55 protein-coding genes and 1 tRNA gene (1 of these 56 only partly in view) are annotated in these 56,349 nt (G+C 64.8%); 32 read left to right on the plus strand and 24 right to left on the minus strand.

Going from position 1 to position 56,349, the window contains the following annotated elements; all coding sequences use genetic code 11:
* From PW734_09475 to coq7, 9 genes are all read right to left on the minus strand, one after another.
* The coding region (locus PW734_09475; GenBank protein MDE1171420.1) for a hypothetical protein at positions 1-281 on the minus strand (281 nt) is incomplete at its 3' end.
* Between the two features lie 26 nt (positions 282-307).
* Positions 308-1,477, minus strand: coding sequence for a phospho-N-acetylmuramoyl-pentapeptide-transferase (mraY, locus tag PW734_09480; protein ID MDE1171421.1), 1,170 nt, complete (start codon positions 1,475-1,477; stop codon positions 308-310).
* 17 nt (positions 1,478-1,494) lie between these two features.
* Positions 1,495-2,901: a UDP-N-acetylmuramoyl-tripeptide--D-alanyl-D-alanine ligase gene (murF, locus tag PW734_09485; protein MDE1171422.1), complete on the minus strand. Its 1,407-nt coding sequence runs from the start codon at positions 2,899-2,901 to the stop codon at positions 1,495-1,497.
* Between the two features lie 2 nt (positions 2,902-2,903).
* Positions 2,904-4,460 carry a UDP-N-acetylmuramoyl-L-alanyl-D-glutamate--2,6-diaminopimelate ligase gene (locus tag PW734_09490; GenBank protein MDE1171423.1) on the minus strand — a complete coding sequence of 519 codons (1,557 nt, stop codon included), beginning with the start codon at positions 4,458-4,460 and terminating at the stop codon, positions 2,904-2,906.
* Positions 4,457-6,322, minus strand: coding sequence for a penicillin-binding protein 2 (locus PW734_09495; GenBank protein ID MDE1171424.1), 1,866 nt, complete (start codon positions 6,320-6,322; stop codon positions 4,457-4,459). Before PW734_09495 ends, PW734_09490 begins: the two co-directional genes overlap by 4 nt.
* Positions 6,319-6,669 (minus strand): cell division protein FtsL, encoded by a 351-nt coding sequence (gene ftsL / locus PW734_09500; GenBank protein ID MDE1171425.1) that lies wholly within the window; start codon positions 6,667-6,669, stop codon positions 6,319-6,321. The genes PW734_09495 and ftsL overlap by 4 nt, the downstream gene beginning before the upstream one ends.
* The gene (gene rsmH / locus PW734_09505) at positions 6,666-7,607 is read right to left on the minus strand and encodes a 16S rRNA (cytosine(1402)-N(4))-methyltransferase RsmH (protein ID MDE1171426.1); all 942 of its coding nucleotides are present in this window, start codon (positions 7,605-7,607) and stop codon (positions 6,666-6,668) included. The genes ftsL and rsmH overlap by 4 nt, the downstream gene beginning before the upstream one ends.
* A gap of 27 nt (positions 7,608-7,634) precedes the next feature.
* A complete protein-coding gene (gene mraZ / locus PW734_09510) occupies positions 7,635-8,063 on the minus strand; it encodes a division/cell wall cluster transcriptional repressor MraZ (protein ID MDE1171427.1) in 429 nt (142 codons plus the stop codon).
* 464 nt (positions 8,064-8,527) lie between these two features.
* Positions 8,528-8,887: a 2-polyprenyl-3-methyl-6-methoxy-1,4-benzoquinone monooxygenase gene (gene coq7 / locus PW734_09515; GenBank protein ID MDE1171428.1), complete on the minus strand. Its 360-nt coding sequence runs from the start codon at positions 8,885-8,887 to the stop codon at positions 8,528-8,530.
* Between coq7 and PW734_09520 the strand changes: the two genes are divergently transcribed.
* Together PW734_09520 and PW734_09525 are read left to right on the plus strand one after the other, a co-directional pair.
* Positions 8,886-9,236 carry a hypothetical protein gene (locus tag PW734_09520; GenBank protein ID MDE1171429.1) on the plus strand — a complete coding sequence of 117 codons (351 nt, stop codon included), beginning with the start codon at positions 8,886-8,888 and terminating at the stop codon, positions 9,234-9,236. The genes coq7 and PW734_09520 overlap by 2 nt on opposite strands.
* Positions 9,237-9,468: 232 nt before the next feature.
* Positions 9,469-10,638, plus strand: coding sequence for a porin (locus PW734_09525; GenBank protein ID MDE1171430.1), 1,170 nt, complete (start codon positions 9,469-9,471; stop codon positions 10,636-10,638).
* Between the two features lie 189 nt (positions 10,639-10,827).
* Here the strand turns inward: PW734_09525 and PW734_09530 are convergent, their stop codons facing one another.
* The 3 genes from PW734_09530 to PW734_09540 form a co-directional block, all read right to left on the minus strand.
* Positions 10,828-12,501, minus strand: a complete 1,674-nt coding sequence (locus PW734_09530) for a long-chain fatty acid--CoA ligase (protein ID MDE1171431.1) — start codon at positions 12,499-12,501, stop codon at positions 10,828-10,830.
* Positions 12,502-12,590: 89 nt separating this feature from the next.
* On the minus strand, positions 12,591-14,726 hold the full coding sequence (locus tag PW734_09535; GenBank protein ID MDE1171432.1) for a molybdopterin oxidoreductase family protein: 2,136 nt from the start codon (positions 14,724-14,726) through the stop codon (positions 12,591-12,593).
* A 14-nt stretch (positions 14,727-14,740) separates the two neighbouring features.
* Positions 14,741-14,962 (minus strand): hypothetical protein, encoded by a 222-nt coding sequence (locus tag PW734_09540; protein ID MDE1171433.1) that lies wholly within the window; start codon positions 14,960-14,962, stop codon positions 14,741-14,743.
* Between the two features lie 163 nt (positions 14,963-15,125).
* Between PW734_09540 and bamD the strand changes: the two genes are divergently transcribed.
* Both bamD and lptE read left to right on the plus strand, forming a co-directional pair.
* On the plus strand, positions 15,126-16,217 hold the full coding sequence (bamD, locus tag PW734_09545; GenBank protein ID MDE1171434.1) for an outer membrane protein assembly factor BamD: 1,092 nt from the start codon (positions 15,126-15,128) through the stop codon (positions 16,215-16,217).
* A complete protein-coding gene (gene lptE, locus PW734_09550) occupies positions 16,214-16,735 on the plus strand; it encodes an LPS assembly lipoprotein LptE (GenBank protein ID MDE1171435.1) in 522 nt (173 codons plus the stop codon). The genes bamD and lptE overlap by 4 nt, the downstream gene beginning before the upstream one ends.
* 3 nt (positions 16,736-16,738) lie before the next feature.
* Here lptE and PW734_09555 read toward each other — a convergent pair whose 3' ends face one another.
* On the minus strand, positions 16,739-17,728 hold the full coding sequence (locus PW734_09555) for a hypothetical protein (GenBank protein ID MDE1171436.1): 990 nt from the start codon (positions 17,726-17,728) through the stop codon (positions 16,739-16,741).
* Between the two features lie 76 nt (positions 17,729-17,804).
* Between PW734_09555 and PW734_09560 the strand changes: the two genes are divergently transcribed.
* A complete protein-coding gene (locus PW734_09560; GenBank protein MDE1171437.1) occupies positions 17,805-19,052 on the plus strand; it encodes a pitrilysin family protein in 1,248 nt (415 codons plus the stop codon).
* Positions 19,049-20,218: an aminodeoxychorismate synthase component I gene (gene pabB / locus PW734_09565; protein ID MDE1171438.1), complete on the plus strand. Its 1,170-nt coding sequence runs from the start codon at positions 19,049-19,051 to the stop codon at positions 20,216-20,218. The genes PW734_09560 and pabB overlap by 4 nt, the downstream gene beginning before the upstream one ends.
* Here the strand turns inward: pabB and PW734_09570 are convergent.
* Positions 20,173-20,733 (minus strand): flavodoxin domain-containing protein, encoded by a 561-nt coding sequence (locus PW734_09570; protein MDE1171439.1) that lies wholly within the window; start codon positions 20,731-20,733, stop codon positions 20,173-20,175. The genes pabB and PW734_09570 overlap by 46 nt on opposite strands.
* A 204-nt stretch (positions 20,734-20,937) precedes the next feature.
* Positions 20,938-21,663, minus strand: a complete 726-nt coding sequence (locus tag PW734_09575) for a hypothetical protein (GenBank protein MDE1171440.1) — start codon at positions 21,661-21,663, stop codon at positions 20,938-20,940.
* A 119-nt stretch (positions 21,664-21,782) separates the two neighbouring features.
* On the opposite strand from PW734_09575, the gene hprK reads away from it, so the two are divergent.
* From hprK to PW734_09600, 5 genes are all read left to right on the plus strand, one after another.
* Positions 21,783-22,757: an HPr(Ser) kinase/phosphatase gene (gene hprK, locus PW734_09580; GenBank protein ID MDE1171441.1), complete on the plus strand. Its 975-nt coding sequence runs from the start codon at positions 21,783-21,785 to the stop codon at positions 22,755-22,757.
* A 30-nt stretch (positions 22,758-22,787) separates the two neighbouring features.
* On the plus strand, positions 22,788-23,090 hold the full coding sequence (locus tag PW734_09585) for an HPr family phosphocarrier protein (protein MDE1171442.1): 303 nt from the start codon (positions 22,788-22,790) through the stop codon (positions 23,088-23,090).
* Between the two features lie 15 nt (positions 23,091-23,105).
* Entirely contained in the window at positions 23,106-24,917 is a 1,812-nt protein-coding gene (gene ptsP, locus PW734_09590; protein ID MDE1171443.1) for a phosphoenolpyruvate--protein phosphotransferase, read from the plus strand.
* Positions 24,918-24,961: 44 nt separating this feature from the next.
* Positions 24,962-25,243: a hypothetical protein gene (locus tag PW734_09595; GenBank protein MDE1171444.1), complete on the plus strand. Its 282-nt coding sequence runs from the start codon at positions 24,962-24,964 to the stop codon at positions 25,241-25,243.
* A gap of 88 nt (positions 25,244-25,331) precedes the next feature.
* Positions 25,332-25,778 (plus strand): hypothetical protein, encoded by a 447-nt coding sequence (locus tag PW734_09600; protein ID MDE1171445.1) that lies wholly within the window; start codon positions 25,332-25,334, stop codon positions 25,776-25,778.
* Between the two features lie 2 nt (positions 25,779-25,780).
* Here the strand turns inward: PW734_09600 and PW734_09605 are convergent, their stop codons facing one another.
* Positions 25,781-26,956 (minus strand): metallophosphoesterase family protein, encoded by a 1,176-nt coding sequence (locus tag PW734_09605; protein ID MDE1171446.1) that lies wholly within the window; start codon positions 26,954-26,956, stop codon positions 25,781-25,783.
* Between the two features lie 130 nt (positions 26,957-27,086).
* Between PW734_09605 and coxB the strand changes: the two genes are divergently transcribed.
* Genes coxB through PW734_09635 form a run of 6 tightly spaced genes read left to right on the plus strand, consistent with a single transcriptional unit; the run spans position 27,087 to position 33,633 of the window.
* On the plus strand, positions 27,087-28,283 hold the full coding sequence (gene coxB, locus PW734_09610; protein MDE1171447.1) for a cytochrome c oxidase subunit II: 1,197 nt from the start codon (positions 27,087-27,089) through the stop codon (positions 28,281-28,283).
* Positions 28,280-30,541: a cytochrome c oxidase subunit I gene (gene ctaD / locus PW734_09615; protein MDE1171448.1), complete on the plus strand. Its 2,262-nt coding sequence runs from the start codon at positions 28,280-28,282 to the stop codon at positions 30,539-30,541. The genes coxB and ctaD overlap by 4 nt, the downstream gene beginning before the upstream one ends.
* Complete coding sequence (locus tag PW734_09620) at positions 30,538-31,350, plus strand: cytochrome c oxidase assembly protein (protein MDE1171449.1); 813 nt, start codon at positions 30,538-30,540, stop codon at positions 31,348-31,350. The genes ctaD and PW734_09620 overlap by 4 nt, the downstream gene beginning before the upstream one ends.
* 8 nt (positions 31,351-31,358) lie before the next feature.
* Entirely contained in the window at positions 31,359-31,595 is a 237-nt protein-coding gene (locus tag PW734_09625; protein MDE1171450.1) for a hypothetical protein, read from the plus strand.
* A gap of 1 nt (position 31,596) precedes the next feature.
* Positions 31,597-32,157 carry a Rieske 2Fe-2S domain-containing protein gene (locus tag PW734_09630; protein ID MDE1171451.1) on the plus strand — a complete coding sequence of 187 codons (561 nt, stop codon included), beginning with the start codon at positions 31,597-31,599 and terminating at the stop codon, positions 32,155-32,157.
* A 3-nt stretch (positions 32,158-32,160) separates the two neighbouring features.
* Positions 32,161-33,633 (plus strand): cytochrome b N-terminal domain-containing protein, encoded by a 1,473-nt coding sequence (locus tag PW734_09635; protein MDE1171452.1) that lies wholly within the window; start codon positions 32,161-32,163, stop codon positions 33,631-33,633.
* A gap of 80 nt (positions 33,634-33,713) precedes the next feature.
* Here PW734_09635 and PW734_09640 read toward each other — a convergent pair whose 3' ends face one another.
* Positions 33,714-33,992, minus strand: a complete 279-nt coding sequence (locus PW734_09640; GenBank protein ID MDE1171453.1) for a hypothetical protein — start codon at positions 33,990-33,992, stop codon at positions 33,714-33,716.
* Between the two features lie 28 nt (positions 33,993-34,020).
* Positions 34,021-34,092 (minus strand) — tRNA-Lys (locus tag PW734_09645).
* Between the two features lie 93 nt (positions 34,093-34,185).
* On the opposite strand from PW734_09645, the gene PW734_09650 reads away from it, so the two are divergent.
* The 5 genes from PW734_09650 to PW734_09670 all read left to right on the plus strand — a co-directional run bounded on the left by PW734_09650 (position 34,186) and on the right by PW734_09670 (position 39,035).
* Positions 34,186-34,722, plus strand: coding sequence for a glutathione peroxidase (locus PW734_09650; protein MDE1171454.1), 537 nt, complete (start codon positions 34,186-34,188; stop codon positions 34,720-34,722).
* A gap of 53 nt (positions 34,723-34,775) precedes the next feature.
* Positions 34,776-35,408, plus strand: coding sequence for a cyclase family protein (locus PW734_09655; protein MDE1171455.1), 633 nt, complete (start codon positions 34,776-34,778; stop codon positions 35,406-35,408).
* Positions 35,405-36,592: a SpoIIE family protein phosphatase gene (locus PW734_09660; GenBank protein MDE1171456.1), complete on the plus strand. Its 1,188-nt coding sequence runs from the start codon at positions 35,405-35,407 to the stop codon at positions 36,590-36,592. Before PW734_09655 ends, PW734_09660 begins: the two co-directional genes overlap by 4 nt.
* A gap of 82 nt (positions 36,593-36,674) precedes the next feature.
* On the plus strand, positions 36,675-37,616 hold the full coding sequence (locus PW734_09665) for an ATP-binding protein (protein ID MDE1171457.1): 942 nt from the start codon (positions 36,675-36,677) through the stop codon (positions 37,614-37,616).
* A gap of 9 nt (positions 37,617-37,625) precedes the next feature.
* Positions 37,626-39,035, plus strand: coding sequence for a sigma-54 dependent transcriptional regulator (locus tag PW734_09670; GenBank protein MDE1171458.1), 1,410 nt, complete (start codon positions 37,626-37,628; stop codon positions 39,033-39,035).
* 42 nt (positions 39,036-39,077) lie between these two features.
* Here PW734_09670 and PW734_09675 read toward each other — a convergent pair whose 3' ends face one another.
* Together PW734_09675 and mscL are read right to left on the minus strand one after the other, a co-directional pair.
* Positions 39,078-39,362, minus strand: a complete 285-nt coding sequence (locus PW734_09675) for a hypothetical protein (GenBank protein ID MDE1171459.1) — start codon at positions 39,360-39,362, stop codon at positions 39,078-39,080.
* Positions 39,363-39,383: 21 nt separating this feature from the next.
* The gene (gene mscL / locus PW734_09680) at positions 39,384-39,815 is read right to left on the minus strand and encodes a large conductance mechanosensitive channel protein MscL (GenBank protein MDE1171460.1); all 432 of its coding nucleotides are present in this window, start codon (positions 39,813-39,815) and stop codon (positions 39,384-39,386) included.
* Positions 39,816-39,890: 75 nt separating this feature from the next.
* Between mscL and PW734_09685 the strand changes: the two genes are divergently transcribed.
* Positions 39,891-40,730: a hypothetical protein gene (locus PW734_09685; GenBank protein ID MDE1171461.1), complete on the plus strand. Its 840-nt coding sequence runs from the start codon at positions 39,891-39,893 to the stop codon at positions 40,728-40,730.
* On the opposite strand, the gene PW734_09690 is transcribed toward PW734_09685, so the two are convergent.
* From PW734_09690 to PW734_09705, 4 genes are all read right to left on the minus strand, one after another.
* A complete protein-coding gene (locus tag PW734_09690; protein ID MDE1171462.1) occupies positions 40,727-42,457 on the minus strand; it encodes a glycoside hydrolase family 32 protein in 1,731 nt (576 codons plus the stop codon). The two genes, PW734_09685 and PW734_09690, sit on opposite strands and share 4 nt — an antisense overlap.
* Before the next feature lie 3 nt (positions 42,458-42,460).
* Entirely contained in the window at positions 42,461-43,906 is a 1,446-nt protein-coding gene (locus PW734_09695; protein ID MDE1171463.1) for an autotransporter-associated beta strand repeat-containing protein, read from the minus strand.
* Between the two features lie 3 nt (positions 43,907-43,909).
* On the minus strand, positions 43,910-45,343 hold the full coding sequence (locus PW734_09700; GenBank protein MDE1171464.1) for an autotransporter-associated beta strand repeat-containing protein: 1,434 nt from the start codon (positions 45,341-45,343) through the stop codon (positions 43,910-43,912).
* A 121-nt stretch (positions 45,344-45,464) separates the two neighbouring features.
* On the minus strand, positions 45,465-47,561 hold the full coding sequence (locus PW734_09705) for a glycoside hydrolase family 32 protein (protein MDE1171465.1): 2,097 nt from the start codon (positions 47,559-47,561) through the stop codon (positions 45,465-45,467).
* Between the two features lie 157 nt (positions 47,562-47,718).
* Here PW734_09705 and PW734_09710 point away from each other — a divergent pair, with 157 nt between their 5' ends.
* The 9 genes from PW734_09710 to PW734_09750 form a co-directional block, all read left to right on the plus strand.
* Positions 47,719-49,317 carry a hypothetical protein gene (locus tag PW734_09710; protein MDE1171466.1) on the plus strand — a complete coding sequence of 533 codons (1,599 nt, stop codon included), beginning with the start codon at positions 47,719-47,721 and terminating at the stop codon, positions 49,315-49,317.
* Positions 49,318-49,326: 9 nt separating this feature from the next.
* Positions 49,327-50,937, plus strand: coding sequence for a hypothetical protein (locus PW734_09715; GenBank protein ID MDE1171467.1), 1,611 nt, complete (start codon positions 49,327-49,329; stop codon positions 50,935-50,937).
* A 28-nt stretch (positions 50,938-50,965) separates the two neighbouring features.
* A complete protein-coding gene (locus PW734_09720) occupies positions 50,966-51,802 on the plus strand; it encodes a M55 family metallopeptidase (GenBank protein ID MDE1171468.1) in 837 nt (278 codons plus the stop codon).
* On the plus strand, positions 51,786-52,574 hold the full coding sequence (locus PW734_09725) for an aldolase/citrate lyase family protein (protein ID MDE1171469.1): 789 nt from the start codon (positions 51,786-51,788) through the stop codon (positions 52,572-52,574). The genes PW734_09720 and PW734_09725 overlap by 17 nt, the downstream gene beginning before the upstream one ends.
* Entirely contained in the window at positions 52,571-53,491 is a 921-nt protein-coding gene (locus PW734_09730) for a sugar phosphate isomerase/epimerase (protein MDE1171470.1), read from the plus strand. Before PW734_09725 ends, PW734_09730 begins: the two co-directional genes overlap by 4 nt.
* Before the next feature lie 63 nt (positions 53,492-53,554).
* Complete coding sequence (locus PW734_09735; GenBank protein MDE1171471.1) at positions 53,555-54,253, plus strand: type II secretion system protein; 699 nt, start codon at positions 53,555-53,557, stop codon at positions 54,251-54,253.
* Between the two features lie 2 nt (positions 54,254-54,255).
* A complete protein-coding gene (locus PW734_09740; GenBank protein MDE1171472.1) occupies positions 54,256-54,714 on the plus strand; it encodes a hypothetical protein in 459 nt (152 codons plus the stop codon).
* Positions 54,711-55,493 (plus strand): prepilin-type N-terminal cleavage/methylation domain-containing protein, encoded by a 783-nt coding sequence (locus PW734_09745; protein MDE1171473.1) that lies wholly within the window; start codon positions 54,711-54,713, stop codon positions 55,491-55,493. The genes PW734_09740 and PW734_09745 overlap by 4 nt, the downstream gene beginning before the upstream one ends.
* Before the next feature lie 4 nt (positions 55,494-55,497).
* A protein-coding gene (locus PW734_09750; protein ID MDE1171474.1) for a hypothetical protein crosses the window boundary here: on the plus strand, positions 55,498-56,349 show its 5' end (the start). The gene runs 2,610 nt beyond the window's last position; the window shows 852 of its 3,462 coding nt (coding positions 1-852); its start codon is at positions 55,498-55,500; its stop codon lies beyond the right edge, outside the window.

Below are 56,349 nucleotides of genomic sequence, written 5' to 3' on the forward strand. Positions count from 1 at the left end.
ATCAGCGGCAACAGATCCGCGGCAAGCGGCGACAAACCCGGGCTGATGGCGACGAGTTCGACGCCTTCGAGCAGCACCGGCGAAAACGGGCCGCCGACGAATTGCGCGTCGACGCCGTGTGCTTCGAGCGCGGACAGGTTCGGCGGCACTTCGCGCGTATCGGCCACACGCAGCCGACAGCCGTGCCGCGCGCACCAGCGCGCCATAGCGAGACCGGATTCACCCAGTCCCAGCACGAGCACCATCGGCTTTTGCCGATCCCGAAACTTCTCGCCGAACATCGCCTGCTTCCCCTAATACCTGCTGCTTAACGCAGTTTGAGCGTGGACAAACCAAAGAGACACAACATCAACGTGATGATCCAGAAGCGCACGACCACTTGCGTTTCCTTCCAACCCGACAATTCGAAGTGGTGATGCAGCGGCGCCATCTTGAAGAGACGCCGCCCTTCGCCGAAACGACGCTTGGTGAATTTGAACCAGGTCACCTGCAACATCACGGAGAGCGTCTCCGCGACGAAAATGCCGCCCATGATGAAGAGCACGATTTCCTGGCGCACGATCACCGCGACCGTGCCGAGCGCGCCGCCGAGCGCCAGCGCGCCGACGTCGCCCATGAACATCTGCGCCGGGTGCGTGTTGAACCAGAGGAACGCGAGCCCCGCCCCACCCATTGCCGAACAGAAGATCAGCAGTTCGCCCGCACCGGCAATATGCGGAAACAGCAGGTATTTCGAGTAGACCGAGCTGCCCATCACGTAAGCGAACACGCCGAGCGACGCGCCGACCAGCACGACCGGCATGATCACGAGACCGTCGAGGCCGTCGGTGAGATTGACCGCGTTGCTCGCGCCGACGATCACCAGATACGTCAGTACGATGAAGCCCCACACGCCGAGCGGATAGCTGATCGATTTGACGAACGGCAGCATCAGGTCGGCGTGGGGAGGCAGGCCCATCGACAGGCCGCTGCGCACCCACGCCATGAACAGGTCATACACGCGCACATTGCTCGCTTCGGACACGCTGAACGCGAGGTACACGGCGGCGAACAGGCCGATCACCGACTGCCAGAAATACTTTTCGCGCGACGACATGCCGCGCGGATCCTTGTAGACCACCTTGCGGTAATCGTCGACCCAGCCGATCACGCCGAAACCGAACGTGACGAGCATCACGATCCAGATGAAGCGATTGGTCAGATCGGCCCACAGCAACGTGGCCACGGCAATGCCGAGCAGAATCAGCACACCGCCCATGGTCGGCGTGCCGGATTTGACGAGGTGAGTTTGCGGGCCGTCTTTACGAACGGCCTGACCGACCTTCATGGCGGTCAGCTTGCGGATCACCGCCGGGCCGCAGACGAGCCCGATCAGCAGCGCGGTGATGGTCGCCATCACCGCACGGAAAGTCAGATAACTGAACACGCGCAAGAAGCTTGCGTCATTCTGCAGCCATTGCGCCAGCGCCAGTAGCATGCTTCGGTCCTTCTATTTCAATGTGCGGCGGGCGTGCTGCCCGCTGCGTTGGGTTGTGGACTCGTTACGGCGTCCACCACGCGCTCCATCTGCATGAAGCGCGAGCCTTTCACGAGAAGCGTTGCGGCAGGACCGAAACCGGCCTGCTGCAATTGCGCGACCAGCGTGCCGACGTCGGCGACGTGGTGCGCGTTCGCGCCATACGCGGTGCAGGCGTCGCGCGAGGCGTCGCCCATTGCGTACAGCGCGTCGATACCGCGTTCTTTCGCGTACGCGCCGATTTCGCGGTGGAACGCCGGACCGTTGTCGCCGACTTCGCCCATGTCGCCCATCACCAGCACGCGGGGCGCGGGGCGCGGGGCGAGCACGTCGATTGCGGCGCGCATCGAATCGGGGTTAGCGTTGTAGGTGTCGTCGATCACGGTTGCGCCGGCGAGCGTGCCGAGTACGGCTTGCTTCACCTGCAAGCGGCCCTTTACTGCGCCGAACGACTCGAGGCCGCGCCTGATCGCGTCGAGCGACACGCCTGCGGCGAGAGCGGCTGACGTTGCGGCGAGTGCGTTGTGCGCATTGTGGTCGCCGAGCACTTGCAGCGTGACTTCGATATGGCCTTCCGGCGTGTCGATGCTCAAGATGTTGCCGGCGAACGTGCCTTTTACCGCAGCTTCAGTGGTGCGCTCCGCGGAGTTCAGCGCGAAGTCCATGATGCGGTTGCCGGTTGCGGCCACTCGCCAGATGCTCGCGTAAGCGTCGTCGGCGGGGAACACGGCGATACCTTGGGGCGAGAGCGCGTGAATCACGCTTGCGTGTTCCAGCGCGACGGCTTCGACGGTCGCCATGAATTCCTGGTGCTCGCGCTGTGCGTTGTTTACTACCGCGACGGTCGGCTCGGCGATTTTCGCGAGGTCAGAGGTTTCGCCCGGATGGTTCATGCCGAGTTCGACTACCGCCAGTTGATGCGCTGCGTGCAGACGGAACAGCGTGAGCGGCAAGCCGATGTCGTTGTTGAAGTTGCCCGCAGTGGCGAGACGTGCGTCGGCGCCGACCGCGGCCGCGAAGATCGACGCGATCATTTCCTTGACCGTGGTCTTGCCGTTGCTGCCCGTCACGGCGACGAGCGGCATGCTGAACTTGCGGCGCCAGCCGCGTGCGAGCGCACCCAGACCTACACGCGTGTCGGTGACTTGCAGCGTGGGCACGTTCCAGTCTTGCGGCGTGCGCGAGGCCAGTGCCGCCGTGACGTTACGCGCGGCCACGTCCGGCAGGAAGTCGTGCGCGTCGAACCGGTCGCCCTTGATCGCGACGAACAGATCGCCCGGGCCGGCGCTGCGGCTGTCGGTCGAGATGCGTTCAAAAGCGACGCTGTCGTCGCCGAGCACGGTCGAGCCCGGGATCAGCGCCGCAGCTTCACGCAGCGAGAACATGCTCATTCGCCACCTCCGCGTGCCTGCGTCGCGCGCGCGGCCAGCGCGAGGCGAGCGTGATCCTGATCGGAGAAAGCGCGTTTCTTACCCATGATTTCCTGTGTTGCTTCGTGCCCCTTGCCGGCCAGCACGATGACGTCTTCGCGCGCGGCGCTGCGGATCGCCTGCAGGATCGCGCTTGCGCGGTCCTCGATACGGCGCGCCTTCGACGCGTCTTTCATACCCGCCGCGATCTGCTCGATGATCGATTGCGGATCTTCGCTGCGCGGGTTGTCGCTGGTCACGACGACGCCGTCGGCGATCTTCTCGGCGATCGCGCCCATCAGCGGACGCTTGGTCGCGTCGCGGTCGCCGCCGCAGCCGAACATGCAGATCAGTTCGCCGCCGCGTGCGGCCGCCATCGGGCGCAGCGCTTCGAGCGTCTTTTCCAGCGCGTCCGGCGTGTGCGCGTAATCGATCACGACGAGCGGTTCGTCGTTCTGCAAGCGGCCGCCCAGACGCTGCATGCGGCCGTTCACCGGTTCGAGCTTCGCCAGTTCGGCCAGCGCGGCTTCGAACGGCACGTCGGCGGCAAGCAACGCGCCCAGTACGCCGAGCAGATTGCTCACGTTGAACGCGCCGAGCGTTTGCACTTCGACTTCGGCATCGCCCCACTCCGAGGTGCTCAGATGGAACGCGGTGCCCGTGGCCGTGGCGCGCACATTCGAGGCCAGCAGCAACGCGTCAGCTCGCGGCGCGTCCTGCAGCGCGCCTTGTTCGCTGTCGAGGCCGTAGGCAATCGTGCGCGCATGGCCTTGCGTGCTGGCGAGCAAACGGCGGCCGGCTGCATCGTCGCGATTGATCACGGCCGCACGCAGTTCGGGCCAGGCGAAGAGGCGCGCTTTGGCGGCTTCGTAGGCTTCGAACGTCTGGTGATAGTCGAGATGGTCCTGCGTGAGATTCGTGAACACGGCGATGTCGAACGCCGTGCCGTTCACGCGCCCCTGGTGCAGCGCGTGCGACGACACTTCCATGGCCACCGCCTGCGCGCCCGCGTCGCGCAATTGCGCGAGGCTGCGTTGCAGCTGCGGTGCGTCGGGCGTGGTGAAACCCGTGTGCACCAGGTGACCGGGCAAACCCGTGCCGAGCGTGCCGATGATCGCGCAACGCGTGCCGAGCGCCGTCAGCGCCGCCGAGATCCACTGGCTGCACGAAGTCTTGCCGTTCGTGCCGGTAATGCCGACCGTCAGCATGCTGTCGCTCGGGTCGTTGTACCAGCCGCTCGCGATCGAACCCGCGAGTTCGTTCAACGCCGGCACGGCGAGCGTGTTCGACGGATCGATCGCGCCGCTGAAGCCCTCGGGCTGAACCAGCACGGCGGCGGCGCCACGTTCGATCGCACCCTCGATGAACGGGCGGTTGTCCGCGCCGTCCACCGCGTAGGCGAAAAACACGTCGCCGGCCGCGAGCGAGCGCGTGTCGGCGTGCAGATGCGCGCCTGGCTGCACGTGAGCGTGCAGCCAGGTGAGGGCGTCGGCGATCTGCCGCTGCGCGGGATGCTTGTGACGCAGCGCGCTCATCGCACGACTCCCGGATGGCTTTTCGCGTTCGCGGAAATCGTCATCTTCTTCGCGCCGGCGCTAGTGGAGAGTTTCTTGACCGTGGCAGGCGTGGCGGGCGCAGTCGGTGCGGGCGGGGCCGAGTCGTCCGACACCACCATTTGCTTGACCGGCATGTCCGGCGGCACGTTCAGCGAGCGCAGCGTATCGCCGACGATGCTCGAGAACACCGGACCCGACACCTGACCGCCGAAGTGGCTGCCCGCCGTCGGTTCGTCGACCGAAACGGCCACGACGATGCGCGGATTCGGCATGGGCGCCATGCCGACGAACGACGCGCGATATTTGGAGTGGTCGTAACCGTGCGCGCCGTGCTTGTACGCCGTACCGCTCTTGCCGCCGACGCGATAGCCCGGCACCGCCGCATCCGGCGAGGTGCCGCCCGGCGCCGTGACGGTTTCGAGCATGGCGCGCACTTCGCGCGCTGTAGTGGGCGCGAAGATCTGCGGGCCGGTGGCCGGCTGATCGCCTGGCGTGCGGAAGATCGACACCGGCATGATCTCGCCGTCATGCGCGATCGCGGTGTAAGCGCGGCCCAACTGGAACAGCGACACCGACAGACCATAGCCATACGACATGGTCGCCTGCTCGATGCGGCGCCAGCTCTTCCACGGACGCAGACGGCCAGCCGCCGCGCCCGGGAAGCCGACCTTCGGCGCCTGGCCGAGACCGATGCTGGTGTACATGTTCCACATCTCTTCGGGCTTGAGCTGCATGGCGATCTTCGTCGCGCCGATGTTGCTCGACTTCTGGATCACGCCGCCCACCGTCAGCACGCCGAACGCGCTGTCGTCGGTAATCGGCGCGCCGTCAAGCACGAAACGGCCGCCGCCTGTATCAACCAGTGTAGTCGGCGTGACGCGGTGCAGATCGAGCGCGAGCGAGACCGTGAACGGCTTCATGATCGAGCCGGGCTCGAACGTGTCGGTCAGGATGCGGTTGCGCAACTGGTCGCCGGTCAGGTGGGTGCGGTCGTTCGGGTTGTAGGTCGGGTAATTGACGAGCGCCAGCACTTCGCCGGTGCGCACGTCGATCACCATCGCCGCGCCGGCCTTCGCCTTGAATTTCTCGACGGCCGCCTTCAGGTTCGTATAAGCGATGTACTGAATCTTGCTGTCGATCGAGAGATCCACGTCCTGGCCGTTGTGCGGCACGACCTGCTCGTCCACGTCCTCGATGATGTGGCCCATGCGGTCCTTGATCACGCGGCGGCTGCCCGACACGCCGGCGAGCAGCTTCTGGTCGCCGAGTTCGACGCCTTCCTGGCCTTCGTCTTCCACGTTGGTGAAGCCGATCAGGTGAGCCGTGATCTCGCCTTCCGGATAGAAGCGCTTGTATTCGTCGCGCGCGTAAATGCCGGGGATGTCCAGCGCGGTGACTTTCTCGGCGACGTCCACCGGCACCTGGCGCTTCACGTAGACGAAGTTCTTGTCTTCCGACAGCTTGGCGCGCAGTTCCTTGTTCGTCATGCCGAGCAGCTTGCCGAGCGCGGTCAGCTTGTCGGCGCCGAGGTCGTCCGGCACCGATTCGGGAATCGCCCAGATGGCGCGCACCGGCAGACTCGTGGCCAGCACGAGACCGTTACGGTCGAGAATCTTGCCGCGCGTGGCCGGCAGTTCGAGCCGGCGCTGATAGCGGATTTCACCCTGCTTCTGATAGAACGCGTTGCCCGGGCCCTGAATCCAGAAGGCGCGCGCGGTGAGCGCGACGAACGCCATGAACAGCATGAACACGACGAGTTTCGAGCGCCACATCGGCAGGCGCACCGACAGGATCGGGTTGGCCGAGAAGGCGACGCTCTTGCGAGCCGACGATTTTTTCATCGCACGCCTCCGCGACGGGTCGCTGCCGGCGCCGATGCCGGGCCGGAAGTCGGAATCGGTGCGTCTTCGGCTTTCGCCGCGCCCGGATCGAGCGTGAGGTATTGCGTGCGGCCGGTGGTGACCGATTGCATCTTCAGGGAATCAGTGGCGATCTGCTCGATGCGCGACGTTTTCGACAACGCGCTCTGCTGATATTGAAGTTGCGAATAGTCCTGCTGCAACTGGCGCTCCTGCGATTGGGCGCGCTGCAACTGGATAAAGATCTGACGCTGCTGATTGGTGGCGTTGACGACCGACAAGGCGCAGCCCATCACGATAATCAGCAGGAAGATATTGAGGCGGTTCATGGTGCGATCCGCTCCGCCACGCGCATCACGGCAGAACGGGCGCGCGGGTTGGCGGCGACTTCAGCGTCGCTCGCGAACACACGGCCGATGATTTTGAGCGGAGGGCTCGGCAGGTCGACGGCGCGAATCGGCAGGCGGCGATCCACCGTAGGCGTACTTGCGTGCGCCTGCATGAATCGCTTGACGATCCGGTCCTCGAGCGAATGAAAGCTGATGACCACCAGCCGCCCCCCTTGCTCCAACAGCGACAACGCTGCTTCTAAAACGACTTGCAGCTCCGCAAGCTCTTGATTGATGTGAATCCGTATAGCTTGAAAGGTGCGGGTTGCCGGATCCTTGCCCTTCTCACGGGTTTTGACGACGTTAGCCACGATTTGGGCAAGCTCGCCCGTGCTGACGAGAGGCCCAAGACGGTCGGACTCTGCCCGGCGAGCAACAAGCGCCTTTGCAATCTGAAAAGCAAACCGTTCTTCCCCATAATCTCGTATCACCTCCGTCAATTCCTGCACCGTGGCCCGCGCCAGCCAGTCAGCCGCGGACTCGCCGCGCGTGGGATCCATCCGCATGTCGAGCGGGCCGTCGGCGCGAAAACTGAAACCCCGCTCCGGGTCGTCGACTTGCGGCGACGACACGCCCAGATCCAGCAACACGCCCGACACCCGCCCTACGCCGCGCTCCGCAACCGCGGTGCGCAGTGAAGCAAAACTCTCGTGCACGATGCCAAAGCGCGGATCCGCGATCTGCTGCGCCGTGGCGATGGCGAGCGGGTCTTTGTCGAACGCGATGAGCCGCCCCGACTCGCCCAGCTTCTCCAGCACCAGCCGGCTATGACCGCCGCGCCCGAACGTGCCGTCCACATACACGCCGTCCGCGCGCGTGACCAGCGCGCCAACCGCTTCTTCCAGCAGCACCGTGCGATGCTGCAATTCGTTTCCCATCGCAGGTGCCATATATGTGAGCCGCGATCAGAACGTGAAATTCTTCAACGCTTCGGGCATGCCCTCGGCGATCGCCGCCTGTTCCTTCTCGGCGTAGGTTTGTGCATTCCATAATTCGAAGTGCCGGCCCATGCCGAGCAGCGTCACTTCTTTTTCCAGCGCGCCGGCCGTGCGCAATTCCGGCGACACGAGCACGCGCCCTGCGCCGTCCATATCGACGTCCATTGCATTGCCGAGAAAAATGCGCTTCCACCAGGTCGCGTTCATGGGCAGCTTGTCGACCTTGTCGCGAAAGATTTCCCACTCCGGGCGCGGAAAGAGCAACAGGCAGCCGTCCGGGTGCTTGGTGATCGTCACCCGGCCCTCTGCCTGTGTTTGCAGCGCATCCCGATACCGAGAGGGAATAGACATCCGCCCTTTCGCATCGAGCGTCAGCGCCGACGCCCCTTGGAACACTTCGCTCTCCCCTGTCGACCGGAGTTGGCGCTTTTGCGCTTTACTCCGGTCCCATGCAACCTGGTTGCTCGCGGCGCTTTTGCGCCGGCTGTCCGATTCGTGAAAATCTACCCGAAACTGCCTGTGAGATCACACAAAAATACACTTTCTCACACTGTCTCCCACTTTAGAGGAACGCTAAACAGGGGTCAAGGGAGAACCACGCTTTTCGGCGAATTTTGTTTGTTAGAACAAGGACTTAGCGCGACTCCTTCACGTCAGCATAAAACGGAAAACCGTTATAAATGAATGAGCTAGTGCAGCTTGTGAAGGTGATACGTGAAAAGTGCGGGGGAAAGGCGTGGAATGAAAGAGATCGTTAAGCGGGATCGGCGGGTGTGGGATGGCGTTTCCGGGTACTTCAGGCGGACGGCGCGCGAGGCGCCGCCCCACTTCCGAGAGGTGCGTGAACGGCTGTCTCGAACTTATATGTAATAGGCGGTGCGCGTCATCACCTTCGACACCGCGCGCATGAGCGCACGCGCGGGGAACGGCAATTCGACGCCGCCGGCATCCATCGCCGCCTTGCCGTGACCGGCTTCGTCGACCCGCATCTGCTCGACAATGGCGCGCGACTCGTGGTCGGCGGCCGGCAACTCGTCGAGATGCTGATCCAGATGCTGCTCGACCTGACGTTCGGTCTCGGCCATGAAGCCGAGACTCACCCGATCGCCAAGACGGCCTGCGGCGAAACCGATAGCCAATGCGCCGGTGTACCAGAGCGGGTTCAGCAGGCTCGGACGCGAGTCGAGTGCTTCGAGACGTTTCGGAAGTCCACGCGAGATGATCTTCTTCCTCGATTGCCGCGCGATTGAACACGGCTCGCAACGACGGCGACCTGGTCGCGAGTTTCTGAGCCTGGTAGAGCGCCTGGGCGCAGACCTCGCCGACGTGGTTCACGCGCATCAAACCAGCCGCGTGCGCGCGCTCGGCCGGGTGACAATTCCGGCGCTTGAGTCAGCCGCCGATTCTTGCGGAACCGGCAACGGACGACTCATCCGCGACACGCCGGTCATTGAGCGTAAACCCCGATCAAACTCGCTAATCAACTCGTCCAGAAACATTCAGCACTCCCTCATTCGACAACCGCCCCGCCGCGTTGACAGGTCCCCGCGACAAGGCTTTGCGGGGTAAACCCGGCTACGCGGAAACCTTGAATCCGAAACGGCCAGACGGCCAATTTTGATTTTAGACCATGTTGCGTAAACGTAACAGGAGCCTTCCTGGGAGCTCTCCTTTTGCTTTGTGCCATGTATGCCTTTTGTTACATTACGTGCAACTTCTCGCGAAGTTGGACAAGCAAGGCCTCAACGCTACACAAATATTCGCCTTGTACAAAAGATTCGTAATCCTTGGAGATCATTCGATGAAAAAGTCGCTTCTCGCTCTCGCAGCACTGGGCGCATTCGCAGGCGTCGCACATGCACAGAGCAGCGTGACCCTGTACGGTATCATTGACGAAGGCTTCAACATCAACACCAATGCAGGTGGCAAGCACCTGTACAACCTGTCCAGCGGTGTTCTGCAAGGCTCGCGTTGGGGCCTGCGTGGCACGGAAGATCTGGGCGGCGGTCTGAAGGCAATCTTCGTGTTGGAAAACGGCTTTGACGTGAACAACGGCAAGCTGGGTCAAGGCGGCCTGATGTTCGGTCGTCAAGCTTACGTCGGTCTGTCGAGCCAGTTCGGTACGGTCACGCTGGGTCGTCAGTACGACTCCGTGGTCGACTACGTCGGTCCGCTGGAAGCCGGCGACCAATGGGGCGGCTACATCGCTGCTCACCCGGGCGACCTGGACAACTTCAACAACGCGTACCGCACCAACAACACGGTCAAGTACACGAGCGCAAACTACGGCGGCCTGACGTTCGGCGGCACGTACAGCTTCGGCGGCGTCGCTGGCAACATCACGTCGAACCAGATCTGGTCGTTGGGCGCTGGCTACAACAACGGTCCCCTCGTTCTCGGCGTGGGTTACCTGAACGCACGTACGCCGGCAGCTTCGGGCGGCCTGTTCAACAACGGCGGTACGGCTGCAGCAGCAAACGCAGCAGTCACGTCGCCGGTCTACGCTGGCTTCGCTTCGGCTAACACGTATCAAGTGATCGGCGCAGGCGGTGCTTACACGTTCGGCGCGGCAACGGTCGGCGTGACGTACTCGAACGTTCGCTTCGGCAACCTGGGCTCGTCGTACGCTTCGCCGTTCCGCGGTCAGTCGGCTACGTTCAACAACGGCGAAGTCAACTTCAAGTATCAGTTGACCCCGGCATTGCTGGTCGGCGCAGCGTATGACTACACGCGCGGTGCTGAAATCAACGGCGGCTCGCGTGCTCAGTACCACCAAGGCGCAGTTGGCGTGGACTACTTCCTGTCGAAGCGTACCGACGTGTACGTGACGGGTGTCTACCAGCACGCTCTGGGCGATACGGTCAATGCAGCAGGCGCAACGGTCGACGCAACGGCTGGCATCAACGGTCTGACGGGTTCGTCGAACCAGAACCAGTTCACGGCTCGCGTCGGTATTCGCCACAAGTTCTAATAAGTCGTAAAAAAGCAGTTTTCCTCAAAGGCGCCTTCGGGCGCCTTTTTTTGATGGTTTTGCGCCGGCATGCAGCGTGGTGCTGGTTTGCGCCGAAGTGCGAGAATGCAAAAGGCCCGGCAGACTGAGCCTGGTCTGGGCTTTCGTTCCGCGCCTTTTGTCGGCGTCTCTAAACCGTGAGATGCCTGTCTAGGCGCGGCCGTCGCGTAGTTCGCGACGCAGAATCTTGCCGACGTTGCTCTTCGGCAGTTCAGTGCGGAACTCGATCGTCTTCGGGCGCTTGTAACCGGTCAACTGCAGCTTGCAATAGGCGAACACGTCGGCGTCCGTCAGCGCCGGGTCTTTCTTCACGACGAAGAGCTTCACCGCTTCGCCGGAATTCTGGTCGGGCACGCCGACCGCGGCCACTTCGAACACGCCCGGCAATTTCGCCACCACGTCTTCGATCTCGTTGGGGTAGACGTTGAAGCCCGACACCAGAATCATGTCCTTCTTGCGATCGACGATCTTGACGTAACCGCGCTCGTTCATCACGCCGACATCGCCCGATTTGAAGAAGCCGTCGGGCGTCATGACCTTGGCCGTTTCATCCGGACGATTCCAGTAGCCCGCCATCACCTGCGGACCACGGATGCAAATTTCACCCGGTTGACCGAGCGGGACTTCGACGCCTTCGTCGTCACGGATCGACACCTCGGTGGACGGCATCGGCAAGCCGATCGTGCCGCTATATTCGGTGACGGTGGCCGGATTGCAGGTCACACAAGGCGAGGTCTCCGACAGACCGTAGCCCTCGATAATCGGCGTACGCGTAAGTTCGAACCAGCGTCTGGCGACGGCTTCCTGAACGGCCATACCGCCGCCGTTTGCCGCGATCAGCTTGGAAAAGTCGAGCTTGTGAAAGTCCGGGCTGTTCAACAGTGCGTTATAGAGCGTGTTGACGGCCGGGAAAGTCGTGATCGGATAGCCCTCCAACGCCTTGATGGTGCCGGGTATGTCGCGCGGATTCGGAATCAGCAAGCCCAGACCGCCGGTGCGGATCGTCAGCAGCCCGCAAACGGTGAGCGCAAAGATGTGATAAAGCGGCAGCGCGACGACCGTGATGAACTGGCCGATATCCGGACGATTCGCGCGCACCGGGTCGAGCCAGACCTCGGACTGCAGCACGTTGGCGATCAGGTTCCGGTGCAGCAGCGTCGCGCCTTTGGCGACACCCGTCGTACCGCCGGTGTACTGGAGAAAAGCGATGTCGTCCGGACCCTGCTGAACCGGCTTGAAACTCTGCCGGCCACCTTCGGCAATCGCGGTATTGAACTTGACGTGACCCGGCAAGCTCCACTCGGGCACCATCTTTTTCACGCGGCGCACGACGAAATTCACCAGCGTGCCTTTCAGCCCCATCAGATCGCCCATTGCCGCGACGACGACATGCTTGATGGCCGTATTGCGCACGATCGCCTGCAAGGTGACGGCGAAGTTTTCCAGCAGAACGATTGCTTCGGCGCCACTGTCCTTGAGCTGATGTTCCAGTTCGCGCGGCGTGTAAAGCGGATTGACGTTCACCACCACATAACCCGCTCGAAGGATCGCCGCGATAGCCACGGGATACTGCAGCACGTTCGGCATCATGATCGCGATGCGGGCGCCGCGGGCGAGCCCCTTTGTCTGGAACCACGCAGCGAGTTTGAGTGAAAGCGCATCGAGTTCGCCGTAACTGATCTCTGCGCCCATACAGGTGAACGCCGGTTTCGCGCGATGCTCGCGAAAGGCCTCTTCGAGCAGTTGACCGACCGACGTATAACGGCTCGTATCGATTTCTGCGGGAACGCCGGGCGGATAAGATTTCAGCCAGATTTTGTCCATGCAGCGTCTCCTCCTTTATTTTCGAATGGTCGTGCTAAAAACGCATCGTAGCATGGGCACCTCGGTGCAATTCGCGAAAAAGGGTGCGGTTAGACGGCGGCCTCCAACCCGCGGTGAGCGGCTTTCGTGCTGCTTTCGCGCGGCGCTCGGGCGGCCTCGACTTCGACGAGGCAATCGTAAAAAGTGGCCGAGCCGCCGAGGTCGGTGAGCGCCTGGCTCGTCACCTGATTGGCGTTGCAACCGTCCGGCGCGAGTTTTTTCCACCAGATCGACAAGCCGACCACGAGCCCTTCGCGCGCTCGATCGGTGACGCGTACGCGAGCCTGCATCGAACCGCGATCGTTGAAGATGCGCACTTGCTCGCCGTCGACGATCTCGCGGTATCGCGCGTCGAGCGGATGCATGTCGAGGTGCGGTTCGCCTTCGGTCGAACGGAGACTTTCGACGTTGACGAAAGTACTGTTGAGGAAATTGCGCGCCGGCGGCGAGATCATCGCGAGTGGGTAGCGAGCGGCAAGTTCGGGCGCGCCGTCGGCTGATTCGTAGGGCGCGAGGTAATCGGGCAGCGGCTCGAGTCCCTGCTGGGCGAGCCGCTCACTATAGAACTCGCATTTGCCCGACGGCGTGCGGAAGCCGCCTTCGGCAAACGGTGCGTCAGCTAGTTTGAGTTGTGCCCAACCGGTTTTTTTCAGCGATGCCCAATCGACTCCGTCGAGCGTCGGGTCTTGCCAGCGAAATGCCGCCTGTGCCACGGCCTCGTCGCTTTCGTACAGCGCAGGCTCGTCAAGCCCCATGTACCGCGCGATGCCCCGAAAAATTTCCGTGTTGGGGCGCGCTTCGCCCAGTGGCGCGATCGCCGGCTCGTTCAGCATGACGTACGTGTGGCCGTACGACTTGTGCACGTCGAGGTGCTCGAGTTGCGTCGTGGCCGGCAAAAGCAGATCGGCGTAGTCGGCGGTGTCGGTCTGAAAATGCTCGAGCACGATGGTGAACAGGTCGTCCCGGGCGAAGCCTTCGGCGACACGCACCGAGTCGGGCGCGACGGCCACCGGGTTCGAGTTGTAGACGATCACGGCTTCGACTTTGGGACCGAACTCGGTGTCGCCCGGGTGCAGCAGCGCGTCGCCGATCGCATTCATATTGATGACACGAGGTATTTTGGCCGGCCATCCAGGCATCAGGTCGGGACGTTGCAGCGCGTGGGAATCGACCGGCGCCCATCCGCCCGATGACAGCAACACGCCACCCGCTCGTTCGCGCCACGCTCCGGTCAAAGACGGCAGGCTGGCGATCGCGCGGACGGCGTTGCCGCCGCCTCGCACTCGCTGCAGACCGTAGTTCATCCTGATCGCGGCTTTTTTCGTGCTGCCGTAGAGGCGCGCGAGGTCCACGATGGTTTGCGCTTCGATCCCGCAGATGTCCGCCACACGCGCGGGCGGATAGTCGAGCGCGCGGGCGCTGAGCTCGTCGAAGCCTACCGTATGAGCGGCGATGTACGCGTGATCCAGCAGGTTTTCGACGATCAGCACGTGCATCAGGCCGAGCGCCAGGGCGCCGTCCGTGCCGGGTCTGAGCGCAATGTGTTGATGACATTTTTCCGCGGTCAGCGAGCGGTATGGATCGATCGCGATCAGGCGCGCGCCGTTCCGCTTGGCTTCCTGTGCGCGGGTCCAGAAATGCAGATTCGAAGCGATCGGGTTGGCGCCCCAGATCAGAATGACCTCGCTCTCGGCAAAAAACTCGCTGTGCATGCCGATGTTCGCGCCATAGGTGTACTTCAGGCCAGCGGCGCCGGCGGCTGCGCAGATGGTCCGATCGAGCTGCGACGCGCCGAGCTTGTGAAAGAAGCGTTGCGCGATGCTGTCGCCTTGCACGAGGCCCATCGTGCCGGCGTAGCTATAGGGGACGATGGCTTCCGGTGCGCGAACCGCGATTTCTGCGAGCCGCGTTGCGGCGATGGTCAACGCTTCGTCCCAGCTGATCGGCTCGAAGCGTCCCTCGCCTTTGGGGCCGACGCGCTTCATCGGCGTGGTCAAGCGGTTCGGATGATAGACGCGCTCGGCGTAACGGCTGACTTTCGTGCATAGCGCGCCTTGCGTGGGAGGATGATCGGGGTCGCCGAGTACCTTGATGGCACGGCCATTGTCGAGCACGACGCGCATCGCGCACGTGTCCGGGCAATCGTGCGGGCAAACCGCTCGAGCGAATTCGGAAGGAGCATTCATCGGCGATGGGTCCGTCAAACCGCCTCCGGGTTGATTGGCACCGGCTGGGCGGTCACCTCGGGATCGTTCGGCGCGGGCTTGGCTTCCTTCTTGGGAGTCTTCTTTTTCAGGAAGCCGCCCAGGAGGGATTTAAGGGAGGAAGGCTTTTTCTCCGCCTTTGCCTCGGAAGAAGTCTTTTTCTTGGCCTTGGGCTTGTCGTCGCCTTTGCCTGCCCCGGAAGTCGATTTTTTCGCCATAGTTCCTCTAAAAAATCAGTTCGTCGCGTTGGACGCCCCGGACGGTAGCATAACACCTAAGGCCGCAAAGAAGTTTTGGGTCACAGCCGGAATATAACGCATGTCCCGCCTTTTGCTTGATAAAGATTTGCGCCGCCCGGCCTTGCTGGTACCGTCCCCGCCGATGGTTTCCCGGCTCCTTTTTCTCCTGGCCGCCCTCTCTTTTGCGGCGGTGGGGACCCCCGCGTCCGCGGCCCTGGTCTGGCGGCCGGGGGAGGGGTGGGTCGACGAGACGACCGGTTCCGGCCTTTCCGCCTCCAGCTCCCGCGACCAGCTGGACATCGCCAAGAAACTGGAAGCCCAACAGAAGTGGGACGACGCCTTGAAGGCCTACCAAATCGTGGTCCGAAAATGGCCGCTCTCCTTCTTCGCCCCGGAAGCCCAATACAAGATCGGCTGGTGCCTGGAGCAGAAGGGGAAGTATCTGGACGCCTACAAGGCTTACGACAAGATGGTCGAGAAATACCCCGCCAGCACCTTCTTCGAGCAGGCGCTGGACCGGGAATTCGCCATCGGCAACCTCTACCTGGCGGGCGAGCCCCAGCGCATGGCTGGCATCCCCATGGGGCCCTCCATGGAAAAGGCGGCGGAAATCTTCCAGAGCGTCATCAAGGCCGCCCCCTACGGGAAAAACGCCGCCCAGGCCCAGTTCAAGATCGGCCTGGCCCATGAGAAGGAGAAGAAGTGGACGGAGGCCGTCAGCGCCTACACCAAGATCCTGGACAAATATCCGGGCAACCCCATCGCCGCCGACGCGCAATACCAGATCGGCTACGCCTGGTTCTGCTCCGCCAGCGCCGCCGATTACGACCAGAGCGCCGCGCAAAAGGCCGTCGAGGCGTTCGAGGACTTCATCGTCCGCTTCCCGGCCAGCGAAAAGGTCGCCGCGGCCAACACCCACATCCAGACGCTCAAGTCCCGCCAGATCCAGGGCAGCTTCAACATCGCCCGCTTCTACGAGAAGCAGAAGAACTACAAGGCTGCCTACATCTATTACAGCGACGTGGTCCGCCGCAACCCGGACTCCCAGCTGGCCGCCGAATCCCAAAAGAAGATCGCCATCCTGCGCCCCCTCATCGGCCAGAACAGCGACGAGAAGACGCCCGAGTCCCAGGTCGACGCCCCCGCCGTGCCGAAGACGCCCGCCGACCGCGGCGTCGAGCCCGCTTCCGCCCCCGTCTCCGGCACATCGGACTCCCCCCTTCCCACCCCATGAAAAACGCCTCCCTTCGTCTCCTCGCCTTCCTGGTCCTCCTTTCCGTCCTGGGCGGCTGCGCCGGCTACCGGCTGGGCAGCATCGGCGGAAAGAACATCCAGGGGGTCAACTCGATCTACATTCCGGTAGTCAAGAACCGCACCCTGGAGCCCAGCATCGACGTGGCGACGACCGCCGCCATCATCCGCGCCTTCGATCAGGACGGCACCGTGGCCACCTCCCAGAACGAGGCCGCCGACGGCGTGCTGGAAATCATGCTGACCGAAGTGCGCCGCCAGATCCTGCAGCCGGAGCAGCTCGACGCGCAGGCGGGCAACCAATTCCAGATCGTCCTGGTGGCCCACGTCAGCTTCTTCAACCGCAAAACGGGCCGGAAGGTGATCCAGGACGCCGCCGTCTCCGGCAGCAACTCCTACTTCGTGGGCCGGGACCAAGTGGAGGCGGAGCGCCAGGCCGTCCCCATGGCGGAGCAGGACCTGGCCAAGAAGATCGTCTCCCTCGTCGTCGAGGGGTGGTAGATCTTACAGAAGAAGGCCCTGCGGCGTCTGGTGGACGTGGGCGTTCTCCTCTTCCCCGGCGATCTCCCGGCTGAGCCGGAGCAGCTCCCGGTCCCCGGCGTCGGCCAGGAAATCGGCCACCGCGCGGTGCACGCCGTCCTTTTTTAAGCGCAGGCCATGCCGCTCCGCCAAAAGATGAGGGCGGTGAACGTAGATGGCGAAAAGGGTTTCCAGGCAGGCGCCGCGGTCCTGATAGAGCCGGTCCAGGGAAGGGGCGCGGCGGACCGCCTTTTCGATCCCCGCCTCCAGTTCGGCGAAGGCCTTCGCCGTCTTTTCCTCCCGGAAGGCCGGGGGGCGGCCCTCGCCGGGAGCGGCCAGGGCGTCGACCAGCCGCGTCAGAAGATTCTGCAAGTGGAACGCCTGGCGGCGGCTGCCGACCAGCTTTGGATAGCGCTGCGCGGCGGGCGCGGCGATTTCCTGCCAGAGGGCCTGGCCGTCCAGCCACGCCTCCGTTACCAGCCCGGCGTCCAGGCCGCTTTCCAAATCCAGGAGGAGCCGGGCCAGGCGGCGGCCCCAGGAAGCGGCGCCCGCCTCCGGCAGCCCCTTGCGGCCCTGGAGAATTTCCCGCACGGGATCGGAGAGCTCCAGGCCGTTGAACTCCGGGTGCTTCATTTCCAGCTCCAGCGCCACGCGGAGGCTCTGCGCGTCGGGGTCGAAGCCGCCGTGGTCCGCCATCAGGCGGTCCAGCGCCTCCGTCCCGGCGCGGCCGAAGGCGGGATGCCCCAGCGCGTCGGAGAGGACCAGGACCTCCGCCACAGACTCGTTGAGCAGGAGGCGCTCCGCCAGGATGCGGGCGATCGAGGCGGCTTGGAGGGCGTAGAAGAGGCGGCTGGGGAGCAGCTCGCCCGCCGGGTCGAGGAAGAGCTCGCTCTTTCGGTCCAGCTGGCGGAAGGCGCGGGAGTGGAGGATGCGGTCCCGGTCCTGTTGGGCGGAGAAGGCCACGGCTTTTTTCACGCGCTCCCCAGCGTGGCGTGGAAGCGCCCCGGGGGCAAGAATTTGACACCGCTTTAGGTTTGGCCATCGTTCGGATGTGCATTTCCAAACCGCCGTTTCCGCCGGGGGCTTGCCGGTCGTCGTCTCCGAGATGGGCGGCGTGGAGAGCGTCTGCCTGGGGCTTTGGTTCCCCGCCGGGAGCCGTTATGAACCCGCCCGCCTTTCCGGCGCGCTCCATTTCATCGAGCACCTCCTCTTCAAGGGGACCCGCCGCCGGAACGCGCGGCAGATCTCGGAGGCGGTGGAGGGCGTCGGCGGCTATCTCAACGCCTTCACCTCGGAAGAGATGAGCTGCTACCATGCGGCGGTCCCGGCCTCCGGCATGGAGCTGGCCTTCGACGTGCTGCTCGACATGGTGGACCATTCCCTCTTCTCCCCGGAGGAGGTGGAGCGGGAGCGCGGCGTGATCCTGGAAGAGATCAAGATGTATGAGGACCAGCCCTCCCAGGTCGTCCAGGACCGGCTCAACGCGCTTCTCTGGCCGGGGCAGGCCCTGGGGCGGCCCATCACCGGCACCCTGGCCTCCGTCTCCCGCCTGACCCGCGCGGAGCTATTAGCTTGCCACCGCCGCCACTACGATTCTTCCCGGATGGTCGTCACTGTGGCGGGGAAGACGACCGTCCCGGCAGTCCTCCGCCTGCTGGGCCGCCGGAAGGGGCGGAAGCTTTCCTTCCCCCGCGCCGTCCGTCCCGCCTACCGCCCCGCCGTCGACGCGGTGCAGAAGCCGGTGGAGCAGACCCACCTGGCCATCGGCTGGCCCGCCGTCTCCCGCCACGATCCGCGCCGTTACGCGCTGAAGCTTCTCTCCGTCCTGCTGGGGGAGAACATGAGCTCCCGCCTCTTCCAGCTGATCCGGGAGCGGCACGGCCTGGCGTACTCGATTTCCAGCCAGCTGACCCACCACCATGACACGGGTAGCTTCGTCGTCCTGGCCGGGGTGGAGAACGGCAAGGCCCTGGACGCCCTGCGGATGACGTTGAAGACCGTGGAGGCCGTCGCGCAAAAAGGCCCGGCCACGGCGGAGCTGCGCCGCGCGCAGGACTACGTCATCGGCCAGACCTACCTGGGCCTGGAGGGGAGCACCAACCAGATGATGTGGGCCGGGGAAGGGATGATGGGAAACGGCTCCGTCCTCCAACCGCGGGAGGCGGAAAAGCGCCTGCGCGCCGTCACGGCGGAGGCGGTCCGCGCCGTGGCCGCGCAGATTCTCAAGCCCGGCCGCGCCTCCATCGCCGCCGTCGGCCCGGCCGTCGACGGGGAGGCACTCCGGCCGTTCGTGCGATGAGTGCCGGCTCCGACTTCGCCTCCCTCAATTCCTGGAGCCATCCGGGCTGGCTCTACCAGGCGGCGGGAGCGGAGGAAATCGTCGCCGGAGGGCCGGGAGACTGGCCCCTGCTGCGGGAGGCTTTGGCCCGCCGCCATGTGCGGGTCGACGCGCCCCACCCGCCTGGCGCGGCCATCGGCTTCTTCCGTTACGACGGGAGCTTCTGGTTCGGCTTCTATCCGGAGATCGCCGTCGTCCCCGCCGGGGAGCCGTCGCCCCTTTGGCGGGCCCAAGCGGCCCGCTGGGCCGATGCGCCGCCGGGCGGGGAGCCGTGGCAAAGCAACCTGACGCCGGAGGGCTTTGCCGCGCGCGTTGCCGCCGCGCAGGAGTGGATTGCCCGGGGTCATATCTACCAGGTCAACCTGGCCCAGCGCTTTGAAGTTCCCTTCGCGGGCAGCCCGGCGCGGCTCTTTGAACATCTCATGGCGCGCAGCCCCGCGCCCGGGGCCGCCTACCTGGACACCGGCGCGGAGCGGATCCTGAGCGCCTCCCCGGAGCTTTTCCTGCGCGTCGAGGGGCGCCGCGTGGTAACCCGTCCGATCAAGGGCACCCGCCCGCGCGACCGCGATCCGGTGCGCGACCAGCAGCTGGCCTATGAGCTGATGACCGACCCGAAGGAGCAGGCCGAGCTGGTGATGATTACCGACCTGGAGCGGAACGACCTGGGCCGGATCTGCGAGGCTGGTTCCGTCACGGTGACGGAGCTGCTCAAGCTGGAGCGGTATCCGCAGGTCTTTCACTTGGTTTCGACGGTGGAAGGCCACCTGCGGGAGGAGGTCGATCCGGTGGAGGCCGTGGCCGCCTGCTTCCCCGGCGGCTCCATCACCGGCGCGCCGAAGCGGCGGGCCATGGAGATCATCGCGGAGCTGGAACCGGCCCCGCGCGGGCTTTTCACGGGGGCGATCGGCTACTTCGGGTTCAACGGGGACTGCGCCTTTTCCATCGCCATTCGGACGATGGTCCATGAGGCGGGAAAGCTCCACTTCCACGTCGGCAGCGGCGTCACCGCGGGGTCCGATCCGTTAAGGGAATACGAGGAGACGCTGCACAAGGCCCGGGGCCTGCAATTGGCGCTGGAGGCTTACCGGGCCGCGTCGCGGTCCGTGCCCAGCGTCAGCGGCTCGTGAGCGGGGCCCGGCTGCCGGGTGATTCCGGCGAAGAGGCCCTTTAGCTCCTCAAAACGGGAGCGGGGAGGCTGGAAGAACGCGGGGAGGCGGTCCAGCCACTTGGCCAGGCCCTTTTCAAAGTGGCGGTCGCACTCGACGCGGGAACCCATCGGCGTGGCGCCGAGTTCCTGGAGCCTGGCGTCCAAGTCGCGGCCGAACTGGCAGAATTTCGGGAACCGGGTGTCCCCCAGCGCCAGCACCGCGTAGCGGACGCCTTCCAGGGATCCGGGCTCCATGTCGCGCAGGGCGCGCCACAGGGGCATCGCTCCGGAGGGCGGCTCTCCGCGGCCCCAGGTGCTGGTGACAAAGAGGACTTCCTTTTCCTGCGGCAGGGAGGCGGGGTCGTAGGCGCGCATTTCCGCCAGGTGCGGCTCCAGGTCCAGGCCCAGTTCCCGGGCCTTGGCGGCGGTCGCCTCCGCGCACTGGGCGGAATGGCCCGTGTTGGAAGCGTAGAGGATCGGGACGGCCCGGCTCACTTTGCCTTTTGCGCGGCCATCTTTTCCGGCACGCAAAGGGGAGCGCGGCGGAATTGGAAGGCGTTGTCGGGGGACTCTACCCGCTCCGAGGGCTTGGGGAAACGGGGGAGGGGCATTGGACGGGGGGTGCTCATGAGGAAACGAAGGTTGAGGAATTTGCCGGAAACGGCGCGGGGCGGCTTCCTTCGCGTTGCGGCGGGCTTGCTAAGGATTGCGGACCTGGTCCCGGAAGGGTTTCGGCGTGGGGGATTGCGCCGGGGCGCGGCGGAAGTCGCCCGCGATCTCCGGGCGGGGTTCCGATGGCAGGCCGAATAGGCGGCCCATCTCCGCTTCGAAGTTGCGGCTAAAGCGGTCGGCGTCCGGCTCCAGGGACGCGGTGGTGCGCTCCTCCGGCAGGATACTGCCTAGAAGGGCGCGGGGGGAGGCTTTGGCGCCCCGGGCTTTTTCAAAGGTTTCCAGCAGGGGGGAGCCGGCCTCCTTCAGGCGCCGGGCGGCGTCCTGCTCGGCGCCGGGGCCGCAGGACAGGGCCTCCATGGTCCGGCGGGCGGTCAGGTATTCCATCTCCCGCTCCCCGCGGCGGCTGGGGGAGGGAGGATTGGCGGCCATTTCCAGAAAGCGGATCTGCTCCGCCTCCGATCCGCCGTGCCGCTTTAAGGCGGCGGCGAAGTGGGCGGGCGTCGTGTTGTAGACCTTGCGCAGGTAGGCGGCGCCCTCCAGGCCGGAGGTCATGCGGTCCGCCAGGAGGGTGCCGAGGGCGGCCTCGTAACGCTGCGCCGGGATGTCATCCGCCACGCCGCGGAGGAGGGAAAGGGTTTCGACCTGCCGGGCGGCGTCCGCGTAGCGCGCGCGATCGGCGGCCAGCCAGCGGGGGGCCCAGCCATCGAGCTTTTCTTCGCGGAGGCGGCCCCAGACTTCCAAGGAGGGATTCATGAAGGGGTCGACTGTGCCGGGGAAACGGGGAGGGGGCTTCCTCCCGCTTGTCGCCGGGGTTGTCCCGGATTGTCGCCATTGCCATTTTGGGCGGCGTTTCCTATAACCCGGGCATGCCGATGAGCGTGCCGATCCGGACGGAGGCGAAGACCATGATCCCGAAGGTCACCGTCGGGCAGTTCTACACCCAGCACGCCGACGCGCTGCAGCTCAAGCTGCTGGCCGGCGCCAGCGGCCTGCACCGCTACATCCGGGAAGGCTCCGTCAACCGCCCGGGCCTGGGCCTGGCGGGCTATTACAAATACTTCGCCTGGCAGCGCATCCAGATCATCGGCAGCAGCGAGATGGCCTACCTCCGCGCCCTTTCCCTGGAAAAGAGCCGCCAACGCCTCCGCGCCCTCTTCCGCCAAAAGATCCCCTGCATGATCCTGGCCCGGAACATCAAGCCGCCCAAGGTCATCCTGGAAGAGGCGGAAGCCAGCCGCATCGCCGTCTTCCAATCCCCGCTGACCACCATGCGGCTGGTCAACGCCACCACCATCTGCCTGGAAATCGACTTTGCCCCCCAGGCAACGGAGCACGGCAGCATGGTCGATATCCAGGGGATCGGCATCATGGTCCGGGGCAAGAGCGGCATCGGCAAGAGCGAGTGCGTCCTCTCCCTCCTGGACCGGGGCCACAGCCTGGTGGCGGACGACATCACCAAGATCCGCTGCCTGGAAGGCCGGGAACTCATCGGCACCTCGGCCGAAATCACCCGTTTCCACATGGAAGTGCGTGGAATCGGCATCATCAACGTCGCCAATCTCTTTGGCGTAAAGGGCATTCGCCTCGAAAAACGGCTCGATTTGGTGGTCACCCTCGTCGAGTGGACCCCCGACCTGGAGGTCGACCGCATCGGCCTGGATCAGGAATATTACGAAATCTTGCAAATAAAGGTACCGCATGTAACTATTCCGGTACGGCCAGGGCGTGACCTGGCCACCTTGGTGGAGGTCGCTGCGTTCGACCAGAAACTCAAGGGAATGGGGCAGAATTCTGCCCTGGAATTTAACGAGCGGTTGCTCGCGTTGATGCGAAACCGCGAAAAGTAGAGTAAGTTTTTACGAGAGAAGGATTTTGAAATGAGCGGCGCGGCGGCAAAAAAGGGCGAGGAGGCGAAGATGACCAAGGAGGTCGTCATCCTGAACAAACTCGGGATGCACGCCCGGCCCGCGGCCATGTTCGTCCGCGTCGCCAACCGGTTCCAGGCCGATCTCACCGTCGAAAAAGACGGCGAGGAAGTCAACGGCAAGAGCATCATGGGCCTCATGCTCCTGGCTGCCGGCTGCGGTTCCCGCCTCAAGCTCACCGCCGTCGGCGGGGACGCGGCGGCGCTCCTCAAGGAAATTGAGGAAATCATTTCTCGGAAGTTCGACGAGGAATAACGGGACGCATCGCGGATGGTAAACCACTCGGCTCCTCCGGAGTCCGCCCCGCATAGTCCCGATCCCGTCTCCCGCCTGACCGCCGAGACCCGGTTCCAGGCTCTCCCCGCCTCTCCCGGCGTCGCCACCGGTCCCGTCCTCATCCTGCGGCAGGACCGCCCCACCATCCGCCGCCGCACCATCACCGCGGACAAGGTCCCGGCCGAAATCGCCCGCTTGGAAGAGGCCCTCCTCCGCACCCGCCAGCACATCCTGGAGGCCAAGGAACGGCTGGCCAGCGCCGTGGGAGAGAAGGACGCCGCCATCTTCGACGCCCACCTCCTGGTCGTGGAGGATCCCACCATTCTCCACGCGGTCAAAGTCCAGCTGAGCGAGCGGCTCCTGGCCGTCGACACCATCTACCAGGACATCACGCAGAGCCTGGCCCAGCAGATGCGCGAGCTGGGCGACGCTTACCTGCGCGAGCGCTCCAGCGACATCCATGACGTGGCCCGCCGCGTCCTACAGCACCTGCGCGGCCTGGAGGACGAGCACGTCGACATCACCCACCCCAGCATCGTCGTCGCCGATTCCCTGAGCCTGCCGGACCTGGTCTCCATCGACCGCGGCTCCCTCCTGGGCTTCGCCACGCGGCAGGGGAGCAGCACCTCCCACGCGGCGATCATCGCCCGCTCCCTGAACATCCCGGCCATCGTCGGCCTGGAAGGGGCCCTCGACCGGCTGGAAAGCGGGATGGAAGCCATCATCGACGGCGTCTCCGGCCTCCTCATCGCCTTGCCCGGGGAAGAGACGAAGAAGGAATACGGCCAGCTGGAGCGCCAGCGAGACCTCGTCGAGGAGCAGCTGGGCGCCATCCGCGACACCCTGGCCCGCACGACCGACGACCGCCGCGTCATCGTCTCCGCCAACGTCGAGCTGCCGGAGGACTTCCCCCTGGTCACGGAAAACGGCGCGGAAGGCGTCGGCCTTTACCGCACCGAGTTCCTCTTCCTGAACCGGAACGATTTCCCGAGCGAGGAGGAGCAATACCAGGTCTACCGCCAGATCGCGCAGACGGTGAAGCCCCACTCCATCATCATCCGCACCCTCGACGCGGGCGGGGACAAAGTGGCGGCCCTTCTTTCCGGCGAGCAGCCGGAGATGAACCCCTTCCTGGGCTGCCGGGGCATCCGCCTCTGCCTGGAACAGCCGGAAGTCTTCCGCACCCAGTTGCGCGCCATCTGCCGGGCCAGCGCGGAGGGCAACGTGCGCGTCATGTTCCCCATGATCAGCGACGCCTCCGAGCTGCTCCAGTGCAAGGCCCTCCTGGCCGGAGTGCAGGCGGAACTCCGGGCGGAGGGCGTGCCCCTGCCGGAGAAAATGGAAGTCGGCATGATGATCGAGGTGCCCTCCGCCGCCCTTACCGCCGACATCCTGGCCCAGCACGTCGACTTCTTCTCCATCGGCACCAACGACCTGGTCCAATACACCATGGCCGTCGACCGGCTCAACGAGCGCGTCGCCAACCTCTACCAGACCTGCCACCCCTCCGTGCTCCGCCTCATCGCGCGCGTCGTGGAGGCCGGCCACCAGAACGGCATCTGGGTCGGCATCTGCGGGGAAATGGCCAACGACGTCCTCCTCATGCCGCTTTTCCTGGGCCTGGGCATCGACGAGCTGAGCATGGGCTCCGTCTTCGTCCCGCGCGTGAAGAAGGCGCTGCAAAGCCTCTCCTACCGGCAGAGCGTCGCCATGACGCACGAGCTTCTCAAGCACACCAGCCATGAGGAAATCCGCCGGGAATTGGGCGAATTCGCCCGCAAGACCTATCCCGAGCTGCTGCTCTAAAAAAACCGCTCAGGTTCCCGGGGGAGGGGCCGATAAGAAGAAGTATGAGCGGCGGTCCCGAGAGTTTTTCCTACCACTTTTCCCGCAATCTGGCCGAGCAGGCCCTCGCCGAAACCAAGCCGGAGCCCCTTCCCGAGGCCGGTTTCGTCACCAACGTTTTTCAGCTGAACCTCCATGAGGCGACCGCATCCTCCCTAAAGCGGGCGCCGAAGCGGGCGGCCGGCTACTGGGCCCAAACCCAGAGCGAAGCTTACACCCGCAATCTTCCCGCCGCCGCCCCTGAAACGCCCACCCCCTCGCAGACCACCTTCAATCGGGCGTTTTAGTTCTTTTATTTCATTGGGCCGCAACGCTTTGGGGAAATCCTAAATTTTCCCCCTCAAGTTTCCACCTGATCGTGCCGATTAAATCGGTATGAGCAGTCTCTCTCCCGTCACGCCCACCGGCCTGCTGACGAGCGCGAAGTACGACTCGCTTAGCAAAGCCCAGCAGCTGGCCGCCGACATCGCGCAGAAGCAAATCGACACGAAAACCAGCCTCATCAGCTCCTTGGATGGGAGCGGAGGGCAGGGGCTTCTCAATTCGATCGGCGTGAGCGGCTCGGACCAGACGGCCTCCAGCGTGAGCGCCAACGCCATCCTGAGCGGCTTGGCCGACCAGGACAGCGACGCGCTCCCGACCAGCATCTTCCAGCTCAATCTTCTCGACTCCCTGACGCGGGCCCAGGCCGGCGCCAACAACAGCGCGACGAAGACGAGCGACAAGGGCGTCGACGCCGTCGTCGCGGCCTCCCTCCAGACCTACAGCCACGATCTGACGTCGCCCGTCGAAAAGGGCAACTCGATCAACGTGGCGGCCTAGGTTTAAGCCGCCCGGCGCAGCGTCAGGTGGAGGATCTCCGCCGGCGCGTGGACGCGGAGCGGAAACCAATTCCCCGTCCCGTTGGAGACGACCAGGCTTCCCTTTGCCCGCCGGTAGAGGCCGGACCAGTAGCGGAAAAACATCGGGCCGCAGCCCAGCTCGTCCGTCAGCATCAGCTGGCCGCCATGCGTGTGGCCCGCCAGCACCAGGGGAATGCCCATCGCCTCCGCCGTCTCGAAGGCATGCGGATGGTGCGCCAGGAGGAGGGGAAACGCGCCGGGCTCCAGCGGCGGCAGCGCGTGCATCTGCATCTGGATGCCGCCGTCATACTGCCCCGTCCAGCGAACGCCCAGGACCTGCACGGGATGGCCTCCCACCTGTGTGGTGGCCGACTCGTTCAGCAGAAAGCGGTGGCCGGGCCCCTCGATCTCCCGCGCGCGGCGCTCGAACTCGGCGGCGTTTTCCAGCAGGTCGTGGTTCCCCTCGCAGACGAAGACGCCTTGCTTGGCGCGCAGCCCCTGGATGACTTCCAGGGCGCGGGGGAGGTCGTCCAGGTCGTAATTGATCAGGTCGCCGGTGACCGCGCCCAGGTCGGCGTCCAGCTCGTTGAACGCGTGCACCATGTCGTCCAGGACCGGGCCGTGGGTGAGCTGGCCCACGTGGATGTCGCTCAGGTGCGCGATGGTCATTCCCTCCAGTTCCGCGGGCAATCCAGGAACGTCGACAGTCAGCCGCCGGATGGAAAAGCGGCGCAGCTGGTAGAGGGAAATGCCGGTCAGCGCGAAGGTGGCCAGCGGCGCGGCGCCCGTGCCCAGCAGGGCCAGGAACTGCCGGCGGTTCAGCCCGGCGAAGCCCGGGCCCGGGGAAAAAGCGGCCGCGGGAGAGGGGAGACAGGCGCTGATCGCCAGTCCCACGCCCAACGGCAGCATCACCAGGAAGTGCCACAGGAGAATGAGGGAAAGCCCCGTCTTGCCCCACAGGGACTGAAGCGCCAGCGCCGGCTCCCAAAAGCGGGAGAGGACAAGGCCGGACAGCCCGGCGATCTGGAAGAACATGAACAGGTCGAGCGCGATGCGCCAGCCGAGGGGCGCGCCCGCTTGCTGCAGGATGCGGTGAAGGGAAAACCAGCAGATGCCGTCGCCCAGGAGGAAGAGGCCGAGAATGACTAAAAAGAACATGGAACAGCGAAACTAATCCCTTTCTTCGCAAAATTCATAACACTTTTTAGGTGCATTTTGAAAAAGGGACTGGTTAGTTGATGGTTCTAAAGTTTTCAGATGCACGCCTGTTTTGCCTGACCCCTTTTCCATGCTGCCGGACATCACTTTATCCACGTTTTCGAACGCCTCGCCTCAAGCCAAGGAAATCACCACCCTTTTCATCAACGTCCTGCTCGTTTGCAGCGTGATCTTCGTGATCGTGACGGTGTGGGTCGGTTACTCCATCTGGAAATTCCGCCACAAGGAAGGGGAGGACGGCGAGCCCGATCAGCACCAGATCAATAAGAACTACGAGATCACCTGGACGATCATCCCGGCCCTCATCTGCGTTCTCCTGGGCTACTGGACGGTGAAGAGCATGTTCGGCCCCAACGGCGGCGAGCCGCGCCATAAGGTCGAGCCCGACATCGTCATCACCGGCGCCCAGTGGTGGTGGGACGTCCGCTATCCTAAGCTGGGCGTCGTCACCGCCAACGAGATCCACGTCCCCACCGGCCGCCCGCTGGTCGTCGATCTGGAGTCCAACGACGTCATCCACACCTTCTGGGTTCCCGAGCTGGGCCGCAAGGAGCAGATGATTCCCGGCCACCACAGCCTGCTGAGCGTGGAATCGACCTTCATCGGCCAATATCTTGGGGCCTGCGCCCAGTATTGCGGCAACCAGCACGCCTGGATGCGCCTGCTCCTGGTCTCCGAGTCGCCCGCCGACTTTGACGCCTGGGTCGCCAAGCAGAAGTCCCGCGGCCCGCTGCCCCCTCCGCTCGTCTCCCGCGCGGAGGCCGGTCCGGCCCCCGTCATCGCCCCGAATTCCGGCGAGCAGACGCCGCAGCATCCGGCCGGTTCCGGCGCGGAGCGCCCCCTGGGCCAGCCCATCCCCCTGGCGGCCAAGCTGGGCGGCGGCACCAAGGGCGCCACGCCGGTCATCAACACCCTCATGCCCAGCGACAAGGTCGCCAAGCTTTCCGACGCGGCCAGCCCGGCTCCCACCTCCGACGCGATCGCCGCCAAGGGCGACGTGGCCCGCGGCCTCCAGGTCTACAAGGAACAGACCTGCGGCACCTGCCACGCCGTGGAAGGCGTCAGCGACGCGCCCTACGCCCCCAACCTGAGCCACCTGGCCAGCCGCCAGACCCTCGGCGCGGGCGTCCTGAAGAACACCCATGAAGACCTTTACAAGTGGATGGCCAACCCGCAGGCCTTCAAGCCAGGCTGCAACATGCCCAACTTCCACCTGACCCCCGAGCAAACGAGCGACCTCGTCGCCTATTTGGAAACGCTGAAATGACCGATCCCGCCCTCTCCCACACCGCCGACGCGCACGCCCATGCCCACGGGCATGGCCACGGCGGCTACCACAGCCGCCTCTTCGAGTGGCTGACGACCGTCGATCACAAGCAGATCGGCATCATGTACCTGGTCACCTCCCTTTTCTTCCTGGTGATCGGGGGCGTGGAGGCTCTCCTCATCCGCGCGCAGCTGGCCTACCCGAACTGCCATTTCCTGTCGGAAACCATCTTCAACCAGATGTTCACCATGCACGGCACCACCATGGTGTTCCTGGTGGGCATGCCGACCTTGGCCGGATTCCAGAACTACCTGGTTCCCCTCATGATCGGCGCGCGGGACGTCGCCTTCCCGCGCCTCAACGCCATGAGCTTCTGGATGCTGCCCTTCTCGGGCGTCATGCTCCACTTCAGCTTCCTGACCGGCGCGGCGCCCTCCGTCGGCTGGTTTAGCTACGCCCCCCTCAGCGAGCACAACTTCACCTCCAACCTCGGCCCCGATTACTGGGCCCTCGGCCTCCTGGCGGCGGGCATCGGCTCCGTCGGCTCCGCCTTCAACATCATCGTCACCGTCATCAAGTTCCGCGCGCCGGGAATGAGCATTCCCCGCCTGCCGCTTTTCGTCTGGATGTCCTTCATGACCTCCATTTTGGTCATCCTGGCCCTTCCGGCGCTCAACTCCGGCCTGGTCATGCTCATCGCGGACCGCCTCCTGAACGGCTCCTTCTTCCAGCACACCCAGGGCGGCGATCCCCTCCTGTGGGAGCACATCTTCTGGATCTTCGGCCACCCGGAAGTCTACATCCTCATCCTGCCCTCCTTCGGCATCATCTCGGAAGTCATCCCCGTCTTCTCCCGCCGTCCGATCACCGGCTACGCCTTCGTCGCCTGGTCCACGCTGGCCATCGCCCTCCTGAGCTTCGGCGTCTGGGCGCACCACATGTTCGCCGCGGGCCTCGGCCTCTACGCCGACGCCTTCTTCTCCCTGGCCTCCATGCTCATCGCCATCCCGACGGGCGTGAAGATCTTCAACTGGACGGCCACCATGTGGCGCGGGCGCATCCGCTTCTCCACGGCGATGCTCTTCTGCCTCGGCTTCCTCATCATCTTCGTCGTCGGCGGCCTTTCCGGCATCACCCTGGCCGTCACCCCGATCGACTGGGCGGTGACCGACAGCTACTACATCATCGCCCACTTCCACTACGTCCTCTTCGGCGGCACCATCTTCGGCTTCTTCGCGGGCATCTACTACTGGTACCCGAAGATGACCGGCCGCATGCTCGACGAGAGCCTGGGCCGCTGGCACTTCTGGGGCACGATGATCGGCTTCAACCTGACCTTCTTCGTCCAGCACTTCCTGGGCTTCATGGGCATGCCGCGCCGCATCTACACCTACCCGGACCTGCCGGGCTGGGGCCTGCTGAACATGATCTCCACCATCGGCGCCTTCCTCCTGGCCGTCGGCACCCTGCCGTTCGTCTGGAACCTGGTGGTCAGCCTCTACCGGGGCAAGATCGCCGGGGACAACCCCTGGAACGCCTGGACCCTGGAGTGGGCCACCTCGTCCCCGCCCCCGCACGACAACTTCGCACTGGTCCCGCCCGTGGAGGGCCGCCGCCCGCTGTGGGACCTGAACAACCCGCACGATCCGGATTGGAAGCGCGAGCCCGTCCGGGACGAACCCCCCGTGAAGATGGACCGGAACAAGGTCCTCATGATCTTCTTCATCGCCTCGGAAGCGATGTTCTTCACCATGTTGATCAGCGCCTACATCCTGTTCAACTCCCGCCAGATCGACGGTCCCACCGCCGCCAGCAGCCTCAAGTTCGGGCGCACGCTCTTCTTCACCATCGCGCTGCTCTCCAGCTCAGTGACGATGTTCTTCGCGGAAAAGTGCCTGCATCATAAGAACCGCCGGGGCTTCGTCGGCTGGATGATCGCCACCATCATCCTCGGCTTCATCTTCCTGGGCGGCCAGGGCTACGAATACGCGGAACTCTTCCATGACGGCGTCACCGTGGGCCGGAACATCTTCGGCAGCACCTTCTTCACCCTGACGGGCTTCCACGGGTTCCACGTCTTCATGGGCTTGGTGTCCTTGATCGTGTTCCTCATTCTGGGCTGGAAAGGGGATCTCGACAGTCCGCAGCGCATCCAGCACGTGGAAGCGGCCGGTTGGTACTGGCACTTTGTCGACGTCGTCTGGGTCGTCCTCTTCTCCCTCATCTACATCAAAAGCCTGCTCTTCCACACCCTATGACCTCTCCGCTCTCCGTCCTTCTGCAGCAGTGGAACTGGACCTCCCCCATGTGGCTGATCGCCCTGGCGGCGGCCTTCTTTTACGTGCGCGGCCAGCGCCGCTCCGGCGGGCTGACGGGCCGGGCCTGGTGCTTTGCCGCCGCGCTCGCCTTCTTCCTGCTGGCCACCGTCTCCCCCCTGCACCGGCTGGCCTACGGCTACCTCTTTAGCGCCCACATGGTGCAGCACCTGGTCCTGCTCCTGATCGTGCCGGGCTTCCTCCTCCTGAGCTTCTCCGGGGAGCAGTGGCAGGCCGCCCTGCGCCATCCGGCCTTCGCCCGCTTCACCCGCGTCTTCGGCTACCCGCTCGTCGGCTGGTTCCTGGGCAGCAGCGCCATGTGGCTCTGGCACGTGCCCCGGTTCTGCGTCGCCTCCCAGACCGTCTCCATGGTGGCCGATTTCCAGACCTTGAGCCTTCTCTTCATGGGCGCCTGCTTCTGGTGGCCCGTCGCCGCTCCGGCGTCCGTCCGCATGGAGGCTCTGCCCTCCATCGGCTACCTCTTCACCGGCTGTCTGGCCTGCACCCTCCTGGGTGTTTACCTGACCTTTTCGCCCATCTCGGTTTGCCCCTCCTTTCTCACCGCGCCCGATCCGCTGGGCGTGATGCCTTATCTGCGCGAGACCCTCGGCATGAGCACCTCGGTCGACCAGCAGCTCGGCGGCCTCCTCATGTGGGTTCCGGCCTGCTTGATCTACGCCGGGGCCATCTGCGTCGTCTTCGCGCGGTGGTACAACAGCCGCCCGCAACCCTCCTCCGCTCCCGCCCACTAAGCTTTTTTATGGATCACGGAACTCCCTCCCCCGCTCCGACCGGTGACCGTTCCAACTGGAACAAGCCGCAGCCGGAACTTATCCCTCCCCCGACCTTCTCGCCGATCTTCATGTCGGCGGGCATCGTTTTCCTGGTCTGGGGCTTTACGACGCACTGGCTCGTCTCCTTGACCGGCTTGGCTTTCATGATCGCCTCCATCTGCATCTGGATCTCCGAGATCCGCAAGGACTGGAGGACCCACTAAGATGAGCTGCTGCTCCGATCACGGCCACGGTGAAGGCCACGGCCACGGATGCTCTCCCCAGTCCGGCGAGCCCATTTCCGTCCAGGAGATGAACCGGCGCAAGTTCCTGGCCCTTCTTTCCATCGTGCCCGGCGCCATTGCCACGGCCGCCATCGGCGTGCCCGTCGCCGGCTTCGTCGTCGCCCCCATCTTCGCCCCGGAAAAGCGGGAGTGGGTCTCCTTGGGGGCCGTCAGCCAGTTCAAGATCGGCGACACCATCCAGGTCACCTACAAGGACCCGTCTCCGCTGCCTTGGGCCGGCGTCACCGCCAACAACGGCGCCTACGTCCGCCGCACGGGGGAGAACGATTTCATCGCCTTCGCGGTGAACTGCTCCCACCTGGGCTGCCCGGTCCGCTGGATCGCCAGCGCCAACCTGTTCATGTGCCCGTGTCACGGCGGCGTCTACTACTCGGACGGCTCGGTGGCCGCAGGCCCGCCCCCGCGCGCCCTTTCCCGCTACAACGTCCGCATCGAGAACGGGGAGTTGCAGCTTCAGACCCAGGAAGTCCCGATTGGATAAGCCATGTTCGAAAAATTAAAGAATCTCCTCGTCCGCTTCGTCCTTTGGTTTGAGGACCGCACCGGCCTGTGGGCCATGTTCGGCCCTTCGCTGACTCACCTGGCTCCGCGCGACGCCAAGTGGTGGTACGTCTTCGGCAGCGCCACGCTGCTCTGTTTCGCCATCCAGGTGGCTTCGGGCGTCGGCCTGGCCTTCGCGTACATCCCCTCCAGCGGCGACGCCTACCAGAGCCTTCAGTACATCACCAACGTGGCCCCCCTGGGCCGCTTCCTGCGCGCCATGCACTACTTCGGCGCGTCGGGGATGGTGCTCCTGGTCGGCATCCACATGGGGCAGGTCTTCCTCCACGGGTCCTACAAGTTCCCGCGCGAGATGAACTGGTTCAGCGGCGTCGCGCTGCTGGCTCTGACCATCGTCATGGGTTTCACCGGCCAGTTGATGCGCTGGGACAGCAACGCCGTCTGGTCGATCGTCGTCGCGGCGGAGCAGGCGGGCCGCGTGCCGTTCGTCGGCAAGTGGCTGGCCCACTTCATCATGGCGGGCGACGCCGTCGGCGGCGCCACCTTGGGCCGTTTTTACGCCATCCACGTCTTCGTGGTGCCCGGCCTGCTCTTCGCGGGCATCGGCCTCCACCTCCTGCTGGTCATGAAACACGGCATCGCGGAGATGCCCCAGGTCGGCCAGATCGTCGATCCGAAGACCTACCGCGAGGAATACCATGCGCGCCTGGAGAAGACCGGCATTCCCTTCTGGGAAATGGCCTGGCGCGACTCCTTCTTCGCCCTGGCCACCACCCTCGTCATCTGTTTCTGTGCCTGGTATTTGGGCCCGCCGCCCGTCGACGTGCCGCCCGACCCGAGCATCCTGGACACCGCTCCCGCGCCGGATTGGTATCTCCTTTGGTACTTCGCCGTCCTTTCCCTGGCGAACACCGCCCTGGAGGACTACATCATCCTGGGCGCGCCGCTTGTCATCGGCCTTCTTCTATTCTGCATCCCGATCCTGAGCAACAGCGGCGAGCGCCATCCGGCCCGCCGCCCGCTCTCCGTCATCGCCCTGGTCACGGCCGTCCTCTTCGTGTTCGGCTTCTGGATCTCGGCCATGCACATGAGCTGGACGCCGAATTTCCACCCCAAGCCGCTTTCCGCGGAGGTGTTGGGAACGCCCGGCACCGCCCATTACCGCGGCGGGGAGATCTTCCAGTCGAAGAGCTGCATCAACTGCCACCTCATGGCGGGAGAGGGCGGCCGCAAGGGGCCGGACCTTACCTACATCGGCGACCGCGCCACCCGGGACCAGCTGGTCATCCGCATCAACAACGGCGGCATTGGCATGCCCGGCTTCGCGGGCAATCTGACCCCGCAGGAGCTGAACGACCTGGTCGTCTTCCTCGAGTCGCGCAAGCACCGTTTCGACGAGGCCGCGGGTGAAGGGGCCAAGCCTGAATCGCTGCCGCTGGGCACCTCTGCCCGGTAACGGGGCCGATTCCCCGCAAAACAAAAAGCCACCGGTCCTAGCGGGCCGGTGGCTTTTTGTTTTTAAAAGAGGCGTTGCCGCTACTTGCCTTGCGTATGGCTGGGGGTGGGAGTCTGGGCCGCTTCGCTCCCCGTGGCCTGGGAACGCTTGGCTTCGGAAAGGAAGTTCAGGGTCTTGTAATTCTTCGTGGCCGGATCGATGGAGGCGATCTTGTGGCCGGCTTGGCGCTCCTCGAGGCAAAGCTCCAAGAAGGAAAGGGCGTGGTTCACGAGGGCGGCGGCGTCCTTGGAGCCGGTCTTGGCGATGAGGTCGTGGAATTCGGCCTCGCGCTCTTTGGGGATGTCTAATTGAAGTCTCATGCGGATGCCTGGAAAGAAGCAGGAAGAGTGCCGCGAGTAGGACTCGAACCTACAACCAATTGATTAAGAGTCAACTGCTCTACCATTGAGCTATCGCGGCATGGCAGAACCGGATTTAATACGAAAACGGGCCCGTCCCCGCAACAAAAAACGCAACCTTTTATAAAACGGCCCGGGATGGCAGCGTGGCCGGATGCGTTTTCTTAGTGTCTTGGCGTTGGCGTTGGGGCTCGTCTCCGCGGCTCGCGGGGAGGGGGCTTCCTTCTATGATCTGGAAACCCACACTCTTTCCGGGGAGCCGGAGTCTCTGGCCGCCTATAAGGGGCGCGTGGCGCTGGTGGTGAACGTGGCCTCCAAGTGCGGCTTCACGCCCCAATACGCGGGTCTGGAGGCGCTTTACAAGCGCTACCAGGACCAGGGCTTCGTCATCCTCGGTTTTCCTTCCAACGACTTCGGCCACCAGGAGCCGGGCTCGCCGGAGGAGATCGCCAAATTCTGCTCCAGCCGTTATCAGGTCACCTTCCCGATGTTCGAGAAGGTCGTGACGAAAAAGGGGCCCGGCCAGAGCCCGGTCTACGCCTTCCTCACGGACGGACGGGAGGCGCCGCAGTGGAATTTCACGAAATACCTCGTCGACCGGCGGGGGAAGGTCGTCGCCGTTTTTCCGAGCAAGGTCACGCCGCAGGACCCTGCGCTGGCCGCCGCGATCCAGGCGGAATTGGACAAGTAACCCTTGCCTCAAGGGATGCGCTGGCGCACCATGGATTTCCCCCTTTGGGCTGGATGAAGTTCATTGACCTGACCCATTCCCTGCGCGACGGCCAAGCTAGCTTTCCTGGAGACCCTCCTTTCCGCCGCACGCCCCACGCGGTCATCGGCAAGGATGAGTGCAATGTCTCCCTCCTTCAAATAGGCACTCACCAGGGCACCCATCTGGATGCCCTGCGCCACTTCATGCCGGAAGGGCTGACGACGGAGGAAATGCCGCTGGAATGGTTCTACGGTCCCGCCACCGTGCTGCGCATCCCGAAGGGGCCCAAGGAGGACATCACGGTGGATGACTTCCGGGCTTTTGAGGAGCGGCTGACGCCCGGCGCGCGGGTTCTTTATGAAACGGGCTGGCACCGCCGCTTCCGCGAGCCCGATTTCTTCACCGATTACCCGAGCATGACGGAGGAGGCCGCCGCCTACGTCGCCGGGCGGGGCGTCCGCCTTCTGGGCATGGACACGCCGACTCCGGGCCGCCACGCCTGCGCCGTTCACCAGGCCCTCCAGCGGGATCCCTTCCGTGTCGTCATCGTCGAGGCGCTGGCCAACCTGGACGCCCTTCCGGACCAGTTCACCTTCATCGGCTTCCCTTTGAAGCTCGAGGGTGGGGACGGCTCCCCGATCCGCGCCGTGGCGCTTTGTCCATGAACTCCTTTGACCACCAGCTCCTCTCCGTCCTCCTGAAGACCACGCCGGACCGCGTTTTCTTCAAGGACGCGGCGGGGAACTTCATCTTCGCCAACGAGGCGGTGGTGGCGAACATGGGCTTCCAGAGCCTCTCGGAGATTTTGGGAAAGAGCGACTTCGACTTCTTCGCCCATGAGCACGCTTCCGTGGCCCGAGCGGACGAGGAGCGGGTCCTGGCCACCAATCAGCCCATGGTGGGCAAGGTGGAGCGGGAAGTCCTACGGGACGGGCGGACCGCCTGGGTCTCCACGACGAAGGTGCCCCTGCGCGACGCTCAGGGGCGCGTCGTGGGCATCTGCGGCATCTCCCGCGATATCACGGAGCTGTACAACAAGGAGGAGAAACTCCGCAGCTACGCCCGGGATCTGGCGCAGAAGCAGGTCCAGCTGGACCAGGAGCTGACCCTGGCCCGCGAGGTGCAGCAGGCCCTTCTGCGCGGCACCCTGCAGGGTTCGGGAGAATGGGCCTTCGCGCACCGCTACCTGCCCATCGGCCCGGTCGGGGGGGATTTCTTCTCCATTCTGCCGATCGGCAAGCATCAGGTGGGCCTCCTCATCTGCGACGTCATGGGCCACGGCGTCTCTGCCGCGCTCATCACCGTCGTGCAGCGCATTCTGGTGGACGAGCTGCAGCGCTTCGCCACGGAGCCAGGCGTCTTTCTGCGGGAGATGAACCGCCGCCTCTGCCAGATATTCGGCCAGGCCTCCCACCCCTTTTACGTCACCGCCTGCTACGCGCTCCTCGACGCGCAGTCCGCCAAGATGCGCTACGCCCTGGCCGCCCATCCGGCGCCGGTGCATATCGAGAAGAAGTCCGGCCTGGTGAGCGAGCTGCCCGCGCCCGCCGGGCCGCCGCCGGGCGCCCTGGGCATGGCGATGGAGATTGATTACCCCTGCGCGGAGGTCCGCCTGGAAAAGGGGGATCGCCTCCTCTTCTACACGGACGGCCTTTTGGATCTGGACCTCGACTCCGGGCAGAACTGGGACAAGCCCGACTTGCTCCGCGTCGTCGATTCCAGCTTGGGCGTGCCCGAGTCCGGCTTTCTGGACGCGATTCAGGAAGCCGTCCGCAGCCAATCTCCCCGCCGCCGTTTCCTGGACGACGTCTGCCTGGTCAGCGTCGAATACCGTGACGGAGTGATTTAGCCCTTTTTTAAAGGGTTTTTACGTTTTCCCCTCTTTTTGGCACGAAACAAGCCTTCCAAATGTACACCAAAAATAATATAATATGGATACAGCGCTTGTCATTCATCCGGAGAGTGTCGTGCGGCGGCAAATTCAAGGCGTGTTGGAGGGCATCGGCCTGGTTTCCGCCAGCGCGCGGAGCGCGGCGGCGGGATTGGCCCTGGCGCGCCGCCGGCCCCCGACGGTCATTCTTTGCGCTGACCGGCCGGGGGAGCCCCCGCAAGCCGGGCATAATCTGGCCCGGCTTTTCCGGGAAAAGGTGGAGCGGGGCCGCGAGGCGCTTATCCTGATGATTTCCGGGCAGCGGAACCGCTGGAAAGGGCATGAGCAGCCGGGCGTAGACGGATTTTTGCGCCTCCCCTTGGATGAGCGGGCGCTGGCCACGGTGGTGCGGGCCTATTTGGCGCGGCGGCCCTTGCTTCTGAACGGGCTGGCCACGCCGCACGCGGCCCGCAAGCCGGAGGATGCCGACACCATGGCCCGCCGCCTGGTGTCGATGGCCCAGAAGTGCTGGAAAAATAATTCCATGGGCGCCGTAAGCCGGCCGCTGGGGGAGGGGCGGGAGGAGAAGCCTTTTGTCCACGCGGGACAGGTGGATGGGCTGGCCCGGGAGATGGCCCGCTTTCATGGCCGGGAGGCGGACCTGCACTGCCATGTGGAAAACGGCTTTCTGCCCCTTGAAAAGGACGAACTGGCCAGCATCGTCGGGGAATTGGTGGAGAACGCCTGCCGCTACTCTCCGCCGGGAAGCCCGATTAAGGTCTTTGCCGTCCGGGGGGAAGGCTACGCGGAGCTTTGCGTGAGAGATTACGGCTACGGGGGCATATCCCCGTCTGAGACGTCCCCACAGGGCCTAGGGCTGGGGCTGACCCTGGCCAAGATCCTGGTGGAAAGCCGGGACGGGAGCTTCCAGATCCACCATTTTCCCCGCTCCGGCACCCTGGTGCGGATCGAGCTGCCCCTGCGGAAAGGCCGTGAGGCCTAGAAAGGCGGCATGCCTGCGCTCTCCCGCATCCTGATTATCGAGGACGACCGCGCGGTGGGGGGCATCTACCAGGCGGCTCTTCTTTCCTGCGGGCATGAGGTGCGTTGGGAGGAGCGCGGGGATGCCGGCGCCGACGCCGCGGAGGAGGAGCAGTTCGACGCCGTGCTGAGCGACGTGAGACTGCCGGGATTGGACGGCCTCGGCGTCCTGGACCGCCTCCACCGGAGCAATCCGCGCGTGCCGGTCATACTCCTGACCGGACAGGGTTCCGCAGAGACCGCCATCGAGGCGATGAAGCGCGGGGCATACGACTATCTGTTGAAGCCGGTGCAGATCGGCGAGCTCATCGAAGTGGTGCAGAAAGCCGTGGCGAACAGCCGCATCCGCAGCCAGGAGGTCCGGGTGGGCGGGCGCAACGGGGAGGGGATCTCCTTCGTCGGCCATAGCGAGGCGATGCAGCGCGTATTTAAAGAAATCGGCCGGGTGGCGGCCCGGCCCGTCACCGTCCTCATTCGGGGTGAGACGGGCACGGGAAAGGAGCTGGCCGCCCAGGCCATCTACCAGCACGGGGACCGAAGGGACCGCCCCTTCGTGGTGGTGAATTGCGCGGCCATTCCGGAGACGCTTTTGGAGAGCGAGCTTTTCGGCCATGAGAGGGGGGCCTTTACCGGCGCGCAGGCGCGCCGCATCGGGCGCTTTGAGCAGGCCCATGAGGGAACGCTTTTCCTGGATGAGATCGGGGAGCTGACGCCCGGCACCCAGTCCAAGCTCCTGCGCGCCCTCCAGGAGCGGGTGATCCAACGGCTGGGGAGCAACGATTCCATCCCTGTCGACGTCCGCGTGCTGGCCGCCACCAACCTGAATTTGGAGCAGGCCATCCAGGAACGGCTGTTCCGGGAGGATCTTTACTACCGCCTGAGCGACGCGACGGTACGCCTGCCGCCTTTGCGGGAAAGGCCGAACGATATCTCGGAGCTGGTCGCCCATTTCATCGTCCACCAGGCGCGCGATCTGGGACTCCAGCAGCCGGGCATCACGCCCCGCGCGGTGGAATACCTCCAGAAGCAGGCTTGGCCCGGCAATGTCCGGCAGCTCCAGTCCTTTGTCCGCCAGGCTATCCTGGCTTCCCGGGGCTACGCCATTTCCCTGGAGATGGTGCAGGCGCTGGTGGGGGAGCCAAGCCTGGGACGGGATCATGCCACGCCGCTGCGGGACGAGGTGGCGCGCGCTCTCGACCGGGCGGCGGCGGATGGAAAGCCCGCGGCCTACGCGGAGGTGATGCGTTTTTCGGAGCGGGAGATCATCATGCAGGCCATCGCCCGCTCCAAGGGGAACCAATCGCTGGCCGCCCGCTGGCTGGGAATCTCCCGGCTGACGCTGCGGAACAAGCTGGCCGAGCTAGGGCGCGCCTCTTTCTAAATGGAGATTGGCCCTAGGCCTTTGGCATGGAGGCCTAGGGGCTTAAGACGCCTTCCAGGGCTGGAAGGGGCGGCGGGGGGCCGACTCGACGGAGTGGGGATGGACGGGCGTCGTATCCAGCTCGAAGACGGGCGAGCGGTTTTCCTCAAAAAGCTCCGGGTGGCGCTCCAGCCAGTAATTGCGGTGGGTCTTGGCGTCCGCGCCGGTGAAGAGAAGGGAGCCGGGATCCAGCTTGAGGACCTCCTTCATGGTCAGGAGGGTTTTCCACGGATGCGCGTCGATGCGGATCAGCGTGTAGCCGAAGTTGGGGCCGGGCAGATACCACATCCCTTCCGGTATGGCGTTTCCTTAAGGCTTTTTCAAGAGATCCCGGATTTCCGTGAGGAGGACGACGTCCGGGGACGGCCCCGGCGGGGGGGCGGCCTGTTCCTCCACGTGCAGGGCTTGGCGGGCGGTGTTGATTGCCTTCACCAAAAGGAAGACGCAAAAGGCCAGGATGGCGAAGTTGAGCGTCACGGTCAGGAAGTTGCCGTAGGCCCATACGGCGCCTAGCTTCCGCGCGTCCTCCAGGGAAAGGCCGAAGGGCACCTTGGCGGAAAGGGGGACGTAGAGGTTATGAAAATCGGCGTTGCCGACGAAGCGGCCCGCGATGGGCATGATGAGGTCGTTGACGGCGGAGTTGACGATGTTGCCGAACGCGCCGCCGATGATGATACCGACCGCCAGGTCGACGACGTTCCCCTTGAGGGCGAATTGCTTGAATTCGTTCAGAATGCTCATGCCTGTATCTTAGCCCATTCCCGGCCGGGCGCAACGGTTGCCAAGGAGAGGAAAGGGCTTACAGTATCGGCTTCGATGATCGCGCGCCTTCTTTGCCTGGGCCTGCTGCTGGTTGCGGCGGGCTGCTCCGAGTTCGACAGCTTTGACGCCACCCACACGGAAAGGCTGCAAACGCGCCCCCTCTACGGGCAGTATTATTATCTGCCGGAGGGGCGCATCCATCTGACGGGCAAATACGCCGCGCCGAGCTGGACGGTGACGGTCGACGTCGACCTCCTGGCCGATCCGGCGGCCCGCTTCTATTTCCGCCCGGACAACAGTTTCCTGGACGATGTGGACGACCGAATCACGGTCAACGGCAAGGGCCTCCTGGACACGGCCACCTCCGCCACGACTTCCTCCTCCCCTCCGGCGGCGCTCACCATCGCGCAGATGAGCCCCGTTTCCGTGACCTTGGACGCTCCGGGCGCTGCGCCGGAGAAGGCTTCCTTCAACTATTCCTTCGACCCTTTCGACGCGGATAAGGCGGACCGCGTCCGGCAGGAATTGGCCAAGCTGGGGCTGCGGATGAAGATGGCGCCTTCCCTGGAAAAGGGGCCTACCCGGCAGCCTGTCTATGAGAAGGAGGGGAAATACCCCGGCATCCTTTTCCGCCCCGTGGTGCCGGTCCGCTTCACCTTCCGCGTGAAGGACGCCTCCGCGCTGGAGGAGCAGCAGGCGCAGGTCTGCGTGCCCGATCCGCGCACGCTTCTGGCCTTCGACATGAACCGCGCTCCCCTCATCCCGCGCGTGGCGGAGGTGCAGTTCCGGGACGGCATCCTCATTTCCTCCCATGTGAATAAGCCCAGCATCGGCACGGCGATCATTACCGTGCCGCTGCAGATGATCCACACGGTCTTTACCGGCGGCCTTTAGTCGGCGCGGGGGGGAGCCTCTCCCCACATGGAGCGCATGGGGTAGGCGGTCAGGGAGGCGATCTGCCCTTCTCCCGTCAGGGAGAAGCCTCTGGAGGCGGGGAGGTAGCTGCGGCAGGGCCAGACGGAGAGGCCATCCCGCGCGAAGAGTTCGATGGAGCCTTGGTCGACCAGGACGCGGCATTTCAGGTGGCCGTTTTCCAGGGGAAGCCTGGCGGTGACGGTCTTGGCCTTTGTGATGCAGGACATTTCCTGTTTGGCCGGATCGTAGTGGAACTGCGTCGGCCCGATGGCCAGGGTCACGCCGGCCCCTTCCGGCACCACGTCCAGCTCGATGTCATAAGGGCCGCTGACGGCGGCCAGCGGATTGGCGGTCCCCAGCGCGGCGGTGGTGAGGGAAAGGGAGGGAGCGCCGCGCAGGACGTCGATTTCCTTCACCGGCAGGCTGGAAAGCCGGGGTCCTTCCGGCGTGGCGCGGAGGGAGAGGCTCAAGGGGACGCTCATCATCTGGCTGAAGGAGTCCTTCGGATTGCGGGGGCCGCGCAGCCACTGGATCTGAAGGCAGCGGGATTCCGTGGCGGGCAGGTTGTTGAAGGTTTGGCTGGCGTAGTAGCCGTCGGTCTCGTGGCTGGGAAGGATGGGGGTTTCCGGGCGGAAGGTTTCCCCGTCGAAGGTGCCTACCTGGTAACGGCCGTCGCCTTGGGTGGCCACCCAGCGGATATTCTGCGCGTCCCCGTTCAGGGGCAGGGAGATGATGTCCGGGCACTCATAGTAGCCGGGCAGGGTGGAGGCGTCCTTCCAGGTTTTCAGGTCGGGGGAGGTCAGGAAATGGATTGTCTTTTCCTGGCCGGGAGCGGCGCCGGGCTGGGGCGGCATGCCGATGAAGAGGGCCATCACCCAATGCTTCCCCGGCTCATACCAGATCACGCGCGGATCGCGATTGCCGCCGCGGATCTGCGGGACCACGGGATTGCCCTCGTATTTGACGAAGGTTTTCGCCCCGTCGAGGGAGTAGGCCAGGTTCTGCTGTGTCAGGGGCTTTCCGGCCGCGGTGTAGATGAGGACCACGGCGGGGGAGTCTTCCTTCCCCAGGCCGCTGGTGTTCCGGGCGTCCAGGACCGCGCTGCCGCTGTAGATTTGGCCGAAGGGATCGGGATAGAGGGCGGGGGGCAGGTTTTCCCAATGAACCAGATCCCGGCTGGTGGCGTGGCCCCACGATTTGTTGGAACCGATCATGCCCAGCGGGTTGAGCTGGTAGAACATGTGGTAGGCCCCGTCCAGGTAGATGAGGCCGTTCGGGTCGTTGATCGCGCCGGTGGGGGAGGTGAAGTGAAAGGCGGGGCGATCGGTCTCGTGATAGACGTGCTTCGGCTTCCACGGCTGGTCGGCCTGTTGAAAGGCGGCCTTCGGCTGAGTTTCCCCGGGAAGGACTTGGAACTCGATGCGGGCCGCTTTCCCGACGCTGGGAGAGAGGTCAAGGGTGCCCCACCAATCGGGCTCGTCCTGTGCCAGCTCGACCTCCAGGGGAATCGGCGGCTGGCCGTCGACGATAACGTTCACATGCCGCCGCGCGCCGCCGTTCTTTACCGGCAGAAGGAGGAAGCCGTGTTCCAGGGTGAATTCCTTGGTGACGGGCGTGCCCGCCATCGGGGGGGCGGGGGGAGCCTGTTCGGCGCGGAGCGTTGCCGTCAGCGCCAGCCAGCAGGCCAGGGGAAGGAACGCTTTCAAGCCTTAGCCGCGGAACGTGGCGGCCATGCGGCGGCGGGAAAGAATGAAGAGGGCCAGGCCGCCGATGAAGAGGGCGTAGGTGGAAGGCTCCGGCACCGCGCTGAAGGAAAGGGTGTAGCTATTGCCCACCTTGGCGACGCTGGCGGAATAGCTGTTGGTGTCGTAGCCGGTGATGGAGGCGAAGGTGAAGCCGGTGGTGGTGACGTTGTCGAAGACGTTGTAGGTATTCGAATAGCTGAAACCGGTGCCGAGGCTTAGGGAAAGGGAGACGTTACCGGAGCCGGTCAGCCAATCCCCGGCGGTGCTGAAGGAGACCTCGCTGGAGGAGGTGCCGAGGGTCAGGGAGAGGGTGGAGCCGCTGCCGAAAGCCAGCTTGCTGCCGGAGGATAGGTTGAAGGTGAGGGTGCCGGCGGTGTCGCCGGGAGCCAGGGTCCCGTTGATGGTGACGTTGTTTCCGGCGGTGGGGGCGATGATGCCGGTGCCCGCCAGGGTGGCGCCGTTGGAGACGGTGACCGCGCCTGTGCCGGTGCCGCTGCCGGTCGCGTTGTTCACCACGAGCTTGCCCTGCTGGACGATGGTGCCGCCGCTGTAGGTGCTGGCGGCGGAAAGCTTCTGCGTGCCGGTGCCGCTCTTGATAACGGAGAGGACGGAGTTGGTGTAGGCGGTGTTGCTGTTGACTGTGGGCTGGTAGTCGATCAGCTGGGCGCTGGTGGCGTAGGTGTTCGCGCCGGTGGTGTTGATGTTCAGGGTAACGTTGTGGGCGCCGTGGCTGGCGGCGGTGGCGTTATCCTGGCTGCCGTAGATGCGGGTGGTGCCGGAGGAGCCGTCCGCCGTGCTGAGGCCAGCGACGGTGGCGGTGATGGCGGTGGCGTTGGTGTTGGCGTCCAGGTAGACGTTCTTCGAGTTGCTGCCGTCGAAGTTTAGGGCGCCCAGGCTATAGCTGTTGGTGACGTTGATGGAGAGGACGCTGTTGGCGGAGCTGCCGGTCAGGGTGATGCTGTTCGTGCCGGCTTGGCTGAGGTTGCCGATGCCGGTGTAGGTGCTGGCGACGCCGCCGATGTCGAGGTTGCCGCCGTTGATCACGACGTCGTGGAGGGTGAGGGAGAGGCCGTTGCCGCGGAAGATGAGCGAGGCGCTATTGCTAACCGTCAGGGTGCCCAGGACGTTGTAGGTTCCCGCCGTGCCGCCATAGAAAAGGGTGTTCACCTGGGAGGCCGTGGCCTGGGTGATGTTGTTGATGGAGTGGGCGGCGGTGGAGAGTGTGATAGAGGCGTTGGCGGTGCTGAAGCCGGTGATGTTGTCGGTCGCTCCGGGCACCACCCCGTCGCTCCAGCTGGTCGTGGCGTCATAGGAAGTGTTGTTCGTGCCGATGTAGCCGTAGTCGGCGGCCTGGGCGGCGGAGGCAAGAAGGGCAAGGAACCCCGCCAATAGGAAGGAAGAACGTTTCATGGGTTAATCCTGGAAGGTCGCGGCCATGCGGCGGCGGGAGAGGACGAAGAGGGCTAAACCGCCGATGAGAAAGGCGTAGGTGGACGGCTCCGGCACGGCGCTGAAGGAAAGGGTGTAGGCGGTGCCGCTTTGGGTGACGTTGGCGGTGTAGCTGCTGGTGTCGTACCCGGTGATGGAGGCGAAGGTGAAGCCGGTGGTGGTGACGCCGGTGAAGATATTATAGGTGTTCGAGTAGCTGAAGCCGGTGCCCAGGCTCAGGGAGAGGGAGACGTTGCCGGAGCCGGTGAGCCAGTCGCCCGCCGAAGAGAACGCCACGGAGCTGGAAGCGGTGTCGAGGGTCAGGGAGAGGGTGGAGCCGCTGCCGAAGGCCAGTTTGCTGCCGGAGGATAGGTTGAAGGTGAGGGTGCCGGTGGTGTCGCCGGGAGCGAGGGTGCCGTTGATGGTGACGTTGTTCCCGGCGGTGGGGGCGATGATGCCGGTTCCGGCCAGGGTGGCGCCGTTGGAGACGGTGACGGCGCCCGTGCCGGTGCCGCTGCCGGTCGTGTTGTTTACGACGAGTCTGCCCTGCTGGACGGTGGTGCCGCCGCTGTAAGTGCTGGCGCCGGAGAATTTCTGCGTGCCGGTGCCGGTCTTGGTGACGGAGAGAACGGAGTTGGTGTAGGCGTTGGTCATGGCGCCGGCGGAACCCGTGACATAATCAGCCATGACGGCGGTGGTGGCATAATCAGCGGTGTTGCTGATGTTCAGGGTGACGTAGTGAGCGCCATGGAGCGCCGATCCGCTCGTGCTCAAGTCTTGGGCGCCGTAGATTTGGATCGAACCGCTCGAGCCGCTCAACCCGCCGACGGTGGCGATGATGGGGGCGCTGCTGCTGGTTTGTCCAATGGCATTGGCATCGAGATAGACGTATTTGGTGTTGGTCCAGCTGCCGAAATCGAGGGTGCCGACGTTGTAGTTGGCGGCAGAATTGAACAGAAGGTTGCTGGCGAGGGCGGAGCCGCTGGAGGCAAAAATGATGGATGAATTATGGGATTGGGAGACGGTGGCAACGGGAGTGTAGCCGCTGGCCCCCGCGCCGAAGAAAAGCCCCGCGCCGGTGGAAATATAGGCATTGCCGCTCAGATTAACGGTCAGGTATTGGCCGCGGAAAGAGAGCGTGCCAAGTTGGTCGTAGATTGAGCCCAGAATATTGTACGTGATGGGCGTCGCCGCGACGTAATTGAGTTGGAGGGTCTGGCTGTTCGTGATGTTGTTGATGGAGTAATCGCTGTTCCCCAGATTGATGACGGTGTTGGTGCTGACGGTGAAATTATCACCGGCGCCGGGAGGAACGGTTGCCGGGCTGCCGCCGACGGTCCAGTTGGTGGCGGTGTCGTAGGACGTATTGGACGGCCCGGACCACGTGTAATCGCTCGCGTGAAGGGGGGCGCTTGTCAAAATGACGATCCCCAGCGCTAGGAAAACATGAAATAACGCTTTCACCTCCCCAGGGTGAACCTGAAATAACAGCTTGTCGACGCAAATATTCGCTTAAATTGCAAAATTTTAAACCGATCTCTTATGGTTGGGGCCAAATCGAGGCCAGGGACCAGGCCTTTGCTTCACGGACATTAATTTTATGATCTGCCTGCAGGCTTAGGCCGATTTGGGAGGGATCGATGAGGTAGGGCGCGGCCAGGAGGGTCCGGCCTGCCGCGCCGAAAATTTCGATGGAGGCCCGATCGACCAAGACGCGCAGGCTAAGCGGCTGTCCCGCCGGGTAGGGGGCTGTGCGGCCGAAGGCGGATAGGGTGTGGGCGGCGGCATCATAGGTGATCGGCTGGCCGTGGACGGTCAGGACGATTTTCTTGGCCTCGCCGGGGTCGAGGGTCAGCTCCAGGTCGAGGAGTTCCGCCGTGAAACCTTCCAGGAAATTGGAGCCGGGCGCGGCTCCGCCCGCGGCCCATACATGCGTGGGCCCGCGCAGGAGTTCCAATTCGGGGACGGGCTGGATGCGGACCTCCGGGCCGGAGGGGCCGCGAGCCAAGGTGATCTCCCGGGGGACGGTCATTTGCTGGGTGAAGGGCATGTCTGGGAACTTGCCGCCCTGGAGATAGCCCAGCTGGACGTGGCGGCCGGAGAAGTTGCTGAAGGTTTGCTGAGCGTAGACGCCTTCCCACGGGGTGCTCCACACGGGTCCTTCGGGGATGAAGGCTTTCCCATCGAACTGGCCTACGTAGTAATTGCCGTTGGCGCAAAAGACCCAGCGGGTTTCCTGCGGGTCGCCGTCGACGGGGAGCTGGAAGAGGTCGGGGTTCTCGATGACGCCGGGCAGGGAGATGTCGGAAAGGCGGGTCCACTCGGTCAGATTGGGGGAGCGCAGCAGGGTGTAGACGCCCGGCTTGAGGAAGAGGGCCATGATCCAGCTCTTGCTCGGCTCGTGCCAGATGACCTTTGGGTCGCGGTTGCCGCCGTAGACGTTCGGCACCACGGGGTTCTTTGGGTGTTTGATCCAGGTCTTCCCGTTGTCCGGGGAGTAGCACATTGACTGGGAGGTGAGCTGGCCGTAGGAGGCGGGATTCATCCCGCTGGCGGAGGTGTAGAAGCAGGCGATGACTTTGTCCGGGCCGGTGGCCAGGCCCGCCGTGTCGTTCACGTCGGCCACGGCGCTGCCGGAATAGACGGTGCCGTAGCGGTCCGTGTAGACGGCGTCCGGCAGCTCCGTCCAATGGAGGAGATCCTTGCTCACCGCGTGGCCCCAGCTGCGGATGGCCGTCCGCTTCAGCCCGTAGGAGAAGTGCTCGCAAAAGATGTGGAACTCCCCGTTGGCGTAGACCAGGCCCACGGGATCGAGCTGCCGCCCCCGGCGGGAGGTGTAGTGGAACTGAGGCCGGTATTTCTCCCGGTAAAGGCCGGGTTCCGGCCAGGCGTCGACCTGCTCGACGGCCGCCAACCCGTCGCCACGGGGCGGCTGCCAGTCCCGCTCCAGCCGCAGCGTCTGCCCGCGGAAAGGGGCGACGTTTTCGTAGACCCAGAAATCGGGCTTTGCGCCGTCGGCCAGTTCCACTTCGAATTCCCGCAGCAGCTCCCCCTCCCGCGAGAGCCGCATCAGGGTGTGGCGTGCGCCGTTCTTCACCGGGATGCGGAGCCAGTCGTGTTCCACGCGAAGGTCGCGGGAGGCCCGCATGCGGGTGAAGTCGGCATCGCTCTGCACGATCTGGTCCAGGAGGATGGCGTTGTTCGTGGAGGCGTCGAAGAGTTCCAGCGTCGCCTCTTTCCCGTCCCAGGCGGAGACGTCCCACGCGTGCCAGTCCAGCCGCTGCATCTTCCCCGTGGCGTCATTGGGGCCGGTGGCGGTGAGGACGGTCTGGCCGTCGACTTTCAGCCGGAGGCCGAGGCGCTCGACGTCCTTGCCCCCGCCGATGAGGAAGTTGAGGTAATGCCGCTCGATGCGGAAGGGGGCGGAGCGGAGCGTGCCGGTCCCCTCGTTCCCCTTTACGAAGGAGTCGGCGAAGCCCCGGCCCAGCCAGCCGCTGGGCGGCCCTTGGCCGCGCAGTTCCGCCCGGGTGGGCCCGGTGCCGAAGGCGTCTCCCTCCACCGTCCACCCGTCGTAATGATCCCCCTCAAAGTCCGCGACGACGACATCCGGCCGCTCGATGGCAAAGGCGTGGGCCACCCAAAGAAAACTGAAAAAAAGGAGCGTTCGCATCTTGAGCATTAATTATTGTAAATACTGCGTTATGGGCGTTATATCATCTTCGCTTTTCTCGGCGAATTGTTTTCCACCCTAAAAAAATCAAACGGAAGGGGCATCTATGCGGACGGAACGGACTTTGGCGCTTGTCTTGGGGATTTTCCTGGCGGCGGGGGCGGCGTGGGCGGAAAAGCCGCCGTTCCGCACCATGCTGAGCAGCGACACCACTAATATTCCGAACTGTCCCAGCCCGTTCCGTCCCCAAAAAGGAGGCCCGATCACCGACGCGGACATCCGCGCTTCCGTGACCGAGACGGCGGGGCAGGGGATCGACGTCCATATGCTTCAGCCCGGACTGGGCTGGGTGCCGTGGTGGCCCAGCCAGTTTTTGCCGATGAAGGATCACGTCGCCTGGCTGGAGTCACAGGGCCGCAAGCCCGACGCCTTCGAGAAATATGTGCTGGGCGGCGGGGACATGGTGCGGGTCTTCATCGACCAGTGCCGTGCCAGCGGGGAGGCGCCCTTCATTTCGATCCGGATGAATGACCTGCACCATGTAGGACGGGGCATTCGTTCCAAGGCGGAAGGGGAGGCGGACAAGGTGAAGGCCATGAAGGAGTTCGCCTTTTTTGCCGACCACCCGGAATTCCGCATCGGTCCCGGTGTCCCCGGCAACAAGGCTCTGCCTTACGCCCTGGACTGGGGCCGCCCCGAGGTGCGCGATTATAAATACCGCCTCCTGGAGGAGCTGTGCCGGAACTACGACTTCGACGGGCTCGAGCTCGATTTCATGCGGGCGGCGATCCTCTTCCACCCCGCCCGGACCACTTCCGCCGAACGGCGGCAGATCCTCACCGGCTTCGTGAAAAAGGTCCGCCAGCTCCTGGATGAGACGGCCAAGCCGGGAGTGCATCGCTGGCTCTGCGTCCGCATCCCCGCCTATCCGGAGACTTACGACGGAATGGGCATCGACCTGGCCGACTTGGCCGCCGCCGGCGTCGACATGGTCAACGCCAGCAGTTCCTATTTCACCGACATGCAGATCCCCGTGGCCAAGCTGCGCAAGGAACTGCCGGAGTCGGCGGCTCTCTACGAGGAGATCCACTTCGCCACGGGCCAAGGGCTTAAGACCCCCACGGAGACCCTTTTCCGCCGTTCCAGCCGGGAGGAATTGGAGACCGCGGCGCACCTGGCCTACGCGCGCGGGGCCGACGGCGTCAGCGCGTTCAACTTCCAGTATTACCGGGGCACCTACGGAAAGACCGACGTGGGCGGGGAATCCGCGGAACCGCCCTATTCCGTCTTCAAGCTGCTGCGGGATCCCGCGGCCCTCTCCAAGCTGCCGCAGGATTATTTCTGGGGCTGGATCTACAGCACGCCCTACCGGAAGGACCTGCCTTTGGACAAGCCGCTCCAGGCGGGCAAGCCGCAGGAGCTGACGCTCGACATGGCGCCGCCGGAGGGCGGCTGGCAGCAGGAAGGGCGGCTCCGCGTCCAGGCCACCGCCGACCTGAAGGGGGCCAAGCTGCAGGCCTACCTCAACAACGTCCCGTTGGAGCCTTTCGCCGACGTCTCCTCCCCGCATCCGGAATATCCCGTGGCCGTGGGCAAGCCGGAGGACTACCGCGCCTGGAAGGTCCCGGCGGCGCTCCCGAAGGAGGGGCCCAACGTCCTGCGCCTCCTCCTGGAAAGCGGGGAGCCGGTGAAGCTCTATTACCTCGACGTTTGGCTGCCCTGACCCGGTTTCATGAAAAGAAAGGCCTTATTCCTCGGCGCGGCGTTCCTTTGCGGCGCGCTTTGCGCCACGGCGGCGGAGAAAGCGCCGTTCCGCGTCATCTTCAGCAACGACACGACGAATCTCTTGAGCTGTCCCAGCCCGTTCCGGCCCGACCGGCACAAGCCGATCACCGACGACGACATCCGCGCGTCCGTGATCGAGACGGCGGGGCAGGGGATCGACGTCCACATGCTCCAGCCCGGCCTGGGCTGGGTGCCGTGGTGGCCCAGTCAGTTCCTGCCTATGGCGAGGTACGTCGCCTGGAAAAAGGCGCGGGGGGAAAAGCCCGACGCCTACGAGAATTACGTCCTGAACGGCGGGGACATGGTGCGGGTCTTCATTGACCAGTGCCGGGCCAGCGGGGAGACGCCCTTCCTCTCCATCCGCATGAATGACGTCCACCACATCTACCGGGGCAGGGGCGTTCAGGGTGACGCGGCGGCTCAGGAAAAGGCGATGGAGGAATTCCCCCTCTTCGCCGACCATCCCGAATACCGGATCGGCCCGGAGATGAAGGGCTCCATGCGCTACGCCTTCGACTGGAGCCACCCGGAGGTGCGGGAATACAAATACCGGCTCCTGGAGGAGTTGTGCCGGAACTACGACTTCGAGGGGCTGGAGCTCGACTTCATGCGCGCGCCCTACCTCTTCAATCCCGTCCGCTCCTCCTTGGCGCAGCGGCGGCAGATCGTCACCGAGTTCGTCGGCCGGGTCCGCCGCCTATTGGACGAGACGGCCAAGCCCGGCGCGCACCGCTGGCTCTGCGTCCGCGTCCCGGGCTATCCGCAGAGCTATGACGAGATCGGCGTCGATCTGCCCGCGCTGGCGGAGGCGGGCGCCGATATGATCAACGCCAGCGGCTACTATTTTACCGACATGCAGATGGACCTCCCGGCCATTCGCAAGGCGTTGCCGGACTCCGTCGCCCTCTACAGCGAGGTCCACTTTGCCACCGCCATCGCGGCCAAGCCGCCCACGGGCGATGCCCTCAACCGCCACGCCTCCCGGGAGGAATTGGAAACGGCGGCGCACCTGGCCTATGTCCAGGGGGCGGACGGGATCAGCGTCTTTAACTTTCAATACTACCGGGGCACCTATGGAAAGACCGACGTGGGCGGGGAGGGGGCGGAGCCGCCCTATTCCGTTTTCAAGGTGCTGCGGGATCCGGCCGCCCTGGCCAGGCTGCCGCAGGACTATTTCTGGGGCTGCCGCTATTTCTCCCCGGACCGGAAGCCGGAACCCTTCCACACCCTGTTCCATTCCGGGGAGGTGAAGGAACAATCGCTCATCCTGGCCCCGCCGGAGGGCGGATGGCAGCAGGACGGCAGGCTCCGCATCCAGGCCAAGGCCAGCCTGGGGAAGACCCTATGGCGGGCCACCCTCAACGGGGTCTCCCTGGAGCCGGACGCCGATGTTTCCGCCCCGCATGCGGAATACCCCGTGGCCATCGGCAAGCCGGAAGACTACCGCGCCTGGAAAGTCCCTCTTTCCGCGGTGAAAGAGGGGGTGAACCGTCTTCGCCTTGGCTTTTCAGGGGAAGGGGAGGCCGATTTGGAGTACTTGCAATTATGGTTGCCTTAGCCTTTCAAACATAACATTGTTATATCAGATGAGTTCCCCCCGTTTTGTCATCCGGTGCGACATGGAAGGTGTCGCCGGAATCGTCAGTTATGCCCAGGTTGAGCCCGGCCACCGGGAGTATGAAGAGGGCCGGGCCTATTTCATGGAAGAGATCCTCGCGCTGGTCGAAGGCCTCAAGGAGGGCGGCGCGGGGGAAATCCTGATCTATGACGAGCATTGGTTCGGCCGCAATCTGCGGCTCGACCGCCTGCCGGAAGGCGTCGTCGCCTGCTGCGGCAAGCCCCCCTACCGGGAGGACTGGGCGGGCGGCCTCCGCGCCGGGGATGCCGGGCTCATCCTGCACGGCCTCCATTCGAAGCTCGGCACCGGCCAGGTTCTCCACCACACCTACGAGCCGGACATCAAGGCGATCACCCTCAACGGCATCCCCGTTGGCGAGATCGGCGTGGAGGCGGCCATCGCGGGTGACTTCGGCGTGCCCACCGTCCTCATGACGGGCGACTCCGGCGGGGCGGAGGAAGCCCGCGCCCTCATTCCCGGCATCGCCACGGTGGAGGTGAAGGAGTCCCAGTCCCCGGACGGCGCGGCCTGCCTGCCCCTGGCCGTCGCGGCCGCCCGCATCCGGGAAGCCGCGCGCCGCGCGGTGAAGGACGCCTCCTCCGTGAAGCCCTTCAAAGTCTCCGGCCCGGTGACGATGGAGATCGATTTCAACGACGGCCCCTACCTTAAGGCCTTGCGCGCCTGCGCCGACCTGGCCGGTCCCGCCCACTTGGTCCTGGAAGGCGATTCCGTCATCCAGCTCTGGGCCCGCTACTGGAAGCTCAAACTCAAAGCCCAGGAGGTCGTCCGTGCCGGAAAGGTCTAAAGCTCCCGCTCCCTTCGACGTCGCCGCGGCGCTGCGCGCGCGGCAGGTGACCTACGGCTCCTGGATCCAGCTGGCCTCCCCGGGAGTGGCCGAGATCCTGGCCAACGCCGGGTACGACTGGATCGGCCTGGACTGCGAGCACACCGCCGCCGACATCGCCACGGTGGAGGCGGTCGCCCGCGCCGTCTATGGGCGCGGCTCCTCCCTCCTGGTCCGCGTCAGCCGGTGCGACACGGTGGAGATCCGCAAGTGCCTGGACGTCGGCGCCCACGGCGTCATCGTCCCCCTGGTGGAGACGGTGGAGGAGGCGGAGCGCGCCGTCGCCGCCGCCAAGTATCCCCCCCGGGGCGTGCGCGGCTTCTGCTTCGGCCGGATGAACAACTGGGGCGTCGACTTCGATTCCTACGTGAAGGAGGCCAACGACCGCGTGGCCGTCGTCCTCATGATCGAGTCGAAGACCGGCGTGGAGAACGTGGAGAAGATCGCCGCCGTCCCCGGCGTCGACGGCCTCTTCATCGGGCCCTACGACTTGAGCGGCTCCTACGGCGTGCCGGGAGAAACCGGCCACCCCCTCGTCCAGGAGGCGCGGCTGCGCGTCGTGGAGGCGGCCCGCAAGGCGGGCATCTCCTCCGGCCAGCACCTCGTCCGCTCCACGCCGGAGATCCGGGAAAAGGCCGTCGCCGACGGCCTGACGTTTATTTGCCTGGACGGCGACATCATCTTTCTGGAACAAGCCGCCCGCACCACCCTGCAAACCACGGAGAAAAAATGAAAGAATCCCTGCGCGATTACGCCCGTCTGGGCCTCGTCCACCACATGCTTTACGGAAAGTCCCTGGCCGACTCTGCCGAGCACGCCCGCACCCTCCAGGACTTTGCCCGCCGGGCCGATATCGAGACCCTAGACTGCTGTCTGCCTTACGGCCCTCTGCGGGAGCCGACGGCCAAGGTCATCCGGGAAAGCGGCAAGGTGCGCAACGTCTTCGCCACCCACCATTTCCCCCTGCGGAAGATCTCCTTCTGCTCCACCCTGCCGGCCGACCAGGCCCAGGCCCGCCTGATCGCCGCCGACATGGTGGACCAGGCCGCTCTCATGGGCGCCACCGGCTTCATCTTCGCCTCCGGCGGTCCCCGCCCGCGCGAGGCCAAGCCGGAGAACTACCAGGCCTTCGTCGAATTCTGCCGCTGGCTCTGCGCCAAGCTGAAGCCGCACGGCATCAAGGCCCTCCTGGAGCCCTTCGACATGGAGGTCGACAAGTGCTTCCTCATGGGCACGACCAAGAAGTGCATGGAGATCCTCGACGAGGTCGGCGCGGACAACATCGGCATCGAGCTGGACGTCGCCCACCTCCCCATCATGGGCGAAGACATCGCCGAGGCGATCCGCACCGTGGCCCCGCGCCTGGACCGCGTCCACCTGGGCAACGCCATGCTCAAGGACAAGAGCGACCCCTTCTACGGGGACAACCATCCGCCCATCGGCTATCCCGGAGGGGAAATCGACGTGCCGGAACTGGTCGTCGCCCTGCAGGCGCTGCTGGAGGTCGGCTTCCTCAGCCGCGAGAACCGCGGCGACGTCGTCCTAGAACTCAACCCGTTCCCGGGGAAGACGGTCGACGAGTCGGTCGCCGACAACTTTGCCCGCGTCCAGGCGGCCTGGGCCCAGGTCCAGCCGCTCGTCGCCGCCTAGGCCGGGGCGGCGTTTGACCGCTCTCCGGCGGCGGGATAACCTAGCTCACACGTGCACGCTCCCTTGCCCAGGCGGGGTTTCTCCCTGATCGAGCTGCTCGTCGTCCTGGCGATCGTCGCGATCGTCGCGGCATTCAGCGTGGCGGCTCTTTCCGCCCAAAGCCGGGCGGGGGAAATCCGGCGCAACTTGGTCACCGTCTCCGGCCTCCTCGACCTGGCCCGGCAGACGGCGGTGGCCCGCCACACCTACGCCTACTTCGGCATGACCAGCCCGGCCCAGGCGGCGGCCACCCATCCCTCCGCGCATGAGACGCCGGTCTACCTGGCCGTCTTCGTTTCCAACGACGGCTCGGACGTCCTGGGGGCGGGAGGCAGCCTGAACGACCAGGGCGGCCCCCAGGCGGAAGTCTCCCTCCTGCGCAAGGTGGAGTCCCTTAAGAACGTCTTCCTGGACACCGTGCTGGGCGCGCGCAACCCCCTGGTTACGCGCCTCCGCCCTCCTGTGGGCAGCGGCGCCGCGCTGACCTCCTCCTGGACGCTGCAGACCTCCACGCGGGTGAACAACGCGCCCCTCTCGTTTGACAGGATCATCAAATTCACCCCCGCCGGAGCGGCCCGCGTCAGCCAGGTCCCTATCGAGGTCATTGATTTGATTCTCACCCCCGTGCGCGGCGGCGAGCAGCCGACGGAAGCCGACCGCGAGATTTCCTCCGTCATCCGCCTGAGCGGGTTGACGGGGAACGTCTCCGTTTATCAGCCCTAGCCATGAAGCCTTTCGGAAAAGCGGCCTTCAGCCTCATGGAGGTGGTGCTGGCGCTCGGCCTCATCAGCTTCTGTCTGATCGCGCTCATGGGCCTCCTGGTCGCCGGCCTGAAGAACAACCGGCAGACCCGTTCCATGGTGGACGCCACGGCGGCCGCCTCCCTCCTGGTCGAGTCCCTCCGCGCCAGCACGAACAATCGCCCGGTCAATCTGCCGCAAATCCCGCTTCCCACGGGCATGGAGGTGGCGTCCAACACGGCGCCTCTCTACGTCGATAGCGGCGGCTATCTGGTCGGCTCTCCCCGGGATGCCGCCTTTGCCCTCAACTACCGCGTCCAGGTGGTCGACACCAACCTCGACATCTGCCGCATCTACATCGGCCTAAGCGCGCCGCCGCAGGCGCCCGTCAATTCCAAGGAGCGCTCCACTTACGAGGTGCTCTCCTCCTTTCAAATGCGATGAGGACGCCTGCCGCCCGCTCCTTTACCCTTATCGAGGTGTTGGTCGCCATGACCGTCCTCTGCCTCATGCTGGGGATGCTTTTCTCCATGACCAAGGGAATCAGCGACGCCTATAGCCGGGGAAAGTCGGGCACGCAGAACGATTCGACGGCCCGCGGCGTTCTCGACGCCATCGCCCTGGATCTGGAAGGGGCCGTCATCCGGCCGGACCTGCCCGGCTTCCAGGCGGAGGGGAACGGCCTTCTCGACTTCTTCACCGCCCAGCCCGGCTTTAGCGCCGCTTTCTCCAATCCGCGCAACTTGAGCTACGTCGCCTACGGCCTCGACGTTACCTCGACCAACTCGGACATGGTCCGTTACGACATCGCCGTCGATTGGACCACGGCCAATTTGGCCGCTCTGGCGTCCTCCCAAAGCTTCCATACCAACCGCCTGGCCCCCAGCGTCCTTTGCTTCAACTACCGCTTCATCCTGACCAACGGCCAGGCCGTCTCCACCGTCTCCAACGCGCAACAGGTCGCCGCCGTCCGCGTCAGCCTGGCGGCGGCGGACACCGCCACCTTCGCCCGCCTGGCGCGCGCGGGACGGGTGCGGAACGTCCGGGACGCCCTGGCCAACGCGGTGGAGGCGGAAGGGACCGTCAGCGCCAAGTCGGTCTGGGAAAGCCAGGGCTTTTCCTCCAGCTTCAACACCATGTTTCCCGGCGTCCTGCAGGGGACGGGCATCCGCTTCTTCGAGCGGACCATCCCCGTGCCCGTTTCCGGCCTCTCCACGAACTAGCGCCATGAGAAGACATTCCGACCGCGGCGTCGCCCTCATCATGGTCCTGGCGGCCGTTTCCCTTTGCAGCCTCCTGGCCGTTTCCTTCCTCATGATGAGCCAGTTCGAGGCCGGTTCCGGCAGCGCCTACGCCCGCTCCGTCTCCGCGGACGAGCTGGCGCGGGGCATGGCGCAGGAGCTGGTGGCGGAGCTTGCCGATGAGGCGCGCCAATCCGGCGCCAACACCAACTCCATTCCGCTGCCCGTCCGTGTCGGCGTCACGGTGACCAACCCGCGCCTCTCCCCCGTCGTCCGTCTGAGCACCAATGTCGCCGCCGCCGCCTTTTCCGCCGCCTTTGAGGCGAACAACGTCACCAACCCCCCGACCAACTACGCCACGCCGATCTCCACCCTCCAGCCGGGCCTGGACGGCCACCGCCTCTCCCGCACGCGGTGGCAGGCCCCGCGCATCGTTCCGTCCTCCCAGGACGTGCCCATTCCCAATTGGATCGTCGTCTCCCGTTCCGGCCCCACGCAGAACACCTCCCTGGGCAGCCTTTCCGACCTTTCCCCGACCAATTGGAACGCGGCGATCGGCCGCTACGCCTTCGTGATCTACGACGTCAGCGGCCTTTTGGACGCCAACGTGGCGGGCATTGCCTCCTCCGACACCCGCACGGGTCAAAAAGGAACCGCCGCGGTGGCCAACCTGGAATCCCTGGGCCTTTCCCTGGGGGCCTTTTTCAAGTGGCGCGACAGCAATCAGCTGACCAACACCTACGGCACCGATCCCACTCCGGGCCATCCTGGCTCGCCCGGCCTGCTGGAGATGGGTTTCACCCCGCAGACCAATTATCCCAACCGCAACCAGTTCTAC

Source organism: Verrucomicrobium sp., assembly GCA_028283855.1.
Classification (GTDB): domain Bacteria; phylum Verrucomicrobiota; class Verrucomicrobiia; order Methylacidiphilales; family GAS474; genus GAS474.

What these genes read in the sequence shown, in the direction of transcription:
- PW734_09685 (MDE1171461.1), top strand. Translation starts at nt 39,891, where the DNA reads ATGATCGCGCGCCTTCTTTGCCTGGGCCTGCTGCTGGTTGCGGCGGGC.
- coxB (MDE1171447.1), top strand. Translation starts at nt 27,087, where the DNA reads ATGCTGCCGGACATCACTTTATCCACGTTTTCGAACGCCTCGCCTCAA.
- hprK (MDE1171441.1), top strand. Translation starts at nt 21,783, where the DNA reads ATGAGCGTGCCGATCCGGACGGAGGCGAAGACCATGATCCCGAAGGTC.
- ctaD (MDE1171448.1), top strand. Translation starts at nt 28,280, where the DNA reads ATGACCGATCCCGCCCTCTCCCACACCGCCGACGCGCACGCCCATGCC.
- PW734_09715 (MDE1171467.1), top strand. Translation starts at nt 49,327, where the DNA reads ATGAAAAGAAAGGCCTTATTCCTCGGCGCGGCGTTCCTTTGCGGCGCG.
- PW734_09745 (MDE1171473.1), top strand. Translation starts at nt 54,711, where the DNA reads ATGAGGACGCCTGCCGCCCGCTCCTTTACCCTTATCGAGGTGTTGGTC.
- PW734_09490 (MDE1171423.1), bottom strand. Translation starts at nt 4,460, where the DNA reads ATGAGCGCGCTGCGTCACAAGCATCCCGCGCAGCGGCAGATCGCCGAC.
- PW734_09595 (MDE1171444.1), top strand. Translation starts at nt 24,962, where the DNA reads ATGAGCGGCGGTCCCGAGAGTTTTTCCTACCACTTTTCCCGCAATCTG.
- PW734_09635 (MDE1171452.1), top strand. Translation starts at nt 32,161, where the DNA reads ATGTTCGAAAAATTAAAGAATCTCCTCGTCCGCTTCGTCCTTTGGTTT.
- PW734_09530 (MDE1171431.1), bottom strand. Translation starts at nt 12,501, where the DNA reads ATGGACAAAATCTGGCTGAAATCTTATCCGCCCGGCGTTCCCGCAGAA.
- PW734_09720 (MDE1171468.1), top strand. Translation starts at nt 50,966, where the DNA reads ATGAGTTCCCCCCGTTTTGTCATCCGGTGCGACATGGAAGGTGTCGCC.
- ftsL (MDE1171425.1), bottom strand. Translation starts at nt 6,669, where the DNA reads ATGAACCGCCTCAATATCTTCCTGCTGATTATCGTGATGGGCTGCGCC.
- PW734_09525 (MDE1171430.1), top strand. Translation starts at nt 9,469, where the DNA reads ATGAAAAAGTCGCTTCTCGCTCTCGCAGCACTGGGCGCATTCGCAGGC.
- PW734_09740 (MDE1171472.1), top strand. Translation starts at nt 54,256, where the DNA reads ATGAAGCCTTTCGGAAAAGCGGCCTTCAGCCTCATGGAGGTGGTGCTG.
- PW734_09695 (MDE1171463.1), bottom strand. Translation starts at nt 43,906, where the DNA reads ATGAAACGTTCTTCCTTCCTATTGGCGGGGTTCCTTGCCCTTCTTGCC.
- PW734_09625 (MDE1171450.1), top strand. Translation starts at nt 31,359, where the DNA reads ATGGATCACGGAACTCCCTCCCCCGCTCCGACCGGTGACCGTTCCAAC.
- PW734_09600 (MDE1171445.1), top strand. Translation starts at nt 25,332, where the DNA reads ATGAGCAGTCTCTCTCCCGTCACGCCCACCGGCCTGCTGACGAGCGCG.
- mscL (MDE1171460.1), bottom strand. Translation starts at nt 39,815, where the DNA reads ATGAGCATTCTGAACGAATTCAAGCAATTCGCCCTCAAGGGGAACGTC.
- PW734_09730 (MDE1171470.1), top strand. Translation starts at nt 52,571, where the DNA reads ATGAAAGAATCCCTGCGCGATTACGCCCGTCTGGGCCTCGTCCACCAC.
- PW734_09540 (MDE1171433.1), bottom strand. Translation starts at nt 14,962, where the DNA reads ATGGCGAAAAAATCGACTTCCGGGGCAGGCAAAGGCGACGACAAGCCC.
- PW734_09650 (MDE1171454.1), top strand. Translation starts at nt 34,186, where the DNA reads ATGCGTTTTCTTAGTGTCTTGGCGTTGGCGTTGGGGCTCGTCTCCGCG.
- PW734_09640 (MDE1171453.1), bottom strand. Translation starts at nt 33,992, where the DNA reads ATGAGACTTCAATTAGACATCCCCAAAGAGCGCGAGGCCGAATTCCAC.
- lptE (MDE1171435.1), top strand. Translation starts at nt 16,214, where the DNA reads ATGAAAAACGCCTCCCTTCGTCTCCTCGCCTTCCTGGTCCTCCTTTCC.
- PW734_09495 (MDE1171424.1), bottom strand. Translation starts at nt 6,322, where the DNA reads ATGAAAAAATCGTCGGCTCGCAAGAGCGTCGCCTTCTCGGCCAACCCG.
- PW734_09655 (MDE1171455.1), top strand. Translation starts at nt 34,776, where the DNA reads ATGAAGTTCATTGACCTGACCCATTCCCTGCGCGACGGCCAAGCTAGC.
- PW734_09605 (MDE1171446.1), bottom strand. Translation starts at nt 26,956, where the DNA reads ATGTTCTTTTTAGTCATTCTCGGCCTCTTCCTCCTGGGCGACGGCATC.
- PW734_09520 (MDE1171429.1), top strand. Translation starts at nt 8,886, where the DNA reads ATGATCTTCTTCCTCGATTGCCGCGCGATTGAACACGGCTCGCAACGA.
- PW734_09665 (MDE1171457.1), top strand. Translation starts at nt 36,675, where the DNA reads ATGGATACAGCGCTTGTCATTCATCCGGAGAGTGTCGTGCGGCGGCAA.
- PW734_09670 (MDE1171458.1), top strand. Translation starts at nt 37,626, where the DNA reads ATGCCTGCGCTCTCCCGCATCCTGATTATCGAGGACGACCGCGCGGTG.
- PW734_09660 (MDE1171456.1), top strand. Translation starts at nt 35,405, where the DNA reads ATGAACTCCTTTGACCACCAGCTCCTCTCCGTCCTCCTGAAGACCACG.
- PW734_09630 (MDE1171451.1), top strand. Translation starts at nt 31,597, where the DNA reads ATGAGCTGCTGCTCCGATCACGGCCACGGTGAAGGCCACGGCCACGGA.
- PW734_09585 (MDE1171442.1), top strand. Translation starts at nt 22,788, where the DNA reads ATGAGCGGCGCGGCGGCAAAAAAGGGCGAGGAGGCGAAGATGACCAAG.
- ptsP (MDE1171443.1), top strand. Translation starts at nt 23,106, where the DNA reads ATGGTAAACCACTCGGCTCCTCCGGAGTCCGCCCCGCATAGTCCCGAT.
- PW734_09620 (MDE1171449.1), top strand. Translation starts at nt 30,538, where the DNA reads ATGACCTCTCCGCTCTCCGTCCTTCTGCAGCAGTGGAACTGGACCTCC.
- PW734_09675 (MDE1171459.1), bottom strand. Translation starts at nt 39,362, where the DNA reads ATGTGGTATCTGCCCGGCCCCAACTTCGGCTACACGCTGATCCGCATC.
- PW734_09535 (MDE1171432.1), bottom strand. Translation starts at nt 14,726, where the DNA reads ATGAATGCTCCTTCCGAATTCGCTCGAGCGGTTTGCCCGCACGATTGC.
- bamD (MDE1171434.1), top strand. Translation starts at nt 15,126, where the DNA reads ATGGTTTCCCGGCTCCTTTTTCTCCTGGCCGCCCTCTCTTTTGCGGCG.
- PW734_09575 (MDE1171440.1), bottom strand. Translation starts at nt 21,663, where the DNA reads ATGAATCCCTCCTTGGAAGTCTGGGGCCGCCTCCGCGAAGAAAAGCTC.
- mraY (MDE1171421.1), bottom strand. Translation starts at nt 1,477, where the DNA reads ATGCTACTGGCGCTGGCGCAATGGCTGCAGAATGACGCAAGCTTCTTG.
- rsmH (MDE1171426.1), bottom strand. Translation starts at nt 7,607, where the DNA reads ATGGGAAACGAATTGCAGCATCGCACGGTGCTGCTGGAAGAAGCGGTT.
- pabB (MDE1171438.1), top strand. Translation starts at nt 19,049, where the DNA reads ATGAGTGCCGGCTCCGACTTCGCCTCCCTCAATTCCTGGAGCCATCCG.
- murF (MDE1171422.1), bottom strand. Translation starts at nt 2,901, where the DNA reads ATGTTCTCGCTGCGTGAAGCTGCGGCGCTGATCCCGGGCTCGACCGTG.